We start from the raw sequence: 54,252 nt of genomic DNA on the forward strand, positions 1-54,252 counted from the left end.
CAGCCCCATCGACGGCATCGGGCCCGATGACCTGCGCATCCGCCAGCTGATGCAGCGCCTCGCCGATGGCGTGGTCACCGAGGTGATCATCGCCACCGACCCCAATCTGGAGGGGGAGGCGACGGCGACGTATCTCTCACGGATGCTGATGCATCTCGACCTGAGGGTCACCCGGCTCGCCTCCGGACTCCCGGTGGGTGGTGACCTCGAGTACGCCGACGAGGTCACTCTCGGTCGCGCTTTCGAGGGCCGCCGGCTCGTCGAGAACTAGTCTCAGCGCAGCCGGACAGACGAGCACCGGGCCCCTGTGTCACAGAGCAGCCGCATCCACGCTCAGCATTTAGGATGGGGAGTCGGCCAGCAGTCGGCATCCCGATCCCCAGGAGTACCAGTGAGCTTGATCGTGCAGAAGTACGGCGGCTCGTCGCTCGCCGATGCGGAGAGCGTCAAGCGAGTGGCGAAGCGCATCGTCGAGACCCGCAAGGCGGGCAACGAGGTCGTCGTCGTGGTCTCGGCCATGGGCGACACCACCGATGAACTCCTCGACCTGGCCAACGAGGTCACCCCGCTCGCCACTGGCCGCGAACTCGACATGCTGCTCACGGCGGGGGAGCGCATCTCGATGGCGCTCCTCGCCATGGCGATCAAAAGCATGGGCCAGGAGGCCCGCTCCTATACCGGAAGCCAGGCTGGCCTCAGCACCGATGCCAAGCACGGCAGCGCTCGAATCGTGGATGTCGCCCCCACGCGGGTGCGCGCCGCTCTCGATGCCGGGGCCATCGCCATCGTCGCCGGATTCCAGGGCTTCAACCGCGGTACCGGCGACATCACCACACTGGGTCGTGGAGGATCCGACACGACCGCTGTGGCTCTTGCTGCCGCGCTGGACGCGGACGTGTGCGAGATCTACACGGATGTCGACGGCATCTTCACCGCGGACCCCCGGGTCGTGCCCGCCGCCCGCAAGATCGAGCGCATCACCAGTGAGGAGATGCTCGAGCTCGCTGCCGCCGGGGCGAAGGTCCTCTATATTCGCGCAGTGGAATATGCCCGACGGCACGGGGTTACGCTTCATGTGCGGTCGTCGTTCAACAACTACGAGGGCACGCTCGTGGTCAATCCGAAAGAAGGCGAAAACGTGGAAGAGCCCATCATCTCCGGGGTGGCAGCCGACCTGAGCGAGGCGAAGATCACCGTGGTCGGTGTGCCGGACGTTCCCGGAAAGGCCGCCCAGATCTTCACCATCGTCGCCGCGACCGATGCCAACATCGACATGATCGTGCAGAACGTCTCGACCGCGGCCACCGGCCTCGCTGACATCTCTTTCACCCTTCCCAAGTCGGACGGCGCCCGCGTTCTTAAAGCGCTCGAGGACAGCAAGGGCGAGACCGGCTTCCACTCTCTCCAGTACGACGACCAGATCGGCAAGCTCGCGCTTGTCGGCGCAGGAATGCGCACCAATGCCGGGGTCTCGGCGAAGCTCTTCACCGCCCTGTTCGAGGCCGGGATCAACATCGAGATGATCTCCACCAGCGAGATCCGCATCAGTGTCGTCACGCGCGCCGACACCATCAATGAGGCCGTGCGGGTCGTGCACCGCGCCTTCGGGCTCGACGCCGACGAGGTCGCGAAGGTTCACGGAGGAACGGGACGATGACTGTAGGAGTGAACATCGCGGTCGTCGGAGCCACCGGCCAGGTCGGCGCCGTGGTTCGTCGGCTGCTCGAGGAGCGGGACTTCCCGGTGGCGGGCATCCGCTTCTTCGCATCCTCGCGTTCGGCCGGCAGCACGCTGCCCTGGAAGGGCGAAGACATCGTCGTGGAGGACGCGTCGACCGCGGATCCGTCCGGCATCGACATCGCCATCTTCTCCGCGGGAGCCACCACGTCACGGGCGCAGGCGCCCCGCTTCGCGGCGGCCGGTGTCACCGTCATCGACAACTCCTCGGGATTCCGCATGGATCCCGACGTGCCCCTCGTCGTGAGCGAGGTCAACCCGCACGCGATCGCGGAGGCGCGCAAGGGCATCATCGCCAACCCGAACTGCACGACCATGGCGGCCATGCCGATCCTCAAGGTGCTGGATGCCGAAGCCGGCCTTCAGCGACTGATCGTGTCCACCTACCAGGCGGTGTCCGGAGCCGGACTGGTCGGCGGCGAAGAGCTCTACGAGCAGACGAAGGCGGCGATCGAACAGGAGCCGCGCAGTCTCGTGCACAACGGTTCATCCATCGACTTCCCCCGGGCTGCAACCTTCCCGAAGACGATCGCCTTCGACGTGATCCCATTCGCCGGAAACCTCGTGGACGACGGGCTCTTCGAGACCGACGAGGAGAAGAAGCTGCGCAACGAGAGCCGCAAGATCCTCGAGCTACCAGAGCTGTTGGTGAGCGGCACCTGCGTGCGCGTGCCGGTGTTCACCGGTCACTCTCTCTCCATCAACGCGGAGTTCGCCAAGCCACTCACGGTGGAGCGCGCCAGGCGGCTGCTGGCGGATGCCCCAGGCGTCGAGCTCTCCGACATCCCGACCCCGCTCGCCGCAGCCGGCACCGATCCCTCGTATGTCGGCCGCATCCGCCAGGACGAGGGAGTGCCGAACAACCGCGGCCTTGCGCTGTTCATCAGCAACGACAACCTGCGCAAGGGCGCGGCGCTCAACGCCGTGCAGATCGCGGAACTCGTCGCGGCGCAGCTTCCCGTTTCGCGGTAGTCCCCCGACGGTACCAAGCCGCGGTCGCGACCACGCCGAACCACCGGTATGAGTCGAATCACCCTCCTCGTCGCCGGCCTGTGCGCCGCCGTCCTGCTCGTTGGCGCTCTCGTTGCGATTGCGGCCGGCACCGGGCAGCGCGGGACCGATAGATCCGAGTCGACCGGAACGGGCACTCGCGTCTCGTTCTACGGCGACTCCTACACCCTCGGAACCGGGGCGAGCGATCCCGCCAAACGCTGGTCGACGGTGATCTCGAAGGCACGCAACTGGAACGAGTTCAACCCGAGCGTGAACGGCCTCGGCTTCGTGAACAACCGCTCGAGCGCGATCGACGAACCCGGCGAGGTGATCGCGTCGAAGCCCGAGATCGTCTTCATCACCATGGGTCTCAACGACAACTTCTCCTACGATGTCGCCGCCGACCGCATCAAGGCCCAGATCACCACGGATTTCCAGCGGCTCAAAGCCGCGCTCCCCGATGCGCGCTTCATCGTCGTCGAGCCGTTCTGGTACACGGATGCCCGTCCGGCGTCACTGGCTGTGATTTCGGGCTGGGTGAAGGACGCGGCAGCGGCCATCCACGCGGACTACATCCCCGGAGCCTCGCACTGGATCGAGCACCACCCGGAATGGATGGCCAGCGACGGTCTGCACCCCAACGACACCGGTTATGCGCAGATGGCGAAGCGCATGGAGTCGGAGTTGCACAGCCTCGGCCTCTGACCGGGCGCCCCAGCGGCGCGCGCTTCTCCCCGGGTCGTGGAGGAAGATGTCACTAGCCATCATTCAAAGGAGAACAGCATGTCTATCGTCGTCATCGCCACCATCACCCCGCAAGACGGCAAACTGCCCGAGCTGACCGCCGCCTTCGAAGAGGCGACCCCGCTCGTGCAGCAGGAGCCGGGCTGCGAGCAGTACGCGCTCTACTCGGACGGCTCGGTCATCGTGACGATCGAGCGCTGGGCGAGCCCGGAGGCGCTCGAGGCGCACCTGGCGGCGCCGGCCGTGACGGCGCTGCTCGCTCGAGCCGGCTCGCTCCTCGCCGCGGCACCCGAGATCCGCACCATCGAAGCTCTCGGTTTCGGCGACGCCGTCAAGGGTGATTGAGTCGCAGCACGCGCCACCGCGTGAAGCCGCGGTTAAGAATCCGGGGCTTTAACGCCGTCGCGCGGCCGCTCAGGGAGAGCGGGCGGATTCGCCACCGTAAACTGGATGCGTGACTTTACCAGGCAGACTCGTCGACGTCGCGCTGATTGGCGGCGGCATCATGAGCGCCACCCTTGGCGCCTTCATCAAGCAGCTCCAGCCCGACTGGAGCATCCAGATCTTCGAGAGGCTCGGGGATGTCGCGCTCGAGAGCTCCAACCCGTGGAACAACGCGGGCACCGGTCACTCCGCCCTCTGTGAGCTCAACTACACGCCCGAGAAGGCGGATGGCACCATCGAGATCACCAGTGCCGTGAAGGTGAACGAACAGTTCCAGGTGTCGCGCCAGTTCTGGTCCTACCTCGTCGGCAAGGACCTGCTTCCCGATCCGCAGGCCTTCATCAATCCCGTGCCGCATATGAGCTTCGTCTGGGGTGCCGAGAATGTCGACTACCTGCGCCGTCGGCAAGAGGCGCTCGCCGGGCATCCGCTGTTCGCCGGCATGGAGTTCAGCGACGACCCGGCGGTGATCCGTTCCTGGGCACCCGCCATGATCCCGGGCCGCCGCAAGGACCAGCCCATCGCTGCCACCCGCATCGACGCGGGCACCGATGTCGACTTCGGCGCTCTGACCAATGGACTGATGGACTACCTCACCTCCAACGGCGCCGCGCTGCTCACCGAACACAGCATCAAGAACATCACGCGCCAGAAGGACGGCCTGTGGCGCCTGCACGTCGTGCACGAGGTCGGGGGCACGCCTCAGGATGTGCGAGCCCGGTTCGTCTTCGTCGGCGCCGGCGGTGGGGCCCTCAAGTTGCTCCAGAAGTCCGGCATTCCCGAGATCCGCGGGTTCGGCGGTTTCCCGGTCAGCGGGGAGTTCCTCCGCACCGACAATCCCGAGGTCGTGGCACGCCACCAGGCGAAGGTCTACGGCAAGCCCGCTCTCGGCGCTCCGCCGATGTCGATGCCGCACCTCGACACGCGCGTCGTCGACGGCGAGGCCAGTCTCATGTTCGGGCCCTACGCGGGGTTCAATACCAAATTCCTCAAGAACGGCTCGTGGTTCGATCTCTTCGCAACGATCCGCCCGCACAACCTCATTCCGATGCTCGCGGCCGGTGCATCGAATCTCGGTCTCGTTCGCTACCTGGTCTCCCAGCTCGCCGCCTCGAAGTCCGCGAAGTTCAAGGAACTGCAGGAGTTCATGCCCACTGCCGATCCGAAGGACTGGTACAGCATCACCGCCGGGCAGCGCGTGCAGGTGATCAAGAAGGACAAGGAGAAGGGTGGCGTGCTGCAGTTCGGCACCGAGGTGATCAGCTCGGCCGACGGCTCCATCGCGGGGCTCCTCGGGGCGTCGCCCGGAGCATCCACGGCAGTGCCGATCATGCTGGATGTGCTGAAACGCTGCTTCCCGGACCGAATCGAGGCGTGGACGCCGAAACTCCGCGAGATGGTGCCGACCTATGGCACGCTGCTTTCGGATGATCCGAAGCTGGCCAAGAAGACCCTTGGGTCGACGCAGAAGGTGCTCGAGATCGCCCAGTAGCGTTCGCGGCACCTACTGCTTCGCTCGCCGCTCATCCGAGCCAACGGGCTGGAGCGGGGTCGGATGGAACCGGCCACCGGCCGACCCTCACGGTCGCCCACCGAGCAACTGACCCTTCTGAACCTGAGGATTTGTTTCGGCCTCAGGCTGCGGAAGGGGACATATTCCTCATATCGAGACGTAATCTGCAAGAATCAGCCGCGCAACGGGGTACAAATGCGGCGGATGCGATGACATACTGAACCTCTGGCGGCCAACGGAGGGAATTGCATGACCCTCGGATTGCCGTCCCACCTAGCAGAGCGCACGGTGAGCCGATCGTTCGGCCGGTCTCTCAATGCGGTCGCCTACACCTGCTTGATCGCCGCTCTCGTGAGCGTCGCCGCCTTCCAGTTCTCCCGCACCTCGGCGGTGCTGTGGCCCGCGATGGTCGCGATCGTGCCCATGCTCGTTCTGCTCTACCTGAGTGCGCGCACCCGGGACACTCTCTACTCTGTCGCCTACCTCGTGGTCGGTGCGGCCTGCACCTATTGGTTCGTTCTCACCTTCTACTCGCAGAGCCCCCCGATCCTCGAAAGCGATGCGCTGTCTCTGTCCCTCCCCAAGATCGCACTCGTGATGGTGGGCGGCTCGGCCCCCCACATCGTGCCGAGGCTGGCGTGGTGCACCGCCGGCTATCTCGCCGCCGAGATCTCGGCGGGCGCGGCAATGGTCGTCGCGGGACAGCGCTGGGAGTTCTACCTCACGACCTTTCTCGCCTACGCGGTCACGGCGATCATCTTCATCGTCGGCAGCCTCAGCCGTCGCAGCTCGCGCCGGACCCAGCCCATGCTTCATCGAGCGGCTCGGGATGAGCAGCTTGCCGCGATGCGCCATCGCATAGAGGTGAAGGCCGCTTCGCTGCTTCACGACACAGTCCTGAGCCACCTTGCCGCAATCGCCGGATCGGTCGGGGACAGCCTCGACCCGCACCTGCGCACCGTCGTGCAGCGTGATCTCGAGACCCTGGTGGGGGAGGAGTGGCTGACCGAGCCCGAGCCCGTTGTCGACCCGGCACTCCGGCGCCGGTGGGAGCAGACCCCCCTCTTCGGCGCGATCGCCGAGTCTCGTCTCCTCGGACTCGACATCGAATGTACCGGAGACTACGACGCGATCTCCGGCCTCGATGCGGAGACCTCCGTCTCGCTCGGGCTCGCGGTGAAACAGTGCCTGGTCAATGTGCTCCGCCACTCGGGACTCACCCGGGCGGAGGTTGCCGTCTTCGGGTCGGAGTCGGATGTCTCGGTGATGGTCATCGACGCGGGTCGCGGCTTCTCCGAGGCGGAGACCGCACCCGATCGGCTCGGCATCCGCCATTCGGTGCGCCAGCGCATCGAAGAGGTGGGCGGAGCGGTGCAGATCTGGTCGACTCCCGGACGAGGAACGTCGATCATGATCCGCGTGCCCGCGCGGTGCTCCGATCGCTCCTCGGAGGTGGATGCCTCGTGACCATCGTCGAGCGCACCCGCCAGCAGCTCGACCCGGCCGGCACCACCGGGGTCGGCCCGGTCGCGATCTTCCTTGCCGTCGGGGCATTCCTCTACGCGGTCTTCATGACGATCGGCGGTCGGGCCGAAATCTCCAACCCGCCGTTCGCCATCCTTGCCCTTGCCCTTCTCGCAATCGCCGGAGTGATCCTCATCGCGAGCGCGAGCCCCAACCGTGCCCCCCTGACCGCCGCGAGCCACACGGCAGTGCAGGTGACGGCCATGGCCGCCATCGTGTGCGAGGCGATCGGCCAGGCCGGATCGAACGCGTACATCCGCGACGACTGGGGGCCGGCCACTCTGGGGATCCTGCTGGTGGCTCTCGGACCCTACCGGCCCGCGCGGGAGATCACGGCCGGTGGCCTGATCTCGGCGATCTCCATCGGGATCATCACCTACTTCGAGGTTCCGTCCCTCGTCACCCCCGGTCCGCCGCTCGCCTTCATCGTGCTGGCCGTCACGCCGATGCTCGCGCTCAGCCTCTCGGCGGCGATGTTCTCCAAGGGGGTCGTCGCCTCCATCGAGCGCTGGCAGCGACGTGCGCAGGTGGCATCCACGAGTCTGGTGCGGGAGTTCCGGGAAGGAATCGCCCGATCGGTGCAGCAGGACCGTGTGACCATCCTCAACCGGGACGTACTGCCGTTCTTCACGGAGGTGCTGGCCAGAGACACGATCACGGATGCGGACCGCGAGCGCGCGCGCTCGATCGCCGACTCGATCCGCAGCGTGATGGTCGAAGAGGTGGACCGCTCCTGGCTGGAGTCGCTCATGGAGTTCACCGGGGTGGAGAGCACGGGTAGGCGCGCAGCCGCTGGAGCGGTGGTGGAAGACCCGCGTCGCGTCGCCGAGGCGATGAGCATCGGCCAGCGCACCGCGATTCGTGCTCTGCTCGTGGCCTTCACCAACATTCCCGGGTTCACCCGCGACCAGTTGCGCATCGTGCTCTCGGACTACGGCGGGCGCGGTCACGGCGTCATCACCGCGCACCTGCCCGTCGCCGATTCCGTCCTGCGCTCTACCTTCGCTCCCTTCCTGGCGGTACTGCGTGCTGTTTTCACTCACCTGGAGGTCGATTTCTTGCATCCCGAACTCACTCTGAGGTTCTCCTATGACCTCGACTAACCCGGTCAACGGTCGCACCGGGCACCGCGTGCGGCTCGCGATCCTCGACGACCACGAGGTTCTGCTCGACAGCCTCTCGAGCTGGATCAGCGCCAATGCTCCCGACTTCGACCTCGTGTTGAGCGCGGGCACCTGGCTGCAGCTCGTGCACAGCGAGAACTTTCCGACGGAACTGGTCTTCATCGACTTCCAGCTCAAAGAGTCGGTCTCCATAGAGGCGCGGGTGCGCACCTGCCGGGCCGCCGGCGCGAAGGTGATCGTGCTCTCGAGCCTCGACACGCGAGAGGCTCGCGAGCGGGCACTGGATGCCGGGGCATCCGCCTTCCTCTCCAAGGCCATTCCGATGCGGGAGGTCATGGACAGCGCGCGGGAGGTGATGGGCGTTGAGACCGGCGAGAACCTGCAGAAGGACTGGCGTCCGCTGCCGGTGGGGGCCATGCACCAGTCCCGTCCCAAGTTGAGCCACGGCGAGGAGGAGGCGTTTAAGCTTTACGTTGTCGGCTTCAGCACCACCGAGGTCGCCAGTCAGATGAACGTGCAGTACGAGACCGCGAAGACCTACCTGCGTCGGGTGCGGGAGAAATACGCCAAAGCAAACAGACCGGCGAGCAAGAAGGCGGATCTCATCCGCCGCGCTGCCGAGGACGGATACCTCCAGTAGTGGCAAAGCTCTATTTTCGCTATGGCGCGATGAACAGTGGCAAGAGCACGGCGATGCTCCAGGCCGCGTACAACTACGAGGAGCGCGGGCAGCAGGTGCTGCTGGCGAAGCCCTCCGTCGACACGCGCGGGGAGGGCGATATCGTCTCCCGGCTCGGGGTCACGCGCCCGGTGGACTTCGTGATCGCCCCGGATGACGACGTGTATTCCCTGTTCGAGCGCGAGCGTGGCCGGGTGTTCGCGGAGACCGGGGTGAACGTGAGTTGCCTCCTCGTCGACGAGGCGCAGTTCCTGAGCGAGACGCAGGTTGACGACCTGTTGCGCATCGCGATCGTCGAGGCGGTACCGGTGATGGCGTACGGCATCCGCACCGACTTCCAGACCGTCGCCTTTCCGGGAAGCCGGCGCCTGCTCGAGGTCGCACACTCGCTCGAGGAGCTCAAGACGATCTGCCGGTGTGGTCGCAAGGCCATGTTCAATGCGCGGAAGATCGACGGCCGGTTCATCTTCGACGGAGACCAGGTGGCCATCGACGGGGCCCTCGAAGTGACGTACGAGTCCCTCTGCGGAGCCTGTTACCTCGAGGAGAGCAACGGCCTGCTCGGCAGCGGTCGACGGCGGGTGCTCGTGGATCAGCCCGATTCCGCCTACGGGTCGGCTCCCGACATGGACTTCGAGTAGCCGTCACCACTGCGGGTTGCTGTGGTCAGTGGTGGCTCTTGGCCAGGCTGTACATCTTCCAATTCAGGGTCACGAAATGGAAGAACTGGATGATGAGGTTGCGGCGTCGACGCAATTCCCTCGCGTCGGTAAGGGGTGCTCTGTCGATCTGATTTTGCGCGGTGTCCATGAGATCAGTCCGAATCTATTCGTGGGGTGACGCGCGGTTTCGCGACGCCTGAGGCGGTTGGATTTCCGCCTCGGATCACTCCGGGATGAGGTACCACAGTGGCAGGGCCTTTGCCTTGTAGATGAAGGCGGTGTGCAGCAGCCGCTTGACCCAATGGGCAGCGAGACCGATGTCACCGGTGGTCTCGGTCGCGTCTCGCCCGTCGGTCGAGGGGTAGCGCGAATAGTCGGGGACTATGGGCGACATCGCCATGGCTGCGGCCGTGCCGCGGAGGAGCCCGGTGCCCGTGGATGCGATGCACGCTGCACCCATTTCGCCCATCGAGGCGGTGTGGGTCGGTTTGGGCGCGCCCGTGAGAATCATGTCGGAGATGGTGAGCGCGACAGCCTTGCCCATTGCGCCGGAGGGCATGCCCGTGCGCGGGGGTGCTGCAGCGATGGCGATCCCGTCTGGGGTGGCGTACGGGCGCGAGATCTGGTGTGGTGGCGCAAAGGCGATGCCCACGCCGAAGATGTTGCCGTAGGTCGGATTCTGGTACGTCTTCGGCCAGTCGGAGGCGGTCCACTCCTCGAACGGCCGCGCGGTGTAGTCCGCGTCGACGCGCATGAAGCCGCTCGGCGCGAAGACCTCTGCGGTGATGTCGGCGCCGTATCGATCGGTAGCGGTGAGGTCGACCCCGCCGAAGGGCGGTAGCAGCATCGCGAAGTCGTACGGCTGGGTGTGGGTTGATCCGTCGATCTGCGTGTAGTTGATGACGTCGGGCTCGACGCTCGTGACGGCGGCCTGTGTGATGGCGCGAATTCCGCGTTCGCGAAAGAGAGATGCCATCCACGCTTCGCTGGAGACGCGTCCGTCGCGGGTGTCGAAGACCATTCCGCCGACGCCAAAGTCGCCGAGTTCGTGTTCGTTGGTGAGGTAGATCACTTCGGCCTTGTCGCGCACACCAGCGGCCCGAAGTTCATGCTCGACGTTGAAGGCATACTCGAACGCGGCTCCCTCGCAGGTGCAGGTGCCGTGCCCGACCCCGACCACGAGCGTCTGAGGGGTGCCCGCCCGGAGGGCGATGATCGCGTCGGCAAGGCGTTGTGCGGCGTCGACCGCATGGCTCGGCGTGCAGACCGAAGCGGTGTAACCGCCATCCGGACCAAGGCCAGGTGTTGCGGCGAACTTCAGCTTCGGCCCGGTCGCGTTGATGAGGTAGTCGTAGCGAATTCGTTCTGTTTCGCCGGTGCGTGTGGTGCCGGTGTACACGACGTCGACGGCAGCGCGCGCATCACCCGCGTCTCCCTCGGGAAGGATGCCGACGGCTTTCGCCTGACGGAATTCGATGCCCTTGCGCCGGTAGATCGGCGCGAGCGGGAAGACGACCTTCTCTGGCGCCATCTTTCCGACGCCCACCCAGATGTTGGAGGGAATCCAATTCCACTGCGAGTTCGGCGAGATGACGACGACCTCGTGCTCCTTGCCCAACTTCTTCTTGAGATAGAGCGCTGCGGTATGGCCGGATACTCCGGCTCCGAGAACAACGACACGTGCCATGGTGGTTCACCCGTCCTGCGATTTTGGGGGAAGTGCCGAACAGCATGTCCGACGCCGAGTTGCGAATTGCTAGATGAAGAGAGTCGTCTTCGACTGGGCTCACGCGTGTCATGGGCCAATTGGGTCGATCGCTTCACGCTACCGGCGAGTGATCGGGTGCAACACGGACCAAAGTCCCGTCGACATGCCTCGTGCAGATGAAGTTCCCGTACCGAGGCGCTGCCCTTCGAAGAGTTCCTGGCGAAATGTCGAGCGGCAATCTAGTTCGACCTCGGAATCGATCGAGTGCTCAACACCGTGCATGCGGTGCCAGTCCTTGAGGTGGATTTCTTGGGATATGAAGCTGATGGAACGACACCGAGGGCGATTCAATCCGAACTGGGATTCCAAGACCACTGCGATCCTTCCGCGTAACTTGCGCGGAATTCAGCCTGGCCGGGCTGGCGGCATTTCCGAGCCGGCCCGTTCCGGTACACACCGGCCACTGGGATCGAGCGGTCTGGATGTCAGCACATCGACAGCGCTATCCGCTCAGGGGTCACCATGGTGCAAGCTGCTCATTGTCAAGGGGTCCCCTTTTTGGGGGACTCGCCCTATATTGAATTGATCGCGTCAAATCGCTTTGGCTCGATCGGACCACCAGCAGATCGTTCTCCCGGCGCACCCCCGAAGGTGCCTGGACATTCTGCACCGGTTGTCGCTGCGCGGGCAATAAGAAGCTCGCGCTGGAAGGCACAACGTGAGTACCCGGCAATCGTGTTGTGCCTTCCGAGGGCCCGGCTCGTGAGGCGCGAACGCGTGCTCTGTGTGATCGCGTCGATCATCGGCTCGGTGTGCATAGTGGCTGCTGGCGCGCTCGTGCTATACGGCATTCGATGACGGGAAACAACTGACCCACCCCAGCACACGATTGGGACTGATATCGATCTGGGTGACTCGAGATTTGTCGCGTTCGACGTCCGGCTGGCGAGCAATGGTCGAACCCCGTTCGGAGATGACCGCAACGCGGCCGTGATGCCATCCCAATCGGCAAGGATTTCGATCAGGAGCCGACTTGTCGGACTTCGATGGGCGCAAAGCGGCTTTCGTAAAGCTGGGCAGCTATGGCGGACGCGCGTTCGATATCGGCGCAGTCGAGCAGGTAGTAGCCCGATGCGAAGTCGTCCCCACCATGGAGCGGGCCATCGGAATTGAACGTGACACCGTTGTCGGTGCGGATGATTCGAGCGCCCGCCGGAGTGACGTTGAGCTCATCACATTCGATGAACTCGCCGGTCTCCTTCAGATGGGCGATGAGAGCACCATGTGCCTTCTCGTTGTCCGACCAATCCGCAGGCCCAAGTCTGGCCCACGCTTCTTGACTGGCACCGATCAGCAGAAGGAACTTCATGAAGGGATCTCCTTTAAGGTGCGGGGTGCCGGAAGCGGTCAATCAAACACCGGTGATTCGGCCCGAGTCTAGGTGCTAATTGCTTCGCTGCCTTGTGATGCCTCACAACATACGTGACAGTTCTGGCTCAGGACATCGGCAACACTTCGTCGGTACCGCTTGGGCCGGAGACAGGTCATCCCGCTCGTCGCTCGTGCCGTCTCTCGCTGCAACGCATCAGGCGGGGGTTGCCAGCGAATGGAGCCGGCTCGGTGTCGACGCGCGAGTCAGCTGTGGGGATGCAGGCTCGCGTCCGGCGGGGCGGTGCGCCAGGAAGTGAAGTGGACCGTCAGCCCGCTGCGTGTCGGGGCGCAACAGAACGGTCCCGCGGAGACCACAGCGTCCGGGTCGAGTGGCGCAACTCGCACCAAGCGCCACGGTTCCTCGTCAACCTTCGCGCGGATCGTTACGGCGTCGCCTGATCGGCTTGCGCGCACCGTGACCAGTCGCCCGTTCCACCCTGGTGTGGGGCAAAGGGACCAGTCGGATACGCCTCTCGTGACAACAGCGCCCAGACTCTCCTGTCCATCGCTCCATTCGATTCCGGCCTTGATCCACGTGGTTTCGTCTGTTCGGATGAAGATGCCGGCCTGATCGAACTGGGCTGCGAAGTTCAGGAAGAAAGATACCTCAACGGCGCTGTCTTGCTCGAATGGGGCGAGAAGCGCGTGCTCGGACTCATGGATGAACCCGTAGGAGGTGACGCGCCAAGCGTCGCTGTTTTCCCGAGCAGTGACGTAGAGCCCGTCCTCCTTAATCGCTTCGTGAAGCGGTGGCGTCGTCCATTTCCCCTTGTCCCAGTCGATGTCGTTCATGACCTCACGCCCTTTCCGGTTAGATCAAGTGTTACCTAGGTGTCGAGGCAGAACCGCCACCGATGTCCTGAGACATCGCAGTTGCTTCGCCGCCTCGCCGTTGCCGGCTGCGACGATTCTTGGTCGGCGACCTACTCTCCGAATCAGAGCCGAACGACTTCGAGGAAGTCGGAGATCCACAGTGAGTGGCATGCATTCGCCACCCGACGGAGCCGCTCAACGGCACCCGCACCACACCGCGTTAACAGCGGAGATTCAGGCACTCAGGCGCGACTTCACGGCGCTACGAAGAAATAGAAGAAGGGCTGGGGCGGTTTTTCAACCTCCCCAGCCCTTTCACCTGAATATCCGGAATGTTTTCACACAATTACCGGAATCAGGCACTGTCGGGGTAACAGGATTTGAACCTGCGACCTCTTCGTCCCGAACGAAGCGCGCTACCAAACTGCGCCACACCCCGATGCCCAAGAAACGAGCCGGTCCGCAAAGCGGACCTTGTCAAGAATAGCTGATATCTCGGGCCGTGAGTGTCAACAGCGTCGCCTCGGGCCGGCAGGCGAAACGAACCGGCGCGTAGATGGATGTTCCGAGCCCGGCCGACACGGTGAGATACGCGGTGCGACGGGCGTGCGTCCAGAGGCTGAGGCCCTTCACCTGGTCTCGCGGGATGTCGCAGTTGGTCACGAGGGCACCATAGCCGGGCACGCAGACCTGCCCGCCGTGGGTGTGTCCGGCGAAGATGAGCTCTGAGCCGTAGTTGACGAGGGAGTTGAGCACGCGCTGGTACGGCGAGTGGGTGAGGCCGATGGTTACGGGATTCGGTCCGCCCGGTTCATCCGCCCAGCCCACGTTCTCGCGCATCTCGTCCATCGCGCCCGGGAGCTTCGCCAGCTCGTCCCACCCGACGTGGGCATCGTTCACCCCGAGGAATTCGAGGCGCGAGCCCTTGATGCTCATCGCCCGGGCGGTGTTGTTGAGGTCAAGCCAGCCGAGTCCTTCGAGATAGGAGGTGAGTCTGCCGTTATCCAGACGGGCCTGCGAGTGATCCGTCTTCGAGGGCGCGGTGAAATAGGTGAACGGATTCTTGGCTACCGGCCCGAAATAGTCGTTGGAACCGTGAACGAACACGCCGGGGATGCCGCGGAAGGGCTCGAGGGCATACTCCACGCCGTCGATCCCCCGTTCGTGGCCGAGGTTGTCTCCGGTGTCGACCACGAGGTCGGGCTCGTATACCGCGAGGCCGCGGATCCACTCCTGCTTGTCGCGCTGCCACGGGGCCATGTGAAGGTCTGCGAGGTGCAAGACGGTGAGGGGACGCGCCCCTGGCTGCAGCACCGGCAGGGTGTGAGTGCGCAACGTGAACCGGTTGCGCTCCACCAGCGTGCCCCACGCGAGGCTACCGAGCCCGACCGCAGCGACCGCAAGGGCAGCCGAGACCGCCCGTTCGGATGCCCTGCTCACTTGGGGCAGACCCCGCCCGGGTCACTTCCATCGGGCTTGCCGTACACCGTGAGGGTGACCGGATCGGTTTTGGTGGCCGGCGATCCCGACGAGGGATTCGAGGCCTGCACGATACAGACGCTGTCGCTCTGGCCGGGCAACGGATTGCCCTTCGCCCACTGGTAGCTGATCTTGCTCGGGTCGAAACCTGCGCTGGCGATAGCCGCATCCGCTACCTGGCGGGTCAGCCCGGTCACGCTCGGCATCGTGGTGGAGAGGCTGCCATCACTGGTGTACACAGTCACATTCGAGCCAGCGGGAACCTTGGCCCCCGCGCCGGGGTCCGTGCGGGTCACGCGTCCGGCGGGCAGTCCAGAAGCCTCGGTTCCACCGTCCGTGTACTGGAACTTGAGGCTGGTCAGCAGCCTCTGGGCCTGGTCAGAGCTCTGTCCGGTGAGGCTCGGCACGATCGCGGACGAACCGCCGAGGATCGCGGCCGAAGCTTTCGGGAAGTCGCCGCCCTTGTAGGTGCCCGACACATCCATGGCCTTCATGACCGTCTTCATGATCGCGAAGCGCGATGAGGAGTAGTAGTTCTGGCGGGTCTTCGGATTCGTGAACCGCTTGAGCGGTGTCTGGGCACTGTCCCAGTTGCCGGTCCAGACCGAGGATCCGACCTTCGTGTTGGTGGCGATCACCCAGTCCTGGTGGCTGCTCGGCGAGGTGCCGGTCTTTCCACCGATCGGCACGCCATCGCGGGGGTTGGCCGGGGAGCTGGTGCCGCCGGACATGCTTCCCATCATGGCGTTGGCGACACCGGCGGCGACATCGGCGCTGATCGCCTGATTGCACGTCACCGGCTGACCGGGCAGGTCCTTGCCATCGGGGCCGACGACCTTGTCGATGATGATCGGATCGCAGTGCAGGCCGCCCGCGCCGATGGTGGCTGCGACGGCAGCCATGGTGAGCGGCGCCTGCTCGTTCGTGCCGAGGATGTTGGAGGGCCCGGCATTGAGGTCACCCTTGAAGTCGGCGCGGTGAGCACCCATGGCCTTGGCGGTGTCCCGGATGGAACACAGGTCCTGTTGCATGGCCATGTGCATGAAGGCGTTGTTGACCGAGCCGATGAGGGCAGACTTGACCGTCATGTAACTGCCGCCTGAGTTGCCATCATTGCTGAGTTTGTAGGTCGCCGGGATAGCGGCATCGCATCCGGTCGCGGTGAAGTCCGAAGCTGCGTAGGTGTGCGGACCACGCCCGTCGACGAGGTCGTTGAGCCCGTGGCCGGTCGACAGCCAGTTCGCCAGGTCGATCACCTTGTAGGTCGATCCGGTTTCGAATCCTGTCGCACCGCCGTACGGCGCGTCGACGCTGAAGTTGTAGGCGGTTGTGGCCGTCGCTCCCGGCGCCGCTCCGTCATCGAAGATCTTGTTCTGTGCCATCACCAGGATCTTTCCGGTGCCGGCCTCCACGGTGTTTGCGGTGGCTCCGAGCTTGAAGCGAGCCTCATCGGCCGGAGCTTGAACGTCCAACACGGCCTGAGCCTGGTCCTGCAGGTCCAGATTGATGGTCGTGTAGATCTTGTAGCCGCCCTTGTCGAGGTTGGCGACTCGCTCCGCGGTGCTCGCCCCGAGGGAGTCAACGACCGGCGCGGCTCCCATGTCGACGGGCAGCTTGTCTGAGGCACGGATCACGTTGAGGGCATAGTCGCAGGCAGCCGCTGCGCTCAGGTCGGTAGAGGTGCGGCACCCGTTGCTCGGGGTGCTCAGTTTTACGTAGGAGGCGATGGGGGTCGCGATCGCGTCGTCGTGCTCCTTCTGAGTGATGTGCTTTTCGGACAGCATCGCGTTCAGGATCTGGTCGCGGCGGAGTTTGTTCGCGGGGTAGTTCTTCGGGTTGGACAGGTTCTGTGAGGTGGGCTGCTGCACGATGGCAATGAGGCTCGCGGCCTGGGGCAGGGTGACATCTTTCGCATGAACGCTGAAGTACTGCAGCGCCGCCGACTCCACACCGTAGGTCGTCGAGCCCATGCCGACGATGTTGAGGTACCCCAGGAGGATCTGCTTCTTGGTGTACTTCTTGTCGAGGCCGATCGCGAGTTTCATCTCCTTGAGCTTGCGATCGATGGTGGCACCGTTCGCCGCCTTGATCGCAGCGTCACGAGCCGCGCCGGTCTTCGTGGTGAAGGCCTCCTGCACGAGGATGTTCTTCACGAGCTGCATGTCGAGGGTGGAACTTCCGCTGGTGCCATTGGCCGACTGCGTCGTGTTCTTCACCACGGCGCGAGCGATCGATGGCACATCGACACCCCCGTGCGAGTAGAACCGGCGGTCTTCACCGTCGACCGCGGCGTTCTTCAGGAGAGGGGAGACCTCATCCCATCCCACAACCTGACGGTTCTGCTTGTACACGGTGGCGATCTGCACGGGTTGACCGCCGCGCAGTGCGAAAATCTGGTTCTGCTGGGACTGCTCGCCGATCTTGATCGAGTCGGGCAGGTTCTCGAAGATGTCGATGGAGCCCTGCGCCGTCATGCTGGTGACGGCGATGGCAGGAGTGACCATCGCGGTGACCAGAACACCGGCGAGAACGCTGAAGCCGAGGAGGCCGAGCAGACCTCCGAGCACGCCGGACGGCTTCAATTTTTGGGCAGACATAGAATCAGGGTAAGGGATGATCGCCCTGTCGAACCTGAAGGGATGCCGGGATGACCACGTGGGAATACGTCACCACTCCGCTTATCGTGCACAATACCGCCGCGATTCTGAACAACTGGGGTTCGGAGGGCTGGGAGCTCGTGCAGGTGGTCACCGGACCAGAAGGCGGCCTCGTCGCCTACCTGAAGCGTGTTAAGAACGAGGAAAACTGATGTCTGTCATTGCCGACCGTCTCACCGAGCTCGGGCTCGAACTGCCCGCTCTCGCCGCTCCCGCCGGGGTGTACATCCCCGCTGTCGTCAGCGGCAACCTCGTCTTCACCTCGGGGCAGCTGCCCTTCACCGCAGGAGCGCTTCCCGCCACCGGCAAGGTCGGTGCGGCCGTCACTGCCGAGGACGCCAAGACCTACGCCGCGACCTGTGTGCTCAATGCGCTCGCTGCCGTGGAATCCGCGATCGGATCGCTGGATCGGGTCACCCGCGTCGTGAAGGTCGTCGGTTTCGTGTCGTCCGACCCCTCCTTCACCGGCCAGCCGGGAGTGATCAACGGGGCCTCCGAGCTGCTCGGCGAGATCTTCGGCGACGCCGGGGTGCATGCCCGCAGCGCCGTGGGTGTCGCCGTCCTGCCGCTGGACTCCCCGGTCGAGGTGGAGTTGATCGTCGAGTTCACTTGAGCCGGTCGCTGATGACCTGCATGACCGACGTGTCGGCGAGCGTAGTCGTATCGCCGATGTCCCGGCCCTCCGCGACATCCTGCAGCAGCCGCCGCATGATCTTGCCGGAGCGTGTCTTCGGTAGCTCCGCGACGATGAAGATCTCGCGCGGGCGGGCGATCGCACCGATCTGTTCGGCGACGTGGCCGCGTAGCAGCGCACTGGCATCATCCGCGCTGTAGGCCTGTGCGTGTTCGCTGCGCAGGATCACGAAGGCCACGACGGCTTGGCCGGTCGTCTCATCCGCGGCTCCGACGACCGCCGACTCCGCCACGATCGGATGCGACACGAGCGCCGACTCGATCTCGGCGGTCGACAGGCGGTGACCGGAGACGTTCATCACATCGTCGACGCGTCCGAGCAACCAGATGTCGCCGTCTTCGTCGAGACGGGCGCCGTCGCCGGCGAAGTACAGCGGGCCGCCCGGGGCATCTGCGAACTTCGACCAGTAGGTCTCGACGAAGCGATCCGGGTCTCCCCAGATTCCGCGCAGCATCGACGGCCAGGGCTCGGTCACGACGAGAAGGCCGCCGCCTCCGGCAGGCACCGGATGGCCCGCCTCATCGAGCACATCGATCGAGATTCCCGGCAGCGCCACCTGGGCTGAACCCGGCTTCAGAATCGTGACGCCGGGCAGCGCTGAAACCATGATCGCGCCGGTCTCGGTCTGCCACCAAGTATCGACGATCGGAGTCGTTCCTCCGCCGATGACGTCGCGGTACCAGACCCACGCCTCCGGGTTGATCGGCTCTCCCACGCTGCCGAGCACGCGCAGGGAGCTGAGGTCGAAATCATCCGGCACCTGTCGTCCGAGCTTCATGAACGAGCGGATGGCGGTGGGCGCCGTGTAGAAGATGGTCACCCCGTATTTCTGGATGATCTCCCACCACCGCCCGCCGTGCGGCGCATCCGGAGTGCCCTCGTAGAGCACCTGAGTCGCACCGTTGGCGAGCGGTCCGTAGACGACATAGCTGTGGCCGGTGATCCATCCCACGTCGGCGGTGCACCAGTAGACATCCGTCGCCGGGTTGAGGTCGAACACGTTCTTGTGGGTGAACGCCGCCTGGGTGAGGTAGCCGCCGCTCGTGTGAAGGATGCCCTTCGGCTTGCCCGTGGTGCCGGAGGTGTAGAGGATGAACAGCGGCGTCTCTGCGGGGAAGCCCTCGGCCTCGTGTTCGGTCTGCGCGCCGGCCATCGCCTCGTGCCACCAGAGATCACGACCTTCGACCCAGCCGATCTCGTTCTCGCCGCGTTTGACGACGAGCACGTTCTCGACCGTGTGTTCGCCTTCCTTGGCGAGGGCAGCATCCACCGCGGGCTTCAGGGCGCTGACCTTGCCCTTGCGCCATCCGCCATCCGCGGTGATGACGAGCTTGGCGCTCGCGTCATCGACGCGGGAACGGATGCTGTCGGCGCTGAAGCCACCGAAGATCACCGAGTGCACCGCTCCGATCCGGGCCACGGCGAGCATCGCGATGACGGCCTCCGGGATCATCGGGAGATAGACCGCCACGCGGTCGCCCTTCTCGATGCCGAGGGAGGTGAGCAGGTTGGCCGCGCGCTTGACCTCTGCGGTGAGTTCGGCGTAGCTGATGTCGCGGCTGTCGCCGGGCTCCCCCTCCCAGTGGAGGGCGATCCGGTCGCCGTTTCCGGCGAGCACATGCCGGTCGAGGCAGTTGAACGCGACGTTCAACTCGCCATCCTCGAACCAGGTGGCGAAGGGGGCGTTCGACCAGTCGAGGTCCTTGGTGAAGTCCTTGTTCCAGTGAAGCAACTCGCGGGACTGGGCGGCCCAGAAGGCGAGACGATCCGCGAAGGCTTCGCCGTACAGGGCTGCCGTTGCGACCGCGTCGGCTCGGAATTCCGGGCTGGGCGGGAAGCGTCGCTCTTCGTGCTGCAAGCTGTCAATGGAAGTGTTGGACATCGGTATCCCTCGCGAAGGCGGCGGGCGTCGATGCCCGAGCAGAGTAGTGATCCGATACTAGGCCGATCGCGGGTTGCGCTCCGTTGCGACCATTCTGTGAGTGTCCCCTAACCGCGGGGGTTTGTCTCTTGCGCCGGGGTTCTGCCGGAGTACACTGGGGTCGTTGAATGCAAATTCGATAAGCAACGCGCAGTGATTCCCCCCAATCCAGCGTTGCTGTGGCGGCGCCGGTTCCCCCCAACAGGCGCCGCCCCTCTTCGTTAACGGGCATCTCTGGGCGCGGGCGTCTCTGGGCGCGGGCGTCTCTGGGCGCGGGCGCCTCTGTTAACGGGCGTCTCTCCCTTCCTCCCCCGCACGCCCTGCCGCGAGTTCTCCCCGGTCGGGGATCGAGGGCTCCGGATGCTCCGGGGTGGGCCCTACCGTCGTGTCATGCCGTCCGCCGCTCCGTTCGATCCGTCCACATCGCTCGCCTCGGGCACGGAGCGTTTCGTCGCACGCCGAGCGGGGGCGGAGTTCGCACCGACGGCGCGACGACGCACTCTCGCCGGCTTCGAGCTCGACGAGTTCGGGCCGCTTTCCGACTTCGTCGCCGACGCGGCGGTCACGGATGTCTTCGTGAACGGGCCGGCGGAAGTCTGGGTCGACCGCGGCCATGGCGCGGTGCGGCACGAGCCCCTCGCTGGGGGCGAAGCTCTGCTGCGCGATCTCGCCGTGCGCCTGATCGGGCTGGGCGGACGCCATATCGACGAGGCCACCCCCTGCGTGGATGTGCGCCTGCACGACGGCATCCGTATCCACGCGGTTCTTCCTCCGATCTCCCCGGCTGGCACGCTCCTCTCTATCCGCCTTCCCCGGGTGGAGAGACTCGGCCTCTCTGACCTCGATGCGGCCGGCTTCTTCTCCCGGATCGCCCTCGGAACAGTGTTGCCGTTGGTTGCCCGACGCGAGAACCTGCTCATCACCGGAGCGGGAGGAAGCGGCAAGACCACCCTGCTCGCGGCGTTGCTCTCGAGTGCGCACGCCGGTGATCGGATCATCGCCATCGAGGACGTCGGAGAGCTGCGGGTGACGCACCCGCACTTCGTCTCGCTCGAGGCCCGCCAGGCGAATCTGGAGGGTGCCGGGCACGTCGGGCTCGAACGCCTGGTGCGGGAGGCCTTGCGGATGCGCCCCGACCGCCTCGTGCTCGGTGAGTGTCGTGGCGCGGAGATCCGGGAACTGCTTGCGGCTCTCAACACCGGTCACGATGGGGGAGCGGGCACCCTGCACGCCAACTCCCTCGACGATGTGCCCGCGCGCATCGAAGCGCTCGGTGCGCTCGCCGGGATGACCGCGACGGCCATCGCGAGGCAGACGGTGAGTGCGATCGGCACCGTGTTGCACCTCGAGCGCGATCGCGACACCAGGCGGCTGGCGCAGATCGGGCGGTTCGCGCTCGATCGACGCGATCGCCTGTGCATGGTGGAGTCTCGTGGCGAGGCGTGACCGCCGGGCCGATCTCGAACCGCTCGCCGCCGTCGTACAGCGCCTCGGAGTGCTGCTCGCCGCGGGAGTCGCTCCCGCATCGGGCTGGGCGTATGTCGCGGAAGCCGCCCACGGCTCCGCCGCCGCTGGAGCGCGAGCAGTAGCGGATGTCGCCGCCCATGGTGGATCGGTCACCGAGGCGATCGTCTCCGTCGCCTCAGAGCCTCGCGCGGATCGGGCGGCCTGGCGCGGTCTCGCCGCTGCCTGGCTCGTCGCCACCGACGCAGGCGCCCCCTTGGCCCCGACCCTCTCCGAACTGTCCGCGACGCTCCGTTCACTCGCGCAGAACCAGCGGGATGTCGACACGGCCCTCGCCGGTCCGGTGGCGACGGCCCGAATGGTGATGGTGCTGCCGGTCGTGGGAATCCTGTTCGGCCTGGCCCTCGGGTTCGACTCCCTCCACGTGCTCTTCGCCACGCCGCCCGGGCTGGTGTGTCTCGCACTCGGAATACTGCTGATCGTGATGGCCCAGCTGTGGAACCGGCGGCTGCTGAGCGGGGCGCGGCCGACCAACCTCACCCCTGGCCTCGCCCTCGACCTCATGGCGATCGCGGTGTCGGGCGGCGCCTCACTGTCGCGGGCGGAGCGTGCGGTCGCGGATGCTCGCGAGGCCTGCGGCATCGACCTGGACGGCAGCGAAGCGGCGATCGCGGAGGTGCTCGCACTCAGTCGAAGGGCCGGTGTGCCGGCGGCGGCGTTGCTGCGCGCGGAGGCGGTCGAGGCTCGCCGCTCCGCCCGGAGCGCGGGGGAGCGGGCGGCCGCGACGCTCGGGGTCACGCTCATGCTGCCGCTCGGCGTGTGCATCCTCCCCGCCTTCATGGTGCTCGGGGTTGCGCCGCTGCTGATCGCCGTCCTCTCGTCCACAGTGACCGGGTTTTGACGCCGGTGCACCGATGGGCGAGCGCCGACACCGGGCAGTCGCCTCCGGCTGCACGCTGATGGGGCACGGCAGCCCGCCGGGCACGTGACGGAAGGAATGGTCGATGGGGAAGAAACTGGGTTCGAGGCTCCACGAAGAGGACGGGGCGGCGACCGCCGAATACGCAATAGCCACGCTGGCCGCCGTCGGATTCGCGGGGTTGCTCGTCGCCATCCTGCGCAGCGACGAGGTGCGGGGCATGCTCACGGAGCTCGTGCATCGTGCGCTCACGTTCGCCGGGTGAGGTGGCGCCCAGGTTGGCCCACGGCGAGCGGGGCAGTGTGACGGCGGAGTTCGCCACGGTCATCCCGGCCGCGCTGCTGGTGCTGGCTGCCTGCCTTGGCGGGCTGCAGCTGTGCAGCCAGCAGCTGAGGCTCCAGCAGGTGGCGGCCATGGCGGCGCGCGCGGTCGCCCGCGGCGAGCCGGTCGGCACCGCGGGCGGGCTCGTGCCGGGAGCGACCCTTCGGGTGGAGCACCGCGGAGAGCTGGCCTGCGTCACGGCATCCGCTCCCGGTTCCAGCGTCGCGGGGGTGATCGGTGCGGTCACCGTGAGCGCCGTGAGTTGTGCGCTCGACGGCGGACGCTGATGCGGCGGTATTCGCTGCACCGCTCCCCGATGCGGCGGGCTCTCGACGACGAACGCGGGTCCGGATCGGTGCTCGCCCTTGCCATCGCCGCGGCGATGCTGATGCTGTTCTCCCTTCTGTTGCCGGTCGTGACCGTGTTGTCCGCACAGCAGCGCGCGGCCGGGGCGGCTGATGCGGCGGCGCTCGCCGCGGCCGATGTCGCGGTGGGAATCCGCTCGGGAAGCCCGTGTGAGAGGGCATCCACCGTCGCTGTAGCGAACACCACGCGACTGGACGGATGCGTCGTCGACGACACCACCGCGACCGTGCGTGTCACGGCCTCGGTGCTCGGCTTCGTGGTATCCGCCCGCGCCACCGCGGGGCGTCCGCCCAGTGAGAAAGCGGCGCGAGCCGGGCTAACTGGGGGTGGTGGATGAAGCGTCCGTCAGGTTTCTGTGTGTATGGTGTGCGTGTCGGGACCACCACCGATATCTCCGATGCCCGGTGAAGAGCATCAGCGGGGCCGCCCTAGGCTGGGCGAGGTTTCGTTTCACCCGGAGACCCACAGAGGCGGCGGCAGTCGCAGTAGTCAAGGAGTCAAGTGCCTGGCACGAAGAAGCTGGTCATAGTCGAGTCGCCCGCGAAGGCGAAGACGATTGCCCAGTACCTGGGCGACGGATACGAGGTGCTGGCCTCGGTCGGTCACATCCGCGACCTGATCGAGCCGAAAAACCTGCCGCCGGAGCTCAAGAAGGGCTCGCTCGGCAAGTTCTCCATCGACGTGGAGAACGGCTTCCTCCCCTATTACGTCGTGTCGGACCAGAAGAAGAAGACGGTCGCCGAACTGAAGCGCGCGCTCAAGGGTGCCGACGAGCTCTACCTCGCAACTGATGAGGACCGCGAGGGTGAAGCCATCGCGTGGCACCTTCTCGACGAGCTGAAGCCCAAGGTCCCGGTGAAGCGCATGGTGTTCCACGAGATCACCAAAGAGGCGATCGAACGTGCCCGCGACAACACCCGCGATATCGATACCGCTCTGGTGGACGCGCAGGAGACCCGGCGCATCCTCGACCGTCTCTACGGCTACGAGATCTCGCCGGTGCTGTGGCGCAAGGTCGGTCCCGGGCTCTCCGCCGGTCGCGTGCAGTCCGCCGCCACCCGTCTCGTCGTCGACCGGGAGCGCGAACGTCTCGCCTTCGTCGCGGCCGGCTACTGGGACCTCTCTGCGCTGCTCGCGGCATCCGATTCCTCCAGCCCGTTCGAATCCCGTCTCGCCCGCCTCGACGGTGTTCGCGTCGCCACCGGCCGCGACTTCGACGACAAGGGCCAGCTCAAGGCATCCACGAACGGCAAGGCGGATGCCGTCGCGCTTGACGAGCAGGCCGCGACCGCGCTCGCCGAGGCGCTGCGCGATCCCGCGGTGCCGGTGATCGTCTCCTCGGTCGACTCCAAGCCGTACACCCGTCGCCCGGCGGCGCCCTTCAGCACCTCCACCCTGCAGCAGGAGGCCGCGCGCAAGCTGCGCTTCTCCGCGCGCCAGACGATGAGTGTTGCGCAGGGACTGTACGAAAACGGGTACATCACCTATATGCGTACCGACTCTCTCAACCTGTCGCAGCAGGCGATGTCTGCCGCCCGCAGCCAGGCCGCATCCCTCTACGGCGCGGAGAGCGTCTCCGAGAAGCCGCGGACCTATGCCAGCAAGAGCAAGAACGCCCAGGAAGCGCACGAGGCGATCCGGCCGGCCGGGGATACCTTCCGCACGCCGGGGCAGCTCGAGGGCACACTTCGGGGCAACGACTGGAAGCTCTACGACCTCATCTGGAAGCGCACCGTCGCCTCGCAGATGGCCGATGCCAAGGGCATGACAGCGTCCGTCGTCATCACCGCCGGACCCGTGCAGGGCACGACAATGGCCGAGTTCGCGGCCAGTGGCACGGTCATCACCTTCCGCGGATTCCTCCAGGCCTATGAGGAGAGCCGGGATGAGGAGCGCAACGATTCTGCCGAGCCCGCCGAGGCGAAACTGCCTCCGCTGACCGTCGGCCAGAAACTGACCGTCGCGGAGGTCGAGGCCAAGGGTCACGAGACCAGCGCGCCGCCCCGGTACACCGAGGCGAGCCTCGTGAAGACCCTCGAAGAGTTGGGGATCGGGCGCCCATCTACCTACGCGTCGATCATCTCGACCATCATCGACCGCGGATATGTCACCCCCCGTGGCACCGCGCTGGTGCCGAACTGGATCGCCTTCTCGGTCGTGCGGCTGCTCGAGGAATTCTTCTCCGACCTGGTGGAGTACCACTTCACCGCGGGTATGGAGGATGACCTCGACCGCATCGCCGACGGCAAGGAAGACCGGGTCGACTGGCTGAACAGCTTCTATTTCGGCAGCGAGAAGCACCGCGGCTTGCGCAGCGTCATCGACAACCTCGGTGAGATCGATGCGAAGAGCATCAACTCCATAAAGCTCGACGACGAAGTCACGCTGCGCATCGGCAAGTACGGCCCCTACCTCGAGGTCGTGGACGAGGGAGCAGCCCCCGAGGCCGCACCGCGTCGCGTGAACATCCCGCCGGAGCTCGCCCCCGACGAGCTCACCATCGTGAAGGCCCATGAGCTGATCGATGCACCGGTCGTGGTCGACCGGGTGATCGGGGTCAACCCCGAGAACGGCAAGAACGTCGTCGCCAAGGACGGTCGTTTTGGGCCGTACATCACCGAGGTGGATCCCGAACCCGTCATCGAAGCGGTCGAGACCCCGGCAGCAGAGCCCGTGGTCGATCCCGCCACCGGCGAGATCATCGAGCCGAAGAAGAAGCGCGCCGCGCCGAAGAAGGCGGCGGCGGTGAAGGCGCGCACCGCATCCATCTTCAAGTCGATGGATCTGGCGACCGTCGATATCGACACCGCGCTTCGCCTGCTCTCCCTGCCTCGCATCGTCGGCCAGGACCCCGAGACCGGTGAGGAGATCACCGCCCAGAACGGCAAGTTCGGCCCGTACCTCAAGAAGGGTGCCGACACCCGCTCGCTCACCGAAGAGGATCAGATCTTCGAGATCGACCTCCCCGGGGCCATCGAGCTGTACGCCCAGCCGAAGTACGGCGCGCGCCGGGCATCCAGTGCGCTCAAGGAATTCGATGCCGATCCCGAGAGCGGCAAGCCGATCCGCATCAAGGACGGGCGTTTCGGCGCTTACGTCACCGACGGCGTCACCAATGTGACGATTCCGCGCGGCGAGACGATCGAAGAGATCGACTTCGAGCGCGCCGTGCAGATGCTGGCCGATAAGCGGGCGAAGGGCCCGACGGTCAAGAAGACCGCGGCAAGGAAGCCGGCAGCGAAGAAGCCAGCCGTAAAGAAGCCCGCCGTGAAGAAAGCCGTGGTGAAAAGCACCGTCGTGAAAAGCACCGTCGTGAAGAGAGCCGTCGCCTCGAAGCCGGCGGTCAAGAAGCCGGTAGCGAAGCGGCCGGTCGCCTCGAAGCCGCCCGTCACTTCCGAGTCTGCGCAGTAGGCACGCGGGTGGATCGCAGAGTGACCGGCCTGTTCATCACTCTCGAGGGCGGGGATGGATCGGGCAAATCGACCCAGGCCAGCCTGCTCGCCGACTGGCTCAGGGAATCCGGTTACACGGTCGAACGCTCGCGCGAGCCGGGTGGAACCGAGCTCGGGCTCGAGCTGCGCGAGATCGTGCTCCATCGGCGAGGGCCCATCGCCCCGCGCGCCGAGGCCCTGATCTATGCGGCAGATCGCGCGCACAACATCGCCACGAAGGTGCGCCCGGCCGTCGAGCGCGGCGAGATCGTGATCCAGGACCGCTACCTCGACTCGTCCGTGGCCTATCAGGGCGCCGGGCGGGTACTCGACCCCACGGAGGTGCGGGACATCTCCCTCTGGGCGACCGAGGGATTCATGCCGAACCTGACGATCCTGCTCGACCTCGATGAGGCGATCGGCCGGAAACGGCTGGATCAGGCACGTTCCGCGTACGACCGGCTCGAGGCCGAGCATGGCGAGTTCCACGCGCGGGTGCGCGCCGGATTCCTCGCGCTCGCCGCGGCCGATCCTGAGCGCTTCCTCGTACTCCCGGCAACCGATTCGATCGAGTCGATCGCCGCCGCCATTCGCGATCGGGTCACCGTACTTCTCGGCTGAGCTGCGCCGCCATTCGTAACCGGGATCACTCGCAACTCGCTCACGGCGATTCTTAGCGATTCCTTATAGGGAATGCTGCCAGCCTTGGCGTAGCGAGAGGGAGGGCGTCGCATGGGGCTGCATCGCAGGGGAAGACGAATCGCCGCGACAATCACGACCGTCGTGGGCGTGACCAGCCTGATGGCGACGACGGCCGGGTCGGTTGTGCTGTGGCAGGACACTCTGGTGTCGCAGGCGAAGGGACGCGCGGCCGCCGCGCTGGTGCCGGCGGTGTCACCCTCGCCATCCACCGCTGCAGCGCCTCTTCCCGCGCCGACGATGAGCGCGAGGCCGTCCCCGCCCATCGTGCCCTCGAGCGACCCGGCCCCGGCGGTGCCCGCGGTCGTTGCCCCGGCCGCGCCGCGCCCCGCACCGGTCGTCCCGGCGCCCGCCCCGGTCGCGCCAGCAGCGGCCCCGGTCGCGCCGCGCCCTGCACCGGTCGCACCGGCGCCGCCCGTGCCTGTGCCGCCGCCGCCCCCGCATTCGAAGTCGGGCGGGTCCTGAGAGTCCCCAGTGCCAGACCGCAGTCTTAGACGATTCTGGTAACGCCGATGGCGGTGTCGACGGTGGATTCTTCTCTCGACCGTTCGCGGGTAAGCGGGGCATCCGGGATGTCTCCGGATGCTGTCAGCATCTACACCTGACTATCCAAGCAAGTTCAGAGAATCGGGTAGGAACGTGTGCGGCGCGGTGATCGAGAAGAGAGCGAGGGTGACATGAGTATTCGGGCAGAGGGCAAGAGGCTCGCCCTGGGTGTCACCACGAGTGTCGGTGTCGTCAGCCTCGCAGTCACCGGAGTCGCATCGATCGCCCTCTGGCAACAGACGGTGAGCCACAATTCGCCCGGCAGCACCAGTGGGCAGGATGGCACGAACCAGAGCCCGGACCTCTCGAACCAAGGCAACGACGACGGAGGATTCACGCAGCAGCAGGTCCTGCCCGTCAGTCCGGGTCAGGGTGGCGGCTCCCACGCGCAGTCATCCGGGTCGTGAGCAGATGACCGTGCGCCGCGATTGGCGCGACTGGAGCTGCGATGTCTCCGTCGTGGTGTCGGAGTCCGCCGATGTCGAGCTCGCAGAAGGCATCGTTCGGCAGGTCATGGATGACGTCTCCCGGGCGTGCAGCCGATTCCGTGCCGATTCCGAGCTGTCGATGCTCGCCTCGCAACTGCCCGGCGGAGCCGAGGTGAGCGAGCTGCTTGCACGCCTCGTGCGGTCAGCCCTCGATGTCGCCACGCTCACCGAGGGGGATGTCGACCCCACTCTCGGGATCGCCCTGCGGGCCGTCGGCTACGACCGCGACCTTTCGGAGCTGCCGACCGCGCTGCCCGGCGAGCAGATCGATCCGCGAGTGATCGTGGTCACGCGGCGCACTGCGGGCTGGACGCGAGTGATGCTCGAACAGTGGCGCCTCGCCGTGCCCGCCGACCTGGCGCTCGACCTCGGGGCGACCGCGAAGGCGATCGCTGTCGACCTGGCCGCCGAGAGGGTGGCGACGCGACTCGGCTGCTCCGTACTGGTGAACATCGGCGGCGACCTCAAGACCTCCGGCGCTCCCGTTCCGGGCGGATGGCAGGTGCTGGTGCAGGATCTCCCCGCGGACCCCGCCCAGCAGGTGTCGGTCGGGGCGGGCGCGGCGATCGCGACCTCCAGCACCCAGAAGCGCACCTGGGCGCAGGGCGGATACCTGCGTCACCACATCCTCGACCCTCGATCTGGACTCCCGGTGGAGCCGGTCTGGCGCAGTGTCTCCGTCGCCGCCGGGGACTGCCTCCTGGCGAACGCCTACAGTACCGCCTCGATAGTGCGCGGCCATGCCGCTGTCGCCTGGCTCGAGGGCGCGGGGGTGAGTGCGCGGCTGGTGGACCGCGCCGGTCGCGTCATCACCACCGGCTCGTGGCCGGTGGAAGTGTCGCAGGAGCAGCTCGTGGGGGTGGGGGATGTCTGAGCTGCTGTGGGCCTTCGGGCGGGTCAGCGGGGTCGTCTCGATCCTCCTGTTCACCGCCTCCGTCGTGCTCGGGATCATCACGCGGTCGGGTCGCCCGCTTCCCGGTCTTCCGCGATTCTCGATTTCGCTCGTCCATCGCAACGTCGCGCTGATCGCGAGCACCTTCCTGGTGCTCCACGTGGGCACGCTGCTGCTCGACACCTACGCGAAGCTCACGGTGGTCGACATCCTCATTCCGTTCCGTGGGGTGTTCAAGCCGTTCTGGCAGGGTCTCGGCACCGTGGCCCTCGACCTGGTGATCGCCATCGTGGTCACGAGTCTCCTCCGCCGGAGGATCGGGGTGCGCGTCGCCACCTTCGTGCACTGGTTCACGTATGCGATGTGGCCGGTCGCGATGGCCCACGCCATCGGCAACGGCACCAATGGCACGAGCGGCTGGTTCCTCATCATCGCGGCGGGATGCACCCTCGCCGTGATCGTCGCCGTGATGTGGCGCACCTCGGTGCGGTTCCTCGAGACGGCAATGGCCCGGGCACGGTCACTCCGATGAGCGGCACGGCGGTGGCGGGCGCGGTCCGACCGCCCGGGGGGCTCAACCGGCTCTTCCTGGCCGGCCAGGATGCCGACTATCGCGCGCACCTCGCCGCATTCGGTGCGATGACGCCCTCCAGCCTCGCACCCGCTCTGGTGGATGAGCTGGCGCGATCAGGGCTCTCGGGGCGGGGCGGGGCGGGATTCCCGGTCGCACGCAAGGTCGGCGCGGTGACCAGTCCGAGCGACCGACTCTGGGCTCGCAGCCCGGTCGTCATCGCGAACGGAGCGGAGGGAGAGCCGCGGAGTATCAAGGATTCGACTCTCCTGCGACACGCACCACACCTGGTGATCGACGGGCTCCTCGCCGTCGGTGCCGCGGTGGGAGCGTCGAAGCTCTACCTCTATGCGCCGGCGGGTTCGATCGACTATGCGCGAGCCGCCGCGCGGGAGCGCAAGGATGCCCGGTCGATCGCCTTCGTCGAAGCGAAGGAGAGTTTCATCTCCGGTGAGGCGAGTGCGGTCGTCAACGCCATAGAGAACGGGATCGCTCTTCCCACCGATCGGATCGTTCGGCTCACGACCACGGGGCTAAGGCGGCTTCCCACGCTCGTCCACAATGTGGAGACGCTCGCGCAGGTGGGGCTCATCGCCAGATTCGGGGCAGCATGGTTCCGGTCGCTCGGATCCGAGCGAGACCCCGGAAGCCGGTTGGTGACGGTGTCGGGGTCCGTGCCGCACGAGCGGGTGATGGAGGTCGCGGGCCACACGTCGATCGCGGACATCCTCGAGTCCTGCGGTGTGTCCCTCGATGGCGTCGCGGCAGTGCTCGTCGGGGGATACCACGGGGCCTGGATCGCTCGGGCGAACCTCTCCGCGAACCTCTCGGCCGGCGGCCTTGCCCCGCTCGGAGCCCGACCGGGGGCCGGCATCCTGTATGTGCTCGGACGGCACGAGTGCCCCCTCGTCGCTTCGGCGTCGATCGTGCACTACCTCGCGGGCGAATCGGCGAAGCAGTGCGGCCCCTGCCTGTTCGGCCTCCCGGAGATGGCGAGCCTTCTCGAACGCCTGGCGACGGGAGATCGCGAGCGCGGCCTTCGTCGTCAGCTCGAAGCCCTCACCGAATCGGTGATCGGGAGAGGGTCCTGCCATCATCCCGATGGCACCGCCGGCCTCGTGCTGAGCACGCTGTCGGTGTTTGTGGCCGATGTGGATGCCCATCTCACCGGAAGGTGCCTGCGTGCCGCGCAGCCGACGAGGAGAAGTGATGGCTGAGCCACCTCCCGGTCCCGCGCTCCACATCGATTGGACCCGGTGCGATGGCCGCGGTCTCTGCACCGAGCTGCTTCCGGAGCTTCTCGCTCGTGACAAGTGGGGCTACCCCGTGGCGATCGCCGGTGCGCCGGCAGCCCGGTCGGACGTCGCGATCGGACCCCGTCATCTCGATGCGGCGACGGACGCCGTCGCGCTGTGTCCCCTGTTGGCCCTCACCATCGTTGGATCCCGCCGCTAGCGCGGGCGGCTCCGGTCAGCCGCTCCACTTAGGCTTAGCCCCATGACCGTGTGGGACGAATTGACCGGCCAGTCGGAGGCGATCGCGATCTTCCGCGCTGCCGCCGCCGACTCGACGCTGGGTGATTCGCCCATCGGCGACTCGGCGATGACCCACTCCTGGCTCATCACGGGCCCGCCCGGCTCCGGGCGATCGAACCTGGCCTACGCCTTCGCGACCGCCCTGCTCAGTCCGGCCGCGAAAGGCGGAGTCGGCAACGGCGGAGTCGACACCGGCGGAGTCGACCCTGGCGCAGTCGACCCTGGCGACGGCGATGAGGCCACTCGACGGCAGGTCGCCGCCCGCACTCACCCCGACCTCGCGGTGCTCAGCACCGAGGGCGTGATCATCAAGATGGACGATGTGCGCCGACTGGTCTCCAGCTCCAACTTCTCCCCCTCGGTGAGCCGCTATCGCGTGATCGTCATCGAGGACGCCGATCGCATGCAGGAGCGCACCTCCAACGTCTTGCTGAAGGCGCTCGAGGAGCCGCCGCCGAGAACCGTGTGGATCCTCTGCGCGCCGAGTGAAGCAGACCTGCTCCCGACCATCCGTTCCCGGGTGCGCACCGTTCGACTTCGGGTTCCGGATGTCGCCGACGTCGCAGAACTCATCGCCCAGCGCGACGACGTGGACATCGCCACAGCCACCCGGGCTGCGCGCGAGTCGCAGAGTCACATCGGCATGGCCCACCGCCTCGCCACCAACGAGGATGCCCGGCGCCGTCGCGAGCAGACCCTCGACATCGCGCTCGGCATCCATACCGTCTCTGGGGCGGTGATCGCGGCGGCGAAGCTCCTGGAGCTCGCCGGTCAAGACGCCAAAGCCATCACAGAGGAGCGCGATGCCGAGGAGCGCGAAAGCGCGCTCCGATCCCTCGGGATCGAGCCGGGCGGCACCATCCCGCCGGCCCTCCGCGCCCAGCTGCGCACGCTCGAGGAAGACCAGAAGAGGCGCGCCACCCGCAGCCTTCGCGACGGCATCGATCGCATCATGGTCGATCTGCTCTCGCTGTACCGGGACATCCTGCTGCTGCAGCTGGGAGTCGAGACCGAGCCGATCAACCTGGCGATCCTCTCTCGGCTGACGACCGCGAGTGCGGCCTCGACGGCCGCCGAGACGCTCGCCACGATGGATGCCATCGCCACCGCCCGCAAGCGCATCGAGGGAAACGTGGCCCCGGCCCTCGCCCTCGAAGCCATGCTGATCTCCACCGCTCGCTGAGGGATTCCCGTGACCACCAGAACCACCCGCACGCTGTTCATTGCGGCCGCGCTCGCCGTCATCCTTCCGCTCAGCGGTTGCGTCGCGTCGTTCCTGCCGAAGACGCCCGCCACAAAGTCCACTCCCACGAGCGAGACCGTGGCCGCGGATCTCGAACCGTTCTACAGGCAGGTTCTGACGTGGAAGTCCTGCGAGGGTGGCGACTTCCAGTGCGCCACGGCCAAGGCGCCGATGGACTGGAAGAACCCGGCGGCCAAGTCGATCGATCTCGCGCTCATCCGCAAGACCGCCACCGGCACGGCCATCGGGTCGCTCTTGGTCAACCCGGGCGGTCCGGGCGGCTCTGGCTACGATTTCATCCGCGACAGCCTCGACTACGCGGTCGACGCCAAGCTCCGACAGAACTACGACATCGTCGGCTTCGACCCGCGCGGCGTCAACAAGTCCTCGGCGGTCAAGTGCTACCAGGACCCCGCAGAGATGGACAAGTTCCTCTTCGGGGTATCACCGAATCCCTTCGGCTCCGATGCCTGGATCGCCGACCAGCGGGCCAGCAACACGGCGTTCGGTGCGGCGTGCCTCAAGTACACCGGTGACCTGCTCGGTTTCATCGACACCGACAGCGCTGCCCGCGATCTCGACCTGCTGCGCGCCACGCTCGGCGACAAGAAGCTCAACTACCTCGGCTACTCCTACGGCACCCTGCTCGGCGCCACCTATGCCGAGCTCTACCCGAAGAAGACCGGCCACCTGGTGCTCGACGGCGCCCTCGATCCGGCGACCACGAGTTTCGAGGTGGGGGCGACCCAGGCGCAGGGCTTCGAGAGTGCGCTTCGGGCCTACATCAAAGACTGCCTCACCGGCAAGGACTGCCCGTTCAGCGGGTCTGTCGACAGCGCCATGGCAGACATCCGCTCCCTGCTCGACAGCCTGAATGCCAGCCCGCTGCGCGCGGTCGACGGCCGTGAACTCTCCAGCAGCGTGATGTTCAACGCGATCATCTTCCCGCTCTACAACAAGACGAACTGGCCGTACCTCTCGCAGTTGTTCAGCTCGGTGATGCAGGGCGATCCCACTGTCGCCTTCCAACTGGCCGACAACTATTACGGCCGCACGGCCAAGGGCACGTACAAAGACAACTCCACCGAGGCCTTCATCGGCATCAACTGCCTCGACTACGCAGCCGAGTCCACCACCGATGTGAGCCTCAGAGCGGATGCCGCACGGCTGGCTGCCCTCGCCCCGACCCTCGGCCCGCAGCTCTCGTATGACACCTCCTGCGCGTCCTGGCCGTTCCAGCCCACCCGCCAGCGCGGTCCGATCTCGGCGGATGGATCGGCGCCCATCCTCGTCGTTGGCACCACGAACGATCCGGCGACCCCCTATGTCTGGGCGAAAGCACTCGCGAAAGAGCTGCAAAATGGCCATCTCATTACCTATAAGGGCGAGGGCCACACGGCCTACAACAAGTCCAATTCCTGCGTGAACAACGCCGTCGACGACTTCTTCGTCGGGGGAACCGTGCCGAAGAAGGATCCGCAGTGTTGAGGAAGTCCGCCACCCTTGCCGTCATCGCGGTCGGGATGTTGTTTCTCGGTGGGTGCACGACCACACTCTTCCCGAGCGTCGAGCACAGCTCGACGCCCACCGGCGAGAAGGTACCGGCGGCAGAGGCCCCCTACTATCACCAGGTTCTCGACTGGAAGAGCTGCGGTCACAGCCAGCAGTGCGCCACCGCGACGGCACCGATGGACTGGGATCACCCCTCGAAGTCGACGGACATCTCGCTGGCCCTCACCCGGGCATCCGCCACAGGCACCCGCCTCGGTTCGCTCTTCGTGAATCCGGGTGGCCCCGGGGCCTCCGGTTACGACCTCGTGCACGACGACCTCGACTACGCGGCGTCGAAGACCCTTCAGCGGAGCTACGACGTGATCGGATGGGACCCGCGGGGGGTCGGCCGGTCGACTCCCGTCACCTGCTACGACGACAAGAAGCTCGACCAGTTCATCTACGGGGTCGCCAAGAACCCGGTGAACAGCCCCGCCTGGGTCACGGAGGTGACCGACCAGTCCAAGGACTTCGCGGCATCCTGCCTCAAGAACACCGGCCCGGCCCTGGAGTTCGTCGACACCCAGAGCACCGTGCACGACCTCGACATGCTGCGTGCGGTGGTGGGGGATACGAAGCTCAACTACCTCGGCTACTCGTACGGCAGCGACATCGGAATGTATTACATCGACCGTTTCGCGAAGAAGGTGGGTCATGTGGTACTCGACGGTTCCACCGACTCGACACTCTCGATCTTCGACATCAGCCTCACCCAGTCCACCGGATTCGAGAAGGCGCTCAAGGCCTACCTCGCCGATTGCCCATCGACCAAGAACTGTCCATTTCCGGGCTCGGTCGACGACAGCCTCGCCAAGATCTCGGCGCTCTACGATCGCCTCACCGCCACACCGATCGCTGCCCCGGATGGGCGGGTGCTCGATCAGAACCTGCTCGACACAGCGATCAATTCGGCGCTGTACGACAAGTCGTCGTGGCCCTATCTGAGCGACATGTTCAGCGAGATCAGGAAGGGCACGACAGACACGGCGTTCCTCCTGGCCGACTCGTACAACGGCCGTAATCCCGACGGCAGCTACAAAGACAACTCGCTCGAGGCCTTCATCGCGATCGGATGCCTCGACTATCCGACCGAGACCGACCCGGCTGTGCTCGCGAGCGAGAGCGCCCAGCTCGTGCAGGCGGCTCCGACTCTGACGCGCCCGTCCGTGATCGGCGATGTGACCTGCGAGAACTGGCCGTTCCACAACCGCGCGGCGCCGCCCGTGGTGACCGGTGCCGGGGCCGCGCCGGTGCTCATCCTCTCCTCCACGGGGGATCCGGCGACACCGTACCAGTGGGGTGTCGCGCTCTCCAAGCAGCTGCAGAGCGCGCATCTCGTGACCCGCACGGGCGAGGGGCACACCGCCTACAACCGCGGGATCCCCTGCATCGACAACACCGTCGATCGATACTTCGTGTCGGGAACAGTCCCCAAGAAGGACCCGCTGTGCACCGGATGAGCGGGCTGGCTGGTTTGTGCATAATTGCAGAGAATGCAAGAATGTGAGCATGACATTCGACCATGCCCATGCGGGACTGCGCGAGCGCAAGCGCCTCGCCACGGCCCGGGCGATCGAGATGGCAGCGATCGACCTCGTCGCCGAAAAGGGCATCGACAAGGTGACAGTCGACGAGATCAGTCGCATCGCCGACATCTCACCGCGCACCTTCTTCAACTATTTCGCGTCCAAGGAGTCCGCGCTCGTCGGTGAGACGCCCGAACTTCCCTCAGCCGATGCTGTGGCGGCCTACGTGAGCTCCTCGAGCGGCACCGTATTCGATGGACTGGGGGCTCTTCTCTCCGCCGCGGTCGAGGGGCGATCCACCGACTCGGAGCTGATGCTGAAGCGCCGGAGCCTGCTCAAGGACTATCCCCAGTTGTTCGCGATGCGCATGGCGGCGATGCGCGAATACGAGGACCGGCTGCGCGAGATCGTCGCCCTTCGCCTGGCGGCGGAGGACCCGGCGCTCGCCGCGGACTCCGATCTGCTCATCAGCAGGTCCCGACTCATCACGAACGTGGCATTCGCAACCATGAAACACGCCTGGGTGTGCTGGGCTGACAACGAACGCGGCAGCACACTCAGCGAGAGGCTAAAGGATTCGTTCGAGGAGCTTGGCCGCATCCTCGCGCCAGCACCCACCGTCTGATCGGCTAAGCTTTCATGCGTTGCCCGCGAGAATTCGCGTGCACGCCGCCTTAGCTCAGTCGGTAGAGCATCTCACTCGTAATGAGAAGGTCGTCAGTTCGATTCTGACAGGCGGCTCCACATAAACACAGGGATCGGGAGCCACTGGCCCCCAACCCGTTTCCGTCCGTGGGGTAAACGTGGGGTAAAGCCGCTGAACTAGACCGGCTTGGCCGTAAACGTCTGCGTGTCCAGGCCGTAGTAGTCGTCGAGCAGCGGGTTGCGCCACGGGGAGAACACGGTGAGCTTGCGACCGGGGCTGACAATAATCATTTCCGCATCGCCATTGCGGCCGTGCGCGTCATCATCATCAGCTTGCGCGAAATACATGCTGGCGGCGAGGCGGATGTCGGCGGCGCGCTTATCGTTCGCAATCCGCAGGTCATCTGTCGCCATGTTGACGGAAGAGAGCGAAGTGCTGACCGCGAGCTGCAAGAAAGCATTACCAGCCGCACGCTTAGCGTTCGGGAGGCCGGTACCGATGAAGGCCAGGATGTCGCTGTCAGAGAAGTAGCCGAAATCACCAAAGCCGGTCTGTGCGGGGATCAGGTCTTTGTACTGAGTATCGCCAATGAGGCTGCGAACTTGGCCGAGAAGGGTAGTGCCGTCAACTGGCACTGCTCCTACGTTTGCCATGTGCGAGCCTTTCGTTGGGGGTGGGATTCCGTCGAGGAGAAACAAGATCTCGACTCGGGTCGGAATCCCACCCGCTTGCGATCAGGAGGAGGTGCCTGTCGTGATACCCAGAGTACAGGGAACTTTCAGATAACACACAGGTTCACCCTGTGTGTGGGTAGTTAGCCACTAAAAGCAAAACAGCCCAGCCCTTCATGGGGGCTGGGCCGTTTCATTAGGGGTGACTAGACCAGGAGGCCAGCCGCCCGGAGGGAGGTGAGCAGTGCGTTGAACTGGTTACCAACCGAAGTAGCGTCTGTCGCTACAACTGCCGGTGCCACGGTCGCAGCCGGGGCGATGACGCCTGCTGGAAGCGAACCTACGATGACGTAAGGTTCCGGGGCGTAGTCGCCATCCTGCACTGCCTGGTGACCGACAAACGCGATCGGTTCACCTTTCAGCGGGGCGAGGAAATTGACCATCAGGCGCCAGTACCGTTCGACCAGATGACGAGCTGCGGGGTCCAGAGGATTCCGCCACCAATCTGACGGAGGCGGAAAGTCGCCGAATCCGTGTTGAAATCGCCCTCGAACGGGGTGACCGAAGAACCACCGAAGTAGGTTCCGGTCGCGTTCTCGACGCGAAGCTCAGGCGCGGTGTGTCCAACGAGCAGGCCATAGTCGAGCACCGGGCGACGGGTCGCGCCAGGCTTCGGGATGAGGTACCAGTTTGTGCCGGTCACCCACTCCGTCTCGATAACGGTCACATCAGCGAACGGGTTGAATCCCGAGACGCTGAGGCTAGTCGCTCCATCGGTGATCTCGGCGAGACCCAGCGCAAGCTGGAACTTGACGAAATCGGCCTGGCCGTAAGGCACAACGAGGTTGTAGCCACCTGTGACCTTGATGTAGCGGTTCTGGATCTTCCGCTGCGTCATCTCGTACTTGGCGCGAAGGAGCGCAGCACGGCTGAACGGCGCGTTGACCGTAACGCTGGTCACGCCATCCGGGGTAGGTCCACCGAGAAGCTTCTCGGCAGGTCCAACACCATTGATGAGGGCCGAATAGACCTCATAGTCAGCGGTGTCAGCCGCAACGGAAACGATGTTGCCGGGGAGCGCCTGGATGAAACCGATCGAGTCGTTGATGAACGTCTCGAAGGTGAAGTCGGTCTTGAAACCGCGCTTCTTGATTCCACCGGAAACTGCCTCATCGCCCGACATGTAGGCGTAGGGGTAAGCCGCGCCTTCAGGGACGACAGGTGCGATACCGTTCGGGGCAATCCCGGCCGGGTCGGCGCCTTCCTCTTCCACGCCCGAGAACTGCGAGACGAGGCTGTAGAGGATCGGCTTGCGGAAGTTCGGAACCTCACGGGTGCCGGCAATCTGCTTCCAGGTCGGCTCGAGCTTGTCATACTCGGGCAGCACGTTGAGGTTGGTGAGGTGAGCGTAGGCGAAGATCGCGTCCGAAGACTGCATCGCTTCCTCGAAGTAACCGCGGGCAATCAGGCCACCGGAAAGAGTTTCCTCTACCAGACCTTTGATCGCCTTGAGCTTGGCGGGGGTGACGCCTACGGGAACCTTCAGGCGCCCATTAGCGTTGAAAGGGCTCGCAGCAACCATCAGGCGAACACTCCAATCTTGATTGCGGTATCCGAAGCGGACGCCTTTCCGAGGAACGAGTCGACGACGCCGAACTTCGTGTTACCAGCCGCCGTGAGCGTGAGCTCCGTAACTAGTCCGCCAGCCACAACCGCGAACACGGAAGTATTTTTCGGGGTACTAGAACCTGCTCCCGTGACAGCGCCACGGTAGGTTCCATTCACGGCGATAGTTGCCGAACCGGGAAGGTTGCCAACGCCACCAGACGGGATGGTGATGCTGATGTAGCCGATCTGCTTCGTCAGGGTCGAGTCACCACGGTTGGTGATCGTCACTGCCGGCTGGTTGGAGATGGAGACGACAGCAGTACCGGCGTTCGTCCCGGAAGCTACCGGCCATTCGCGGTCCTGGCTGGAATCGCCCTTGTAGACCTGTGTGAGGGTGACGCTCATGCGTGGTACCGACCAATCTGGTAGTCGTCAGCGGAACCGGCAGATTCGAGCACGCGGCCGCCAACAAGCGTGACCTCGGTGCTGGACGCAGCCTTGGCTTCGAGGAGAATGGCCTTTGCCTTCTCGATAAGAGGGGCAACATCTGCACCCTTCAGGGCGAGAGCCTTGAGCTCGGCGACCTGTGACGGCAGGAGCTTGGCGTCATCAATCAACGTCGCCTTCTCGCCGTATGCGATAACTGCGCTTTCCACAGCCGTCTCGACGGACTCGGCGGATGCCTCGGCCTCGACCGCAGTAGCAACAGCGGCCTTCGATTCGGTGATGTGGGAAGTCAAGAGAACGGTGAGGGCTTCAATAGCCTTCGTCAGCTCATCCATATTTCCTTCTTCCATGTGATCCTCTGCCGAGGCTTCGACAGCAGGTTTTGGTGACGCGGCCCGTGCGGCCTCGTACAGTTTTTGGGTGAGCCCAGAGCCGGAACGGCCGGGATAGCTCACGATGTCGACAGAGTTGGTGACCTCTGCGAGTAGGGAGGTCACGTTGCCTTCTTCATCAGATTCGCCGATAGCAAAGACGGAGAGTGCGGCCTGCGTGCCGAGAGATTCGACTACGGCCTTCCAGTGGTCGAGCACCTGCGGGGTGGCTACGATCCCGACGCCTTCTTGGTATTGCGCGTCTTCGGGCAGAAAACCCCACTGGTCGCGCGGGTCGCGTTCGCCTGGCCCTTGACCGGCTTTCGGGTGACCGAACCAAAGTTTGGTGCCTGCCGGGAAAGCGCGTGCGGCAGATTCGCGGAGCACAGATTCGCTGTAAACCCCGCTCGAGCCTTGTCCGGGGGAGATGAGCGTTGCGGCCCAACGGTTGCCTTCGACAGCACGCAGAGTCGCGTCAGACTCATGGACGAGTATGCGAGTTGTCATTCAGCCAAGATACAGGAATCGTGCAGCAAACACACAGGAAAGGTTTTGAACTAGTGACCGGCACCGTTTTTATCGCGGGTCGTGTTGTCTCCTAGGCTCACCTTGCCGACGCCGAGGCTATCTTTTCCTTGCTGGTTTTGGAGGCCCGCAGAAGTGCCGGGCTTCGATGCGGTGTCGGCTGCAGTAGGCATTGGCATACCGGCAGCCTTCTGGTCTGCGGCAACCTGAGCGTTATCGCTGACCTTCTTGGCGGCAGCAACCGCTGCAGCCGTAGCGTCGTCGATCGCCTTCTGGTTGTTCGGAGTGATGACGCCCTTGGGGACCGTCGAACCTTCCGCGAGCTCGATACCCGTGCGGTGCGCGAGTGCCGGGCGGATCTCTGAAGGAGAGAAGGCACCCGTCTGGAACGCGGCCACAATCATCTGGGCATCGCGGAACGGGTCTTCGTCATCGATGTTCGGCCAGACAACTTCGAGCTTCGGGGCGCCAAGCAATTTACCGATGCGCTTGAAAATCTCGGTAGCGGCCTGCCGGCGCGCGCCAATCATCTTCCGCACATTCGGGTCAAGCCGGGCGCCGGGTGCGTACTGGCCTTCAGCAAGCAGATCTTCTTTCGTCACTTCGCCAGCCGCGGCGGCTTGCGCTGCGAGGGCGGCTCCGTTATCGAACGTGACACCCGAGTTGCCGGGTAGCGGCTTCATGTCCATGCCAGGCGTCTGGATGGCGCTGTCAGCAATACCATCCGGCGTGATAGCTGCGGCGATCTTCTTAGCCTGGTCGGTGTTCTGCGCGCGGTACTGCCATGCGATCTGCGCAAGCGCTTTCGCAAACTTGGACTGGTCTTTCAGGTAGTCGGTGTATTTCTCGGCCCATTGGAGCGAAGGAAGGAGGTCGGGGATACCAAGCGGCCAGCCGACCTGCTTATTCACATCCCAGACGACAGCAGTGAAATTGGTGTTGATCGGCACAATGTTGCCGTCATACTGCGCGATAAGTGAGCCGTTCAACTTGTCTGCCGGGCAGAGGTCTGTGGGGTAATACTCATCGACGAGCGTGCCGACAGCATCGTCCATCGTGATGCGCGTGAAAGTACGGCGGACAAACCATGTCGTCTCGCGGTCGTTTGAGTCAACGAAAGGGAGGCCCATTTCTTCGATGCCGTAGCGGCTAATCTGTTTCGTCGTTTTGTTGATGAGGAAGACTACCGTGCCGTCTGTGCCGTGGCTGCGGTTTATCTCCATCATGGCGGCCGTACTGAAAAGCTTGACCACGTTGTTCGGGCTGGTAAAAGCGTTGATCGCTTTGGCGTAGTTTTTGAAGCCGACACCATCGCCATAGATCGAGTTGCCGCGGATCTCACAGATGCGCTTGACCATGCCGCCGCCCACTAGCCAGGAGCGGAGGTCGTCAGAGATAATGCGGAGCGCTGGCAGGTCGAGCCCTGTAGTGCTGTACTGGTTGCCGCCGCGCGTCCAACCGCGGTCTTCGATCGCAAGCTGGAGGTCAGCCATGCTCTCGGTCATGCGGGTGATTTCTTTGCCTTGCGCTTTGGCTAGGTTTTCCAGCCGCACCTGGACCGTGTTGCGGGGCTTGGCTGGAGTAGTCGGCATTAGGCCAAGATACAGCAAACTGTCGGGAAACACCCAGACTTAGAACGGGTAAGGGTCCGTATAGCCACTGAGCATGAGTTCTTGCATGATTTGGTCGGGGGATTTGATTAGCAGTTGACCATCTTTCGGCCCATCCAAATGACGGAGGTCGGCACAGGCATACCATGCTGCGTCTGCTGCATCGGGGGATGAGACGCCCCTCTTTTTCATCGAGATCTTCGATTCAACTTTCATTGCATTATGGGGGTCGACGTATTCGATCAGAATGTCTTCCAACTGTTCGATCAACGTTGAGTCGCCCGTGTCGATGTCGACTAGGCCGTTACCGAAACGCTTCGCCATCTGTGCGAACTGGTAGGCGCGGTTATTGATCCACTGCCGGCCATCAGGAGATCCGGCGCCACCCTGCATCTCCACTACGCGATACTTGCCGCGACATAGGAACATGATGCCGTCAACGAGGCCAATACCAAGCCCACCAGAGTCAATTCGCACCTCTGACACGTTCAATGCAATCGCGTGCTGGTGAATCAGGGTTGCCTGACCGATGGTGAGCGTACCATCAGTCTCATAACGGTCGACCAGAGGAAGGCCACGATAGCTGTCAACGAGGCGTAGCTCGCCACCAGGGGTATCCGTCACATGCATAGGCTTGCCCGTTAGGTTGTCTAGCGTCCTCATAGAGCCAGTGGTGAAGCGATAAACGAAGCTGGTATCCCCGTATTTGGAGCGAGCTACGTCGACGCCGAGAACGGTTTTGGTTTCGCTGGATTCATAGTCAATGAAAACTTCGGCGTCCCGCGCTTTTCCGATCTCATAATCAGTGAAGAGGTTGTTGCCTGCGTCGTAGGCGAAATCGCCAAGCACGCGCACTTTATACCGTGCAGAATCTTCGCCATATTCCAAGCGCTTCTCTTCAACATACTCAGGGCCGGAAAGAGACTCGAGGGCAAGCTTCGACATGCCGAGACCATAGGGCTGGCCGACATGCTCTGCGCAGGAACATTTGCCGCCCCCATGAAAGTTTGGATTTTGGAGCACACTCATGTGATAAAGCGACCAGGCCCCGGAAGGGTCTTTGAAGATTGTCCCGAAACGTGAACGCGGGTTGCTAGGGTTTCCGATCAGAAGACGGCGACAGTTCACACCTGTTGAGATGTTCGCTAGGGCGTCGATCATTCCTTCACGGAGCCCGCCCGCCTCATCACCAATGCTGAGAAGGAAAGGCGAGTGGAGGCCCTGAAATGAATCCTCGTCTTTGCTATCCGGTGGCCGGCGCCCTACGGCGACCAGGGTGCCATCATCGAGTTTCCACTCATTCGCGCCATTGATGCTGCCCGGCAAGCGATGATCGGGCAGCGTTCCCGTGTCCTGTCCGTTGGCCTTTAGCCGCAAATACTCATCGTGGCGCTCCCCGCTAAGCTTGTGCCACCTCTTCATCTCCCTAAATAGAATTCCGCCTACCTGAGCCGCTGAAGGAGCGGTGGAGGCGACAAAAGCTTGGCCTAATGGGTGAACGTCAATCCAGAAGACGCCGAGCAGTGAAGCGATAGCCGACTTACCCGTGCCGTGACCAGCGCGGACTGCGATCGACTTTGTGGGACCAGAAACTACAGCATCGGCCACTTCCGACTGCTTGAGGGTGAGATTCAGCCCGAGGTGGTCGTGAATCCAAAGTGTTGGATCATAGAGGTAGCGGTCTTTGCGCGCGCTGTCTTCAAGTCCAATGAGCACTGCGGGTAAGAGGGAGGAAAGGTATCCTGCGCTCATGCCGTAACTCGACTCTCAATCTCCCGTACTGCATCCGGCATGGCCTGATGAAAGATTTCAAGCAGCTCAGCTTTACGCATCTCTGGGTAGCGCTTCTCGAGTTCAAGGAAAGACCGCTCGAGCGCAAGACTGATGCCGCTCAAAAGTAGCTGGCTCTGGGCGCGGCTAATCTGTGTCAACGCGCTTTGCAGGTCGAACTTGTTATCAGCTAGGCGCTTGTCGATGAGGGTCAAGACTTTGATGAGCTCACGCGTGTGGTCGATCGAGCCGTACTCCACCGCCTTGACGGTGAGAACGTCTTTCAGCTCCATGATCTCATCGGTGAGCAACATCCGCTGGTGCGCTTCACTCAGCCAGTCTCGGCCGTCCAATATCTCAAGGATGCGAACTGCGACCACTTCAGGCTTGATGACACCGTTTGTCAAGTCGCTGATTTCGTTCGGCGACTTGCCCGCTTTAGCCCCACGCAAAATCAGCCTGTCGAATGTCGACAGGCCTTTCTTACGGTCGTATTCGGGGGCCTCCATCCCATAACCGTACCTGAGCGTTCAGCAAACTCACAGGTTGGTTAGGGGGCAAAGAAAATCCCCCCGAGGCCTAAGCCGAGCGGGGGGATCAAAATTCTTCAACCGCAGTAAACGGCAATCTGCCTTACGGGTCGCATTCTCTTGGTCGGAGACTTAGAGCTTACTTCTTCGGCACCGTCAGCGCCAGAATCTCATCGACGATACGCATTTCCTCCTCAGACGATACTTCTTCGAGCTCAGGCTCGGGACGTGGGGCTGGTGGCCCTTCGAGGAAAGCGGGCTTGTCGAGTGCCCAAGCAACGAGCGTGTCCTTGAGTTGTTTCAAATCCTGGCGTCGACCGTGCGGTGAACCTGAGCCCACTGAGAACAGCCCAGCTGGGGCGTCGGCGATCCAGATGCTTTCCGCATAGACCGGCGCAATGACATGCGGCGCCAGTTTCACGAAAAACTCGCCGATCATCTCAGGCGTGTAAGCGTGCTCTGTCAGCAACTCGAAGAATGCCCCGCCAAGCACCCGGAAGAAAAGCACGCTACCCAACATGCTGTGGCGGCGTAAATCATCTGCGGTTGATTTTCCTAAAACAAGCTCCTGGAGTTGAGGGAATGAATCGAGCATGAGATCGAGAAAAACGATCGTGCGCGCGGCAAGCTCTTTTTCATCGAACTCAACTTCTTGCCGGCGCGACACTCGACCATCGAGCCCCACATTCACAGTACGGATCACTTCGGCCACATGCTTTGCACCCATGATGAACGGCGACCCGCGGCCCATACGGTCGCCTTCAGGGTCTACACGGTCTACAAGTAGCCGGTGCTCCATTGTCGCTTCACGCGCCCGGTGAACGACTTTGCGGCTATCGAAACGGGTTTTGACGGAGGCGGTGATCCCGAGCGCATTATCTGCGACATCGAAAAACATCTGTCGGTAGCTGGCGGGGTCTGCTTCGACATAGACGGCCGTGTGAATGATCTCGGTTTCCAGGCGTGTGCGCTCATGCTCGAGCTGCGCGATTGCTTTACGGATCTCTTTCTCGCTCGTACTGCCCGCTCCTTCGTTCCGGCGAGCTGTAGCCAGCGCACTCCGAGCCTTATCGATGTCGGCTGCGATCGCTTTCTCGGCCCGGAACATGCCGAGGATGCGGTGCTGGCCGTCGACGATATGCAGGTCGACGAGGGAGCGGCGCGGAATGGATAGGAAGCCGAACTGTAGCGGCCCGACTTCGTTCTGTACGTCGAGTTCAAACGGCGTGGGGGAGCGCAGCATCAGACTCGGACTCACCCAATCTTCCCGCTCACGCAGATACTTGCCGAACGAATCAGCGTGCGCTGGTCGAATGGCGCGGTTGCCAGGCGAAACCGTGTTGATATCCGGCTCCGTCACAATGGACGTGATCTGGCTTGGGCTCAAATCGAGCGAATAAACTGTCCGGCCACCCTGCTTATAGCGACTAGCGAACAGTGTCACATCAGTCGAATAGCCTGTCAGTTCGGGCGCAGGCGCGATGGTTTTCTCGGCTGCAGAAGTTTTTGCGGCGTTCATAATTTCTCTCATCATTCCAGGGACGAGTCTCGATAAGGCTGACTCACATATGGAACACTAGCGGCTAGTTCCATGCGAAAGCAACATCTTTCCCCGAAGGGGGGGGCAGACAAGTGTCGCTGGCTTGATCTAGTGTTTGTTGCAACAGTGCAAGTATTTGCAGCCATATAGTAGTCAAAAAGGATAACTAAATGATTGTCATGCCCGACATCGAGTTCGCTAGGACAATCTATTTCGCAGCAAACCATCTAGCACATATCAACTCACTTTTCTTGTGGACTGCAAGTGGTTTCTCAATAGAAGTAAATCGCCACGAATTCGTTTCCGAAGTCTGCCGAGAATTCGGGCTCATAGAAGTGAGCGAAGTCTCGCGTATTGCTGCTTAGCTCAACGCAAACAGCCCCGCTCCCTCAGTTGGAGGTGCGGGGCTGTGCGTTTACTGGGTGTTGGTAGTGACTAACCGTGGCTAGAGGTTGGGCTAAAACTGACCGGCGTGAGAATCAGCTTGCCGCTCTCGCCGAATGCAATCGTGTAATACGGGGAAGGCTCGATAGCGTTCCGCCGCACAGCGTTACCAATCGTCACTCGGCCTCGGGCATCTACCTTGAGGAGGCGTTCGTCGAGGACCATTACGCTACATCCTTATCGGCCGGGTGAAACGCGATCTCGGCCAGCCTGGTTTGCTGCCCGCGGGTTGCGATTGCGTTGATTGCTGCGTCACGCTCCGCTTCTGTGATGGAGCCGGAGGCCCATGCGTCGAGGATGCCAGCGATTTCTGTTGCGTTGTTAATGGTCATGCGGTTACCCTTTCAGCGGATGCTACGCGGTCTATTTCCCAGTTGAGGTACTGGCGGGCCTTTTGGAGATCCTGCAGCTCTGTGCCCTTGTAGGGGGCGCGGAGGACGTACTTTATGACATTGCCGCGGAGGAAAGTTTCGTGGCGCGTAATCTGGATTGCCTCGATTCCGCTTTTATGCGACGTATAGTGACTCGGATTACTCACGGGATTGCTAGCGATGTCGGTTCGTATGTTCCGAGAATCTTCTTTGCCCATTTGACGTGGTCCTTTACTCTGGCTCCCGCGGGGTGGCTTCTCGTCCACAACTCGAGATTTTCTGGATGATTGTTGGTCTTGTTTGCGTCGAGATGATGAACCTCTTCGCCCGGCAGGAGGTGGCGGCGCAAGACGCCCTCCATGACCAGGATGTGCTCACGAATCCTTCCTGAGCGAACATTCCGGCGCGGGTGATCGAGCGGGGCATCAACGAAGACATACCCGTCCTGATTCAGGACTTTTTCGGCCCGATGGGTCCTATTGCATCCGCAACTCGTAACTGCACCAGAACGAAGATTCCCCTGAAACGGGGTCGAGTTCTGACCGCAATCACACCTGCAAATCCACCTCGTATTTTTGTAGCGCCCCATTGGAGCACGCTCAATAGCTACAAGCATCCCGAACCGCTGCCCGGTGATGTCCTTTGCGTCTAACCTTTTTGCGCGCCCCGAATATGAACTCATGCTGCCGCTACGGTCTCCGGCACGCCCCAGTGGGCTACAGGTGTGCGGGGTGTGTCGGCATCTAGGACGGTGACGAGGGTATGGGGGCTGACGCGGACGGAGCGGGGTGTCTGGGACGGGGTGAGGTAGATCGTGATGAGCGACTCCTCATGGTCTTCCGTTTCCCAGCCGAGCAGGTACCCAGCGCTGCCTTTCACGAGGATACGGTCGTTCAGGTGCTCGAGGCCGAGGTCTTGGGCCTTGATGGTGGTGAGGCGGGTGGGGTTGGTCATGCGCTTGCTCCTGTCTCGGGGTTTGTCCAAAGAAGCCTGTTCGGACCTTCGCCAACGAGGGTGTTGTAGATGAAGTTCTCGCATATGGCGGCTGTCCTTTTAGCTTCGCTGTCGTTGCGGAACATGGCATGAGCGGGAAGCTTGATTGAGAAGATCTCATCACCAATCTGCAGCGCGAGTTTCATCAGCTCGAGCCCGTCGAACTCTGTCATGCGCTTGCTCGTGACTGGAGGGGCCACCCTGGATCGACGACAGCGTCTGGCTTGCCGCCTTTGCCGCGGAAATAGGCCTGCAGCGAAGCAGCTTGGCTGGCTTTCCATGAAATCTGCTGGCTATGGAGGGACCTCAGGTTACGGCCGGCGAGCGACGGGCTTGCCAAGATCTTCTGGATAATACGGCCGCTTGCTACTGCGTCGGCGCGGGCCTCGTGGGCTTCCTCAGCAGTTATCGGTACGCCGTAGTGCTTAGCGGTGTCGACCAGCTTGCGGGAGCCTTTGCGGTATTTGTTGACGCCCTTGTCGAGCACAAGGCCGTCGAGGACATCGATCTTCGTGAAGTCGAGCGGCGGATGGCCGGGTAGGTGCCGAGCGCGCTCTGATTCGAGCAAAGTGATGTCGTAAGACAGGTTGTAGCCCGCCAGCGGCACTTCACCAAACAAGCACTCTGTCTCGATAACCCAGAGAATCTGGCCGAGAGCATCTGGGATGTCGGTCCGCCCTTCTTTCTGGACACGCGCGGTCGTATACCCATGAATATCACTGGCGCCCGTAGGTATGTCGACGCCAGGATTGATGACCCAGTTCAGCTCCTGGCTGATTGTTCCATCACTTTCGAGCATTCCAAGGTAGAGGGTCACGATGCGATCGCTATAGACGTCGATACCCGTCGATTCGATATCGAACACGAGCATCCGCGGGGTGGCGTGAACGACCGCAGCATTGCGTATTGGCAGGCTCATGCGGAAACCTCGGTTTTTTGGCGCTTGCGCTCAAGGTAGCGAAGGTTTGCCTCACGCGAGCAGATCCGACACTTTCTGTGGATTCCACTTCTCGTACGCTCAATTTGGGTATTTTCAAAGGTGAACTCATGCATATTCTTGCAATGAGTCTTATTCGACATCACGTTTAGTCCATTCCGAATCGCGTCGAGATTGTTGTCGGTCTGGGTGCCCCATTCAAGATTTTCCAAGCGGAAATCGCTCGGGTCATCGTTCTTATGCCTAACTACGGGAAGGTCGGCCGGGTTGGGGATGAATGCAAGCCCAAGCGCCCTGTGCACCTGCACGAGCGTCGTCTTGCCATTGACCGAAACCCGCAGCGTGGGATACCCCTTCGCCAAATGCGTTTTCATGTCGACGATCGCACCATTACGGCGAATACGGCCGGTCCCAGTGATCGAATAGTGGCTCTCGAACCCGACCAGGGGAAACCATTCAGCCCCCATCATGCGGTGGGCTCCGTGCCGGCGTATTTGTCGTCGAGGAAGGAGCCGAGGAGGCGGTACGCCTCGGCAAGCTCGAGCAGGGTGTCGCCGTTGAAGAACATGCGGAAGACCGGGAAGTTGTCGATCTCGTCCGGCTCGAATTCGACGATCTCGAGGAGGTGGGTGGGGATCTGCTTCACGCCGAGGCGGTGGTGTTCGTGGGGGAGCGCGTGGTCGTGGTTGTCGTCGTAGTCGCTCATGGGTCAGCCCTCGTCGCTTCCGGCTAGGCGGGACAGGCCGTAGATGACCGTGAGGACGACGGCGGTGACGAAGGCTGCGACGACTACGACTACGGTGATGATTGCTAGGAGGAGGCTCACTTGCGGGCCGCCTTGCGGTTGGCACGGGCGGTGCGCTTGAGAGCGGCGATTGACCGGTGCTGGATTGCGATGGCCTCCTTGATGGTGAGTCCCTGCATCTCGAAGTGGCCGTCGTCGTCGCCCTTCATTTCGATCAGGATGTACGGGCTGAGGCCGATGAACCGTTGGGTGATCGTTTGCTCGTGGTAGGTTGCCTTGCTCAGGAGGTCGCCCTCGTCATCGTAGCCGTCGTAGGTCACTTGGTGACTTTCTTAGCCTGGCGCACGCGGGCATACTTCCGGTCGTCGAGATTGCCCCAGAGCAGGACTGCGCCGAATCCTAGGAGCACTAGCAGCGCGACAGCGATGCTGACTAGGGTCGGGGAGAGTACCAGCCACCATGACCAGGCGATGACCCCGGTCAGCTTGAGGACGACGAAGACGATCGTCAGGAGGGTTGCGCTACTGACGCCCGATGCCTTCACTTGCGGGCCTTCCATGTACCGATTTCGACGATTGCGAGATCGCGGGCCGTGACGGCGATGTAGTCCAACAAAGCCAATTCCTCGTCGGCCGTGGCTGGGAGCAACCATGCGCTTTTGAAGGTGGGCTTTTGGCCGTCTACGCTCACCGTTAGGCGGATCGTATTTTCGGCCGTCCCAGTGGTGCTCACTTGTGGCCTTCTGGGGCGAAGATGGCTCGGTTGGCGCGCATCAGCACGTCTTCGAGGGCGGTGAGGGCGAGGGCTTTGTTACGGCCGGCGGGGACGCGCCGCTCGATTGCGATTGCTAGTGCGACAGTGAATTCACGGAGTTGTGCGACGTCTATGCGCTGCTTGGGCGATGCGGGGGAGCCGGTAGTTGCGGTGAAGAAGCGAGCCTCTACCGATTCCCCGATGGCCGCGATGCTGCTTGCGGCGCGGGCGCTTGGGCTTGGGCTGGGCGGGAGCAGGTCGGCAAGTTCTTTGCCGAGGATGCCTTCGAGGCTTTCGGTGTCGTCGGGGCCTTCGATTTCCTCGGGGAGATATTCGGGACGGGTGTCTATCAAAGCGTTTCCTCCAAAACGGTTGGTGGTGCTGGGGTAGTCCCGGCCCCGCCTTGCGGATAGGCGCAAAGGTCGGGACCGGGCGTTCACCGGGGTTTATTCCGGCGTGAGATAAGTGTGGCACGGATGGGTTTGTGGGCAAAGCTTTGTGGCGGGTTTAGTGACTAATTTTTTTCGGGGGGTTCGTTTGGTGGGGAAGGTGGGTGGTCAAATGGGAAAAGGGTGTGGGTGTGGGCGCGGGGGCGGAGAAGCCCACATCGAGCCGAACCTGTCAAGCCGCCCATGATTTCTTTCAGCATATTCTCAGGTTGGCACTCTGGCACTCCCGACGCTCACCACTCGGCCCACTACCAGCGCATACTCAGCCAATCCTCAGGCACCACCCTACCCAGTCAACTCCCAGCATCCTCCCAGAATCGCCCCCTGGTCTACGCCCAGCCCACTCCCAGCCAGTATCCAGCCACCCTGCCCACCTGACACTCAGTCTCCACTCAGCCAGCACTCAGGTTGCCAGCTCGCAGCTACTGCCGGCCACAGCCCACGCACAGCCACCTATCAGCTAACCGTAAGGATAAAGTTTGCATATTAGTGGCTAATCGGCCCCATTAGTGACTCGCATACGGTAGTATTGAAGTATCAGGTAAGGGGAACTACCCCGGTAGACCTGGACGGAGCAGAGCACATGATGACACTTGCATTCGATGCAATCCATGCCGACACGCTACAGGCCATTCTGAGCCCCAAGGATTCGCTGATCACCCGTACGCAGGCGTGCGAGTTACTAAGCGCACCTGGTGGCGCACGCGCCCGCATGTATGGACTCATGTTCGAGGATGACCGCTATCAGATTGTCAGGATTGCCCATATCGACGCGCTCACCCCCGTCATTGTGGCCCAGTGGCTCAGTGGTACCACGGTTGCCGACCTTATCGGGCGCGCATGATGACCTATCGCACCCCCGTCATGCTGGCCCTGTGCGCCTTACTGGTCGCCACCTGCCACACACCGTGGCCTAGCGTGCCCCCAACGCCCCCAACGCCCGTACAGGCTATTGGGAGCCCCTACCCACCAGCACTGCCCCTTACGCCGTAAACGAGTCATGCCAGCTAGGCGCGACTAATCACTAAGGCACGATGAAAGATGGAATGATGAGTTCAATAATTGCCTACCCAATAACCCCCGATATGGGCACTCGAGAGGCCCTAAACGCCATGCTCTCGCACGTAGCCTACGAGTCGGATGGTATGGGTTACCGCGCCCCCACGGTCCTAGCGTCCAATTACAGGGCACTACTCCGAGACTATGCCCCGCTAGTGGTCGAGCACAGCACAGAGCATTGGGCACGCGTGCTAATCATCGCGCCCCACGTTGACCGCTCCGACATTCTCGCAGACCTCGCAGAGACCCTCATCAAGCTCTGCAATGACTACCCCCTGTATGACGAACAAGACTATTCGGAGCTGGAAGAGTCCCGACTCATCGAATTTATCGATGATGAGCGCGCCGATGAGACCGACCCCCCAGCCGCCGATATCGCCCGCGCGCTCTGGGAGTGTGACCTCCAAGCGATACATGAATCCGACGGGTCTGTCTATATCTCAGAGACAGACTTTCACGCCGCTATCGCTTACGCCCGTGCGACTGCCACCGCTGAAGCGAACTAGCCACTAACCCCGCTCGAGCTATCACAGCCCCTAGGCGCGCGATACAGGCGCACGGCTCACCCCCACCTAGGGGCACGACCTACGGCACTAGCCAAGGGCAGCACGACCCTAAAGAAGGATCAAGCCATGAGCACCTATATCCACACTCTTACAGCTCTGGAAACTGCTTGCGGCGTGACCCTCGAGCAGGTGGCAGAGATTCTGCCGAAAGTCCTGGTTATGAAAGACGGCGCCGTTATGCTGCCCCACGGTATCGGCCCTGCACTTGCTTCCAGTGTCGCACGCTGTGCCCTTGGCTCTCCTGCCCTGTATGTGGGCTGTAATACGCCTGGTTATCCCATTTACAGGAAAGCCTAAAAACCCGCTGAAGACCCCCTAGCGCGCGTAGGCGCCCCCCGTGCAAGTCGGGACTAGGGAACGCATAGCACCCCGCCATGCACGAGCACCACGACTAAACAGAAAGCACTCCAAACCATGTCTAGAATCAAGTCCCCAGAATCGCACGCAGCCTATCTCGAGCGCCGCCAGTCCGACAAGTCGGCAACCCTTACGCGCCACACGGCACGGCACACCAAGCGCGCCACGTTCGCAGCATTCGGCACCCCGGCCACCACTCACACCAAGGCCGCCCGATGAGCCCCGCGACAGCCAGCCAAGCCAGCCAAACAACCTGGCCTGAAGACGCCCTAACCCCAGAAGACCGTCGCGCCCTACGCATCGAACAAGTCGAACGTATCCACGCCTTACAGGATGCCCGCGAACGTTCCCAGCTAGCGCACCCGAGCGCCCGGGCCGCTAACACCCGCGCCACGGCCACGGCCACGGCAACCAGAACCAAACAAGCGCACACGGTAACCCGCACGCTTGCCGGCCTCGCAGCCCTAACCGTCATCGCGCTGGTAGCCCTCACGGTCATTCGCCTTGCGATAATCATCTTCGCTACCCGGTAGCGGGCGCCCACGAGCAACGCCCCCGAGCAATGCGCCAAACGCCCCCAAGCAACGCCCCCGCGCCCCCGTTGTAACATGCCCGAAACATTCGGCCAACAAAACCGTATAACCCCGCATAAGCTCAAAAAACGTGTTTTCAGCCGCCCCCCTCTCAACACGCTCTGTCTATAACAATACAATTATTAACTAATAAATAGGAATAAGTACGATACCCTCCAAACACGAAAAAACACCTTCCAGCAAACTCCCAGCTTCAATGATTCATTACCTCCCAAAAAACCCCGGCCACATTTAGCCACTAACTCGAAACTGTGTTACGCTATACATATATACAAAAGCGCATGTTTTAATAAGAACTTTTCGAACGTACTTGTATAAAGTTCCGCCTTCTCTATTCCGCCTCATACACAAACCCACATAACAGAACGGTAACGAGCCACCATGACGAACAACACAAACCGCGCCCCCGTTTCATCTGAAACCGATCAACGTGTAGCCGCTATGGCCGCCGACTTCGAGACCTACCTAGCAGAGCTCTACGCGATTGTAGATAGCGAAGACATCGACGAAGAGGCGCGCGAAGAAGCGCTAGAGACCATTGACGAATCTCACTATGGGGCAGACATCCAGCGGCATCTCATAATCACTCTTGCTGGCGGCGGACCTAGCCACTGGCTCGATGTCAAGCTGGATGATAACGGCGACGTGTCAGACGTGACCAGCATCGCAACGTGGGGTAATGGCCTAGTGAAGACTGAGCCGCACACCGATTCAGCCCTCTGGCGTTTTGCCGAGAATATCGCGCAGGAGGTCAGCGAATGAACGCCGCATACATTCACGAAACGCCTTTCGGGCGCGTAGCGGTCCGCGTGCGAGCTACAGGCGGCGCGTACATCGAACCAGCTCACGGGCTCGATTCTCGCGGGTTCCCTATCACGGGCTTTATCAACGGAAACGGGACGGCTGAGAGCCCTACGCTGGCCGTCATTACCGTAAACGGTCATCGCTACCATGCCGGGTTTACGCTCAAAGTGAATGCGAACTATGGGCACGTCAACTCCGAAACGGGCAAGCGGAACGAGCGCACGCACGTTCTACATGTGAGCAACTTCGAAGACTTTTCGAGTTCAGCACGGTTGAAACTGGCGGCACACTTTGAGGCGAATCTGAGCACCTACGCCACGCCTGAGAGAATCGCAGAAGCGCGCCTAGGAGATGCTAACGATGAGCTCCAGAAAGCCACCGAGGGCCTGGAGAAAGCTCAGGAGGCGTTGGTAAAAGCCGAAACCGCGGAACGGTTGGCAATCGCAGAAGCCGCGGCAGCCCTCGAATACGTCACCCGCGCAAACCACCAGATTGGACGCTAGAACCATGAACACCACCACGACAGACCAAACCCGCGACGACGCAACAACAATGCGAAACCGCCCGGACCTCGCGCCGTACATGCTGGCCGCGATCGCATGGGCACAAGCAAGCAAACAAGGTGCAGAATTCGACCTACAGACCGGGCTAATGCACGGCGACCCCCTGCCCGCACTAATCCCCGGCGACGGCCAAGCCAGCCCCGAAACCCTGGCCGCAGTCATGGAGATAACCGGCCGCGTTATCAGCCGCGAGCAATACCGGAACACGGCGCCCGCGTGCCGGGC

The 54,252-nt window shown here is 63.5% G+C and carries 62 protein-coding genes, 2 tRNA genes and 1 pseudogene (2 of these 65 cut by a window edge); 36 read left to right on the plus strand and 29 right to left on the minus strand.

Annotated elements, in window-relative coordinates:
* The 10 genes from recR to ABIB54_RS02335 all read left to right on the plus strand — a co-directional run.
* On the plus strand, positions 1-271 hold the final stretch of the coding sequence (gene recR, locus ABIB54_RS02290) for a recombination mediator RecR (RefSeq protein ID WP_185202393.1). 329 nt of this gene lie to the left of the window's left edge; the window shows 271 of its 600 coding nt (coding positions 330-600); its start codon lies beyond the left edge, outside the window; its stop codon occupies positions 269-271.
* A 120-nt stretch (positions 272-391) separates the two neighbouring features.
* Positions 392-1,657, plus strand: coding sequence for an aspartate kinase (locus ABIB54_RS02295; RefSeq protein ID WP_354573893.1), 1,266 nt, complete (start codon positions 392-394; stop codon positions 1,655-1,657).
* Entirely contained in the window at positions 1,654-2,709 is a 1,056-nt protein-coding gene (locus ABIB54_RS02300; RefSeq protein ID WP_354573894.1) for an aspartate-semialdehyde dehydrogenase, read from the plus strand. Before ABIB54_RS02295 ends, ABIB54_RS02300 begins: the two co-directional genes overlap by 4 nt.
* Before the next feature lie 48 nt (positions 2,710-2,757).
* Complete coding sequence (locus ABIB54_RS02305; RefSeq protein ID WP_354573895.1) at positions 2,758-3,435, plus strand: SGNH/GDSL hydrolase family protein; 678 nt, start codon at positions 2,758-2,760, stop codon at positions 3,433-3,435.
* Positions 3,436-3,513: 78 nt separating this feature from the next.
* The gene (locus tag ABIB54_RS02310; RefSeq protein ID WP_185202397.1) at positions 3,514-3,819 is read left to right on the plus strand and encodes a putative quinol monooxygenase; all 306 of its coding nucleotides are present in this window, start codon (positions 3,514-3,516) and stop codon (positions 3,817-3,819) included.
* Between the two features lie 109 nt (positions 3,820-3,928).
* Entirely contained in the window at positions 3,929-5,410 is a 1,482-nt protein-coding gene (locus ABIB54_RS02315) for a malate:quinone oxidoreductase (RefSeq protein WP_354573896.1), read from the plus strand.
* A 270-nt stretch (positions 5,411-5,680) separates the two neighbouring features.
* On the plus strand, positions 5,681-6,898 hold the full coding sequence (locus ABIB54_RS02320; RefSeq protein ID WP_354573897.1) for a sensor histidine kinase: 1,218 nt from the start codon (positions 5,681-5,683) through the stop codon (positions 6,896-6,898).
* The gene (locus ABIB54_RS02325; protein ID WP_354573898.1) at positions 6,895-8,058 is read left to right on the plus strand and encodes a hypothetical protein; all 1,164 of its coding nucleotides are present in this window, start codon (positions 6,895-6,897) and stop codon (positions 8,056-8,058) included. Before ABIB54_RS02320 ends, ABIB54_RS02325 begins: the two co-directional genes overlap by 4 nt.
* Positions 8,045-8,719 (plus strand): DNA-binding response regulator, encoded by a 675-nt coding sequence (locus ABIB54_RS02330; protein ID WP_354573899.1) that lies wholly within the window; start codon positions 8,045-8,047, stop codon positions 8,717-8,719. Before ABIB54_RS02325 ends, ABIB54_RS02330 begins: the two co-directional genes overlap by 14 nt.
* Entirely contained in the window at positions 8,719-9,399 is a 681-nt protein-coding gene (locus tag ABIB54_RS02335) for a thymidine kinase (RefSeq protein ID WP_354573900.1), read from the plus strand. Before ABIB54_RS02330 ends, ABIB54_RS02335 begins: the two co-directional genes overlap by 1 nt.
* Before the next feature lie 25 nt (positions 9,400-9,424).
* On the opposite strand, the gene ABIB54_RS02340 is transcribed toward ABIB54_RS02335, so the two are convergent.
* The 7 genes from ABIB54_RS02340 to ABIB54_RS02370 all read right to left on the minus strand — a co-directional run bounded on the left by ABIB54_RS02340 (position 9,425) and on the right by ABIB54_RS02370 (position 17,448).
* Entirely contained in the window at positions 9,425-9,568 is a 144-nt protein-coding gene (locus tag ABIB54_RS02340; protein ID WP_354573901.1) for a hypothetical protein, read from the minus strand.
* A gap of 75 nt (positions 9,569-9,643) precedes the next feature.
* Positions 9,644-11,107 carry an NAD(P)/FAD-dependent oxidoreductase gene (locus ABIB54_RS02345; protein ID WP_354573902.1) on the minus strand — a complete coding sequence of 488 codons (1,464 nt, stop codon included), beginning with the start codon at positions 11,105-11,107 and terminating at the stop codon, positions 9,644-9,646.
* 1,042 nt (positions 11,108-12,149) lie between these two features.
* Positions 12,150-12,497: a YciI family protein gene (locus tag ABIB54_RS02350; protein WP_354573903.1), complete on the minus strand. Its 348-nt coding sequence runs from the start codon at positions 12,495-12,497 to the stop codon at positions 12,150-12,152.
* Positions 12,498-12,763: 266 nt separating this feature from the next.
* Positions 12,764-13,351 carry a DUF1349 domain-containing protein gene (locus ABIB54_RS02355; RefSeq protein WP_354573904.1) on the minus strand — a complete coding sequence of 196 codons (588 nt, stop codon included), beginning with the start codon at positions 13,349-13,351 and terminating at the stop codon, positions 12,764-12,766.
* A 386-nt stretch (positions 13,352-13,737) separates the two neighbouring features.
* Positions 13,738-13,811, minus strand: a tRNA-Pro gene (locus ABIB54_RS02360).
* Between the two features lie 38 nt (positions 13,812-13,849).
* Entirely contained in the window at positions 13,850-14,812 is a 963-nt protein-coding gene (locus ABIB54_RS02365; protein ID WP_354573905.1) for a metallophosphoesterase, read from the minus strand.
* The gene (locus ABIB54_RS02370; RefSeq protein WP_354573906.1) at positions 14,809-17,448 is read right to left on the minus strand and encodes a transglycosylase domain-containing protein; all 2,640 of its coding nucleotides are present in this window, start codon (positions 17,446-17,448) and stop codon (positions 14,809-14,811) included. The genes ABIB54_RS02365 and ABIB54_RS02370 overlap by 4 nt, the downstream gene beginning before the upstream one ends.
* 50 nt (positions 17,449-17,498) lie before the next feature.
* Here ABIB54_RS02370 and sp36 point away from each other — a divergent pair.
* Both sp36 and ABIB54_RS02380 read left to right on the plus strand, forming a co-directional pair.
* Positions 17,499-17,639, plus strand: a pseudogene (gene sp36 / locus ABIB54_RS02375) (Sp36 family protein); the annotation flags it as partial.
* Between the two features lie 20 nt (positions 17,640-17,659).
* The gene (locus ABIB54_RS02380; protein ID WP_354573907.1) at positions 17,660-18,121 is read left to right on the plus strand and encodes a RidA family protein; all 462 of its coding nucleotides are present in this window, start codon (positions 17,660-17,662) and stop codon (positions 18,119-18,121) included.
* On the opposite strand, the gene acs is transcribed toward ABIB54_RS02380, so the two are convergent.
* Positions 18,114-20,084 (minus strand): acetate--CoA ligase, encoded by a 1,971-nt coding sequence (acs, locus tag ABIB54_RS02385; protein ID WP_354573908.1) that lies wholly within the window; start codon positions 20,082-20,084, stop codon positions 18,114-18,116. The two genes, ABIB54_RS02380 and acs, sit on opposite strands and share 8 nt — an antisense overlap.
* Positions 20,085-20,513: 429 nt before the next feature.
* Between acs and ABIB54_RS02390 the strand changes: the two genes are divergently transcribed.
* The 18 genes from ABIB54_RS02390 to ABIB54_RS02475 all read left to right on the plus strand — a co-directional run bounded on the left by ABIB54_RS02390 (position 20,514) and on the right by ABIB54_RS02475 (position 36,419).
* Entirely contained in the window at positions 20,514-21,569 is a 1,056-nt protein-coding gene (locus ABIB54_RS02390) for a TadA family conjugal transfer-associated ATPase (protein WP_354573909.1), read from the plus strand.
* Positions 21,556-22,488: a type II secretion system F family protein gene (locus tag ABIB54_RS02395; protein WP_354573910.1), complete on the plus strand. Its 933-nt coding sequence runs from the start codon at positions 21,556-21,558 to the stop codon at positions 22,486-22,488. The genes ABIB54_RS02390 and ABIB54_RS02395 overlap by 14 nt, the downstream gene beginning before the upstream one ends.
* A 103-nt stretch (positions 22,489-22,591) precedes the next feature.
* Positions 22,592-22,771: a DUF4244 domain-containing protein gene (locus ABIB54_RS02400; RefSeq protein WP_354573911.1), complete on the plus strand. Its 180-nt coding sequence runs from the start codon at positions 22,592-22,594 to the stop codon at positions 22,769-22,771.
* 13 nt (positions 22,772-22,784) lie between these two features.
* Complete coding sequence (locus ABIB54_RS02405) at positions 22,785-23,114, plus strand: TadE/TadG family type IV pilus assembly protein (RefSeq protein WP_354573912.1); 330 nt, start codon at positions 22,785-22,787, stop codon at positions 23,112-23,114.
* Complete coding sequence (locus ABIB54_RS02410; RefSeq protein WP_354573913.1) at positions 23,114-23,530, plus strand: Rv3654c family TadE-like protein; 417 nt, start codon at positions 23,114-23,116, stop codon at positions 23,528-23,530. Before ABIB54_RS02405 ends, ABIB54_RS02410 begins: the two co-directional genes overlap by 1 nt.
* Before the next feature lie 164 nt (positions 23,531-23,694).
* Complete coding sequence (gene topA, locus ABIB54_RS02415; RefSeq protein ID WP_354573914.1) at positions 23,695-26,604, plus strand: type I DNA topoisomerase; 2,910 nt, start codon at positions 23,695-23,697, stop codon at positions 26,602-26,604.
* Positions 26,605-26,624: 20 nt separating this feature from the next.
* The gene (gene tmk / locus ABIB54_RS02420; RefSeq protein WP_354573915.1) at positions 26,625-27,245 is read left to right on the plus strand and encodes a dTMP kinase; all 621 of its coding nucleotides are present in this window, start codon (positions 26,625-26,627) and stop codon (positions 27,243-27,245) included.
* Between the two features lie 111 nt (positions 27,246-27,356).
* The gene (locus tag ABIB54_RS02425) at positions 27,357-27,788 is read left to right on the plus strand and encodes a hypothetical protein (protein WP_354573916.1); all 432 of its coding nucleotides are present in this window, start codon (positions 27,357-27,359) and stop codon (positions 27,786-27,788) included.
* A 212-nt stretch (positions 27,789-28,000) separates the two neighbouring features.
* On the plus strand, positions 28,001-28,276 hold the full coding sequence (locus tag ABIB54_RS02430) for a hypothetical protein (protein WP_354573917.1): 276 nt from the start codon (positions 28,001-28,003) through the stop codon (positions 28,274-28,276).
* 4 nt (positions 28,277-28,280) lie between these two features.
* Positions 28,281-29,231, plus strand: a complete 951-nt coding sequence (locus ABIB54_RS02435) for an FAD:protein FMN transferase (protein ID WP_354573918.1) — start codon at positions 28,281-28,283, stop codon at positions 29,229-29,231.
* Positions 29,224-29,781: a ferric reductase-like transmembrane domain-containing protein gene (locus ABIB54_RS02440; RefSeq protein ID WP_354573919.1), complete on the plus strand. Its 558-nt coding sequence runs from the start codon at positions 29,224-29,226 to the stop codon at positions 29,779-29,781. The genes ABIB54_RS02435 and ABIB54_RS02440 overlap by 8 nt, the downstream gene beginning before the upstream one ends.
* On the plus strand, positions 29,778-31,037 hold the full coding sequence (locus ABIB54_RS02445) for an NADH-ubiquinone oxidoreductase-F iron-sulfur binding region domain-containing protein (RefSeq protein ID WP_354573920.1): 1,260 nt from the start codon (positions 29,778-29,780) through the stop codon (positions 31,035-31,037). The genes ABIB54_RS02440 and ABIB54_RS02445 overlap by 4 nt, the downstream gene beginning before the upstream one ends.
* Positions 31,030-31,275, plus strand: coding sequence for a ferredoxin (locus tag ABIB54_RS02450; RefSeq protein WP_354573921.1), 246 nt, complete (start codon positions 31,030-31,032; stop codon positions 31,273-31,275). The genes ABIB54_RS02445 and ABIB54_RS02450 overlap by 8 nt, the downstream gene beginning before the upstream one ends.
* A gap of 42 nt (positions 31,276-31,317) precedes the next feature.
* On the plus strand, positions 31,318-32,538 hold the full coding sequence (locus ABIB54_RS02455) for a DNA polymerase III subunit delta' (protein ID WP_354573922.1): 1,221 nt from the start codon (positions 31,318-31,320) through the stop codon (positions 32,536-32,538).
* Between the two features lie 9 nt (positions 32,539-32,547).
* Entirely contained in the window at positions 32,548-34,086 is a 1,539-nt protein-coding gene (locus ABIB54_RS02460; RefSeq protein WP_354573923.1) for an alpha/beta hydrolase, read from the plus strand.
* Positions 34,080-35,609, plus strand: a complete 1,530-nt coding sequence (locus ABIB54_RS02465; protein WP_354573924.1) for an alpha/beta hydrolase — start codon at positions 34,080-34,082, stop codon at positions 35,607-35,609. Before ABIB54_RS02460 ends, ABIB54_RS02465 begins: the two co-directional genes overlap by 7 nt.
* Positions 35,610-35,658: 49 nt before the next feature.
* Positions 35,659-36,300, plus strand: a complete 642-nt coding sequence (locus ABIB54_RS02470; RefSeq protein WP_354573925.1) for a TetR/AcrR family transcriptional regulator — start codon at positions 35,659-35,661, stop codon at positions 36,298-36,300.
* Positions 36,301-36,343: 43 nt separating this feature from the next.
* Positions 36,344-36,419, plus strand: a tRNA-Thr gene (locus ABIB54_RS02475).
* A gap of 78 nt (positions 36,420-36,497) precedes the next feature.
* Here the strand turns inward: ABIB54_RS02475 and ABIB54_RS02480 are convergent.
* The 21 genes from ABIB54_RS02480 to ABIB54_RS02580 all read right to left on the minus strand — a co-directional run bounded on the left by ABIB54_RS02480 (position 36,498) and on the right by ABIB54_RS02580 (position 49,989).
* A complete protein-coding gene (locus tag ABIB54_RS02480) occupies positions 36,498-36,974 on the minus strand; it encodes a hypothetical protein (protein WP_354573926.1) in 477 nt (158 codons plus the stop codon).
* Between the two features lie 224 nt (positions 36,975-37,198).
* On the minus strand, positions 37,199-37,435 hold the full coding sequence (locus ABIB54_RS02485; protein WP_354573927.1) for a hypothetical protein: 237 nt from the start codon (positions 37,433-37,435) through the stop codon (positions 37,199-37,201).
* Complete coding sequence (locus tag ABIB54_RS02490; RefSeq protein ID WP_354573928.1) at positions 37,435-38,574, minus strand: phage major capsid protein; 1,140 nt, start codon at positions 38,572-38,574, stop codon at positions 37,435-37,437. Before ABIB54_RS02490 ends, ABIB54_RS02485 begins: the two co-directional genes overlap by 1 nt.
* Complete coding sequence (locus ABIB54_RS02495) at positions 38,574-39,005, minus strand: hypothetical protein (RefSeq protein WP_354573929.1); 432 nt, start codon at positions 39,003-39,005, stop codon at positions 38,574-38,576. Before ABIB54_RS02495 ends, ABIB54_RS02490 begins: the two co-directional genes overlap by 1 nt.
* Positions 39,002-39,925 carry a hypothetical protein gene (locus ABIB54_RS02500; protein WP_354573931.1) on the minus strand — a complete coding sequence of 308 codons (924 nt, stop codon included), beginning with the start codon at positions 39,923-39,925 and terminating at the stop codon, positions 39,002-39,004. Before ABIB54_RS02500 ends, ABIB54_RS02495 begins: the two co-directional genes overlap by 4 nt.
* Before the next feature lie 50 nt (positions 39,926-39,975).
* Positions 39,976-41,535: a hypothetical protein gene (locus ABIB54_RS02505; RefSeq protein ID WP_354573932.1), complete on the minus strand. Its 1,560-nt coding sequence runs from the start codon at positions 41,533-41,535 to the stop codon at positions 39,976-39,978.
* Positions 41,536-41,574: 39 nt separating this feature from the next.
* Positions 41,575-43,305 carry a hypothetical protein gene (locus ABIB54_RS02510; RefSeq protein WP_354573934.1) on the minus strand — a complete coding sequence of 577 codons (1,731 nt, stop codon included), beginning with the start codon at positions 43,303-43,305 and terminating at the stop codon, positions 41,575-41,577.
* A complete protein-coding gene (locus ABIB54_RS02515; protein WP_354573935.1) occupies positions 43,302-43,832 on the minus strand; it encodes a hypothetical protein in 531 nt (176 codons plus the stop codon). The genes ABIB54_RS02510 and ABIB54_RS02515 overlap by 4 nt, the downstream gene beginning before the upstream one ends.
* Positions 43,833-43,992: 160 nt before the next feature.
* Positions 43,993-45,387, minus strand: coding sequence for a DNA sulfur modification protein DndB (locus tag ABIB54_RS02520; protein ID WP_354573936.1), 1,395 nt, complete (start codon positions 45,385-45,387; stop codon positions 43,993-43,995).
* Between the two features lie 614 nt (positions 45,388-46,001).
* On the minus strand, positions 46,002-46,169 hold the full coding sequence (locus tag ABIB54_RS02525; RefSeq protein ID WP_354573937.1) for a hypothetical protein: 168 nt from the start codon (positions 46,167-46,169) through the stop codon (positions 46,002-46,004).
* The gene (locus ABIB54_RS02530) at positions 46,166-46,426 is read right to left on the minus strand and encodes a DUF3310 domain-containing protein (protein WP_354573938.1); all 261 of its coding nucleotides are present in this window, start codon (positions 46,424-46,426) and stop codon (positions 46,166-46,168) included. Before ABIB54_RS02530 ends, ABIB54_RS02525 begins: the two co-directional genes overlap by 4 nt.
* On the minus strand, positions 46,372-46,890 hold the full coding sequence (locus ABIB54_RS02535) for an HNH endonuclease (protein WP_354573939.1): 519 nt from the start codon (positions 46,888-46,890) through the stop codon (positions 46,372-46,374). Before ABIB54_RS02535 ends, ABIB54_RS02530 begins: the two co-directional genes overlap by 55 nt.
* On the minus strand, positions 46,887-47,162 hold the full coding sequence (locus tag ABIB54_RS02540; RefSeq protein ID WP_354573940.1) for a hypothetical protein: 276 nt from the start codon (positions 47,160-47,162) through the stop codon (positions 46,887-46,889). Before ABIB54_RS02540 ends, ABIB54_RS02535 begins: the two co-directional genes overlap by 4 nt.
* Positions 47,159-47,374 (minus strand): hypothetical protein, encoded by a 216-nt coding sequence (locus tag ABIB54_RS02545; RefSeq protein ID WP_354573941.1) that lies wholly within the window; start codon positions 47,372-47,374, stop codon positions 47,159-47,161. The genes ABIB54_RS02540 and ABIB54_RS02545 overlap by 4 nt, the downstream gene beginning before the upstream one ends.
* Complete coding sequence (locus ABIB54_RS02550) at positions 47,371-48,120, minus strand: exonuclease domain-containing protein (RefSeq protein ID WP_354573942.1); 750 nt, start codon at positions 48,118-48,120, stop codon at positions 47,371-47,373. Before ABIB54_RS02550 ends, ABIB54_RS02545 begins: the two co-directional genes overlap by 4 nt.
* The gene (locus ABIB54_RS02555) at positions 48,117-48,608 is read right to left on the minus strand and encodes an HNH endonuclease (RefSeq protein ID WP_354573943.1); all 492 of its coding nucleotides are present in this window, start codon (positions 48,606-48,608) and stop codon (positions 48,117-48,119) included. Before ABIB54_RS02555 ends, ABIB54_RS02550 begins: the two co-directional genes overlap by 4 nt.
* Positions 48,605-48,844, minus strand: coding sequence for a hypothetical protein (locus ABIB54_RS02560; RefSeq protein ID WP_354573944.1), 240 nt, complete (start codon positions 48,842-48,844; stop codon positions 48,605-48,607). Before ABIB54_RS02560 ends, ABIB54_RS02555 begins: the two co-directional genes overlap by 4 nt.
* Positions 48,845-48,960: 116 nt before the next feature.
* Positions 48,961-49,203 carry a hypothetical protein gene (locus ABIB54_RS02565; RefSeq protein WP_354573945.1) on the minus strand — a complete coding sequence of 81 codons (243 nt, stop codon included), beginning with the start codon at positions 49,201-49,203 and terminating at the stop codon, positions 48,961-48,963.
* Positions 49,200-49,442 carry a hypothetical protein gene (locus ABIB54_RS02570; RefSeq protein WP_354573946.1) on the minus strand — a complete coding sequence of 81 codons (243 nt, stop codon included), beginning with the start codon at positions 49,440-49,442 and terminating at the stop codon, positions 49,200-49,202. Before ABIB54_RS02570 ends, ABIB54_RS02565 begins: the two co-directional genes overlap by 4 nt.
* A complete protein-coding gene (locus tag ABIB54_RS02575) occupies positions 49,424-49,615 on the minus strand; it encodes a hypothetical protein (protein ID WP_354573947.1) in 192 nt (63 codons plus the stop codon). The genes ABIB54_RS02570 and ABIB54_RS02575 overlap by 19 nt, the downstream gene beginning before the upstream one ends.
* Positions 49,612-49,989, minus strand: coding sequence for an Acb2/Tad1 domain-containing protein (locus ABIB54_RS02580; RefSeq protein ID WP_354573948.1), 378 nt, complete (start codon positions 49,987-49,989; stop codon positions 49,612-49,614). Before ABIB54_RS02580 ends, ABIB54_RS02575 begins: the two co-directional genes overlap by 4 nt.
* A 679-nt stretch (positions 49,990-50,668) precedes the next feature.
* Between ABIB54_RS02580 and ABIB54_RS02585 the strand changes: the two genes are divergently transcribed.
* From ABIB54_RS02585 to ABIB54_RS02610, 6 genes are all read left to right on the plus strand, one after another.
* Entirely contained in the window at positions 50,669-50,929 is a 261-nt protein-coding gene (locus ABIB54_RS02585; protein WP_354573949.1) for a hypothetical protein, read from the plus strand.
* A 202-nt stretch (positions 50,930-51,131) separates the two neighbouring features.
* Complete coding sequence (locus tag ABIB54_RS02590) at positions 51,132-51,650, plus strand: hypothetical protein (RefSeq protein ID WP_354573950.1); 519 nt, start codon at positions 51,132-51,134, stop codon at positions 51,648-51,650.
* A 126-nt stretch (positions 51,651-51,776) separates the two neighbouring features.
* A complete protein-coding gene (locus ABIB54_RS02595; protein WP_354573951.1) occupies positions 51,777-52,007 on the plus strand; it encodes a hypothetical protein in 231 nt (76 codons plus the stop codon).
* 1,034 nt (positions 52,008-53,041) lie between these two features.
* Entirely contained in the window at positions 53,042-53,422 is a 381-nt protein-coding gene (locus tag ABIB54_RS02600) for a hypothetical protein (protein ID WP_354573952.1), read from the plus strand.
* On the plus strand, positions 53,419-53,967 hold the full coding sequence (locus tag ABIB54_RS02605; protein ID WP_354573953.1) for a hypothetical protein: 549 nt from the start codon (positions 53,419-53,421) through the stop codon (positions 53,965-53,967). Before ABIB54_RS02600 ends, ABIB54_RS02605 begins: the two co-directional genes overlap by 4 nt.
* 4 nt (positions 53,968-53,971) lie before the next feature.
* Positions 53,972-54,252, plus strand: partial view of a hypothetical protein gene (locus ABIB54_RS02610; protein ID WP_354573954.1) — the 5' portion only. 28 nt of this gene lie beyond the right edge of the window; only the first 281 of its 309 coding nucleotides appear in the window; it begins with the start codon at positions 53,972-53,974; the stop codon falls past the right edge of the window.

The sequence above is a fragment of the Frigoribacterium sp. UYMn621 genome (assembly GCF_040549525.1).
Taxonomy (GTDB): domain Bacteria; phylum Actinomycetota; class Actinomycetes; order Actinomycetales; family Microbacteriaceae; genus Lacisediminihabitans.

What these genes read in the sequence shown, in the direction of transcription:
- ABIB54_RS02300 (WP_354573894.1), top strand. Translation starts at nt 1,654, where the DNA reads ATGACTGTAGGAGTGAACATCGCGGTCGTCGGAGCCACCGGCCAGGTC.
- ABIB54_RS02305 (WP_354573895.1), top strand. Translation starts at nt 2,758, where the DNA reads ATGAGTCGAATCACCCTCCTCGTCGCCGGCCTGTGCGCCGCCGTCCTG.
- ABIB54_RS02310 (WP_185202397.1), top strand. Translation starts at nt 3,514, where the DNA reads ATGTCTATCGTCGTCATCGCCACCATCACCCCGCAAGACGGCAAACTG.
- ABIB54_RS02320 (WP_354573897.1), top strand. Translation starts at nt 5,681, where the DNA reads ATGACCCTCGGATTGCCGTCCCACCTAGCAGAGCGCACGGTGAGCCGA.
- ABIB54_RS02330 (WP_354573899.1), top strand. Translation starts at nt 8,045, where the DNA reads ATGACCTCGACTAACCCGGTCAACGGTCGCACCGGGCACCGCGTGCGG.
- ABIB54_RS02340 (WP_354573901.1), bottom strand. Translation starts at nt 9,568, where the DNA reads ATGGACACCGCGCAAAATCAGATCGACAGAGCACCCCTTACCGACGCG.
- ABIB54_RS02345 (WP_354573902.1), bottom strand. Translation starts at nt 11,107, where the DNA reads ATGGCACGTGTCGTTGTTCTCGGAGCCGGAGTATCCGGCCATACCGCA.
- ABIB54_RS02350 (WP_354573903.1), bottom strand. Translation starts at nt 12,497, where the DNA reads ATGAAGTTCCTTCTGCTGATCGGTGCCAGTCAAGAAGCGTGGGCCAGA.
- ABIB54_RS02355 (WP_354573904.1), bottom strand. Translation starts at nt 13,351, where the DNA reads ATGAACGACATCGACTGGGACAAGGGGAAATGGACGACGCCACCGCTT.
- ABIB54_RS02370 (WP_354573906.1), bottom strand. Translation starts at nt 17,448, where the DNA reads ATGTCTGCCCAAAAATTGAAGCCGTCCGGCGTGCTCGGAGGTCTGCTC.
- ABIB54_RS02380 (WP_354573907.1), top strand. Translation starts at nt 17,660, where the DNA reads ATGTCTGTCATTGCCGACCGTCTCACCGAGCTCGGGCTCGAACTGCCC.
- acs (WP_354573908.1), bottom strand. Translation starts at nt 20,084, where the DNA reads ATGTCCAACACTTCCATTGACAGCTTGCAGCACGAAGAGCGACGCTTC.
- ABIB54_RS02390 (WP_354573909.1), top strand. Translation starts at nt 20,514, where the DNA reads ATGCCGTCCGCCGCTCCGTTCGATCCGTCCACATCGCTCGCCTCGGGC.
- ABIB54_RS02400 (WP_354573911.1), top strand. Translation starts at nt 22,592, where the DNA reads ATGGGGAAGAAACTGGGTTCGAGGCTCCACGAAGAGGACGGGGCGGCG.
- ABIB54_RS02410 (WP_354573913.1), top strand. Translation starts at nt 23,114, where the DNA reads ATGCGGCGGTATTCGCTGCACCGCTCCCCGATGCGGCGGGCTCTCGAC.
- ABIB54_RS02425 (WP_354573916.1), top strand. Translation starts at nt 27,357, where the DNA reads ATGGGGCTGCATCGCAGGGGAAGACGAATCGCCGCGACAATCACGACC.
- ABIB54_RS02430 (WP_354573917.1), top strand. Translation starts at nt 28,001, where the DNA reads ATGAGTATTCGGGCAGAGGGCAAGAGGCTCGCCCTGGGTGTCACCACG.
- ABIB54_RS02435 (WP_354573918.1), top strand. Translation starts at nt 28,281, where the DNA reads ATGACCGTGCGCCGCGATTGGCGCGACTGGAGCTGCGATGTCTCCGTC.
- ABIB54_RS02440 (WP_354573919.1), top strand. Translation starts at nt 29,224, where the DNA reads ATGTCTGAGCTGCTGTGGGCCTTCGGGCGGGTCAGCGGGGTCGTCTCG.
- ABIB54_RS02445 (WP_354573920.1), top strand. Translation starts at nt 29,778, where the DNA reads ATGAGCGGCACGGCGGTGGCGGGCGCGGTCCGACCGCCCGGGGGGCTC.
- ABIB54_RS02450 (WP_354573921.1), top strand. Translation starts at nt 31,030, where the DNA reads ATGGCTGAGCCACCTCCCGGTCCCGCGCTCCACATCGATTGGACCCGG.
- ABIB54_RS02455 (WP_354573922.1), top strand. Translation starts at nt 31,318, where the DNA reads ATGACCGTGTGGGACGAATTGACCGGCCAGTCGGAGGCGATCGCGATC.
- ABIB54_RS02470 (WP_354573925.1), top strand. Translation starts at nt 35,659, where the DNA reads ATGACATTCGACCATGCCCATGCGGGACTGCGCGAGCGCAAGCGCCTC.
- ABIB54_RS02480 (WP_354573926.1), bottom strand. Translation starts at nt 36,974, where the DNA reads ATGGCAAACGTAGGAGCAGTGCCAGTTGACGGCACTACCCTTCTCGGC.
- ABIB54_RS02485 (WP_354573927.1), bottom strand. Translation starts at nt 37,435, where the DNA reads ATGGTCAATTTCCTCGCCCCGCTGAAAGGTGAACCGATCGCGTTTGTC.
- ABIB54_RS02490 (WP_354573928.1), bottom strand. Translation starts at nt 38,574, where the DNA reads ATGGTTGCTGCGAGCCCTTTCAACGCTAATGGGCGCCTGAAGGTTCCC.
- ABIB54_RS02495 (WP_354573929.1), bottom strand. Translation starts at nt 39,005, where the DNA reads ATGAGCGTCACCCTCACACAGGTCTACAAGGGCGATTCCAGCCAGGAC.
- ABIB54_RS02500 (WP_354573931.1), bottom strand. Translation starts at nt 39,925, where the DNA reads ATGACAACTCGCATACTCGTCCATGAGTCTGACGCGACTCTGCGTGCT.
- ABIB54_RS02505 (WP_354573932.1), bottom strand. Translation starts at nt 41,535, where the DNA reads ATGCCGACTACTCCAGCCAAGCCCCGCAACACGGTCCAGGTGCGGCTG.
- ABIB54_RS02510 (WP_354573934.1), bottom strand. Translation starts at nt 43,305, where the DNA reads ATGAGCGCAGGATACCTTTCCTCCCTCTTACCCGCAGTGCTCATTGGA.
- ABIB54_RS02515 (WP_354573935.1), bottom strand. Translation starts at nt 43,832, where the DNA reads ATGGAGGCCCCCGAATACGACCGTAAGAAAGGCCTGTCGACATTCGAC.
- ABIB54_RS02520 (WP_354573936.1), bottom strand. Translation starts at nt 45,387, where the DNA reads ATGATGAGAGAAATTATGAACGCCGCAAAAACTTCTGCAGCCGAGAAA.
- ABIB54_RS02525 (WP_354573937.1), bottom strand. Translation starts at nt 46,169, where the DNA reads ATGACCATTAACAACGCAACAGAAATCGCTGGCATCCTCGACGCATGG.
- ABIB54_RS02530 (WP_354573938.1), bottom strand. Translation starts at nt 46,426, where the DNA reads ATGGGCAAAGAAGATTCTCGGAACATACGAACCGACATCGCTAGCAAT.
- ABIB54_RS02535 (WP_354573939.1), bottom strand. Translation starts at nt 46,890, where the DNA reads ATGAGTTCATATTCGGGGCGCGCAAAAAGGTTAGACGCAAAGGACATC.
- ABIB54_RS02540 (WP_354573940.1), bottom strand. Translation starts at nt 47,162, where the DNA reads ATGACCAACCCCACCCGCCTCACCACCATCAAGGCCCAAGACCTCGGC.
- ABIB54_RS02545 (WP_354573941.1), bottom strand. Translation starts at nt 47,374, where the DNA reads ATGACAGAGTTCGACGGGCTCGAGCTGATGAAACTCGCGCTGCAGATT.
- ABIB54_RS02550 (WP_354573942.1), bottom strand. Translation starts at nt 48,120, where the DNA reads ATGAGCCTGCCAATACGCAATGCTGCGGTCGTTCACGCCACCCCGCGG.
- ABIB54_RS02555 (WP_354573943.1), bottom strand. Translation starts at nt 48,608, where the DNA reads ATGATGGGGGCTGAATGGTTTCCCCTGGTCGGGTTCGAGAGCCACTAT.
- ABIB54_RS02560 (WP_354573944.1), bottom strand. Translation starts at nt 48,844, where the DNA reads ATGAGCGACTACGACGACAACCACGACCACGCGCTCCCCCACGAACAC.
- ABIB54_RS02570 (WP_354573946.1), bottom strand. Translation starts at nt 49,442, where the DNA reads ATGGAAGGCCCGCAAGTGAAGGCATCGGGCGTCAGTAGCGCAACCCTC.
- ABIB54_RS02585 (WP_354573949.1), top strand. Translation starts at nt 50,669, where the DNA reads ATGATGACACTTGCATTCGATGCAATCCATGCCGACACGCTACAGGCC.
- ABIB54_RS02590 (WP_354573950.1), top strand. Translation starts at nt 51,132, where the DNA reads ATGATGAGTTCAATAATTGCCTACCCAATAACCCCCGATATGGGCACT.
- ABIB54_RS02595 (WP_354573951.1), top strand. Translation starts at nt 51,777, where the DNA reads ATGAGCACCTATATCCACACTCTTACAGCTCTGGAAACTGCTTGCGGC.
- ABIB54_RS02600 (WP_354573952.1), top strand. Translation starts at nt 53,042, where the DNA reads ATGACGAACAACACAAACCGCGCCCCCGTTTCATCTGAAACCGATCAA.
- ABIB54_RS02605 (WP_354573953.1), top strand. Translation starts at nt 53,419, where the DNA reads ATGAACGCCGCATACATTCACGAAACGCCTTTCGGGCGCGTAGCGGTC.